General features: G+C 75.7%; 44 protein-coding genes (2 of these 44 cut by a window edge). 23 read left to right on the forward strand and 21 right to left on the reverse strand.

Going from position 1 to position 57,196, the window contains the following annotated elements; genetic code table 11:
• From ACWDRR_RS15230 to ACWDRR_RS15250, 5 genes are all read left to right on the forward strand, one after another.
• On the forward strand, positions 1–3,940 hold the 3' portion of the coding sequence (locus ACWDRR_RS15230) for a hypothetical protein (protein ID WP_449772637.1). It extends 1,232 nt beyond the left edge of the window; the window shows 3,940 of its 5,172 coding nt (coding positions 1,233–5,172); the start codon falls outside the window, past its left edge; it ends in the stop codon at positions 3,938–3,940.
• The gene (locus ACWDRR_RS15235; RefSeq protein ID WP_449772638.1) at positions 3,937–5,091 is read left to right on the forward strand and encodes an ATP-binding protein; all 1,155 of its coding nucleotides are present in this window, start codon (positions 3,937–3,939) and stop codon (positions 5,089–5,091) included. Before ACWDRR_RS15230 ends, ACWDRR_RS15235 begins: the two co-directional genes overlap by 4 nt.
• A gap of 4 nt (positions 5,092–5,095) precedes the next feature.
• On the forward strand, positions 5,096–9,073 hold the full coding sequence (locus tag ACWDRR_RS15240) for a vWA domain-containing protein (protein ID WP_449772639.1): 3,978 nt from the start codon (positions 5,096–5,098) through the stop codon (positions 9,071–9,073).
• Complete coding sequence (locus ACWDRR_RS15245; RefSeq protein ID WP_449772640.1) at positions 9,070–11,067, forward strand: hypothetical protein; 1,998 nt, start codon at positions 9,070–9,072, stop codon at positions 11,065–11,067. The genes ACWDRR_RS15240 and ACWDRR_RS15245 overlap by 4 nt, the downstream gene beginning before the upstream one ends.
• Before the next feature lie 211 nt (positions 11,068–11,278).
• Complete coding sequence (locus ACWDRR_RS15250; protein WP_449772641.1) at positions 11,279–11,773, forward strand: MarR family winged helix-turn-helix transcriptional regulator; 495 nt, start codon at positions 11,279–11,281, stop codon at positions 11,771–11,773.
• A 102-nt stretch (positions 11,774–11,875) separates the two neighbouring features.
• Here ACWDRR_RS15250 and ACWDRR_RS15255 read toward each other — a convergent pair whose 3' ends face one another.
• From ACWDRR_RS15255 to ACWDRR_RS15275, 5 genes are all read right to left on the reverse strand, one after another.
• A complete protein-coding gene (locus ACWDRR_RS15255; RefSeq protein WP_449772642.1) occupies positions 11,876–12,448 on the reverse strand; it encodes a GTP-binding protein in 573 nt (190 codons plus the stop codon).
• 87 nt (positions 12,449–12,535) lie between these two features.
• Entirely contained in the window at positions 12,536–12,916 is a 381-nt protein-coding gene (locus ACWDRR_RS15260) for a DUF742 domain-containing protein (RefSeq protein ID WP_449772643.1), read from the reverse strand.
• Positions 12,913–13,344, reverse strand: coding sequence for a roadblock/LC7 domain-containing protein (locus ACWDRR_RS15265; protein ID WP_449772644.1), 432 nt, complete (start codon positions 13,342–13,344; stop codon positions 12,913–12,915). Before ACWDRR_RS15265 ends, ACWDRR_RS15260 begins: the two co-directional genes overlap by 4 nt.
• Complete coding sequence (locus ACWDRR_RS15270) at positions 13,344–15,533, reverse strand: sensor histidine kinase (protein WP_449772645.1); 2,190 nt, start codon at positions 15,531–15,533, stop codon at positions 13,344–13,346. Before ACWDRR_RS15270 ends, ACWDRR_RS15265 begins: the two co-directional genes overlap by 1 nt.
• Before the next feature lie 419 nt (positions 15,534–15,952).
• Positions 15,953–17,227 carry an acyl-CoA dehydrogenase family protein gene (locus tag ACWDRR_RS15275; protein ID WP_449772700.1) on the reverse strand — a complete coding sequence of 425 codons (1,275 nt, stop codon included), beginning with the start codon at positions 17,225–17,227 and terminating at the stop codon, positions 15,953–15,955.
• 409 nt (positions 17,228–17,636) lie between these two features.
• Between ACWDRR_RS15275 and ACWDRR_RS15280 the strand changes: the two genes are divergently transcribed.
• From ACWDRR_RS15280 to ACWDRR_RS15290, 3 genes are all read left to right on the forward strand, one after another.
• Positions 17,637–18,710, forward strand: a complete 1,074-nt coding sequence (locus ACWDRR_RS15280; protein WP_449772646.1) for a GAF domain-containing protein — start codon at positions 17,637–17,639, stop codon at positions 18,708–18,710.
• A 345-nt stretch (positions 18,711–19,055) separates the two neighbouring features.
• Complete coding sequence (locus ACWDRR_RS15285; protein ID WP_449772647.1) at positions 19,056–20,621, forward strand: lipase maturation factor family protein; 1,566 nt, start codon at positions 19,056–19,058, stop codon at positions 20,619–20,621.
• 206 nt (positions 20,622–20,827) lie between these two features.
• Positions 20,828–23,110: a hypothetical protein gene (locus ACWDRR_RS15290; RefSeq protein ID WP_449772648.1), complete on the forward strand. Its 2,283-nt coding sequence runs from the start codon at positions 20,828–20,830 to the stop codon at positions 23,108–23,110.
• Positions 23,111–23,176: 66 nt separating this feature from the next.
• On the opposite strand, the gene ACWDRR_RS15295 is transcribed toward ACWDRR_RS15290, so the two are convergent.
• Entirely contained in the window at positions 23,177–24,238 is a 1,062-nt protein-coding gene (locus ACWDRR_RS15295; RefSeq protein ID WP_449772649.1) for a lytic transglycosylase domain-containing protein, read from the reverse strand.
• Positions 24,239–24,398: 160 nt separating this feature from the next.
• Positions 24,399–25,277 (reverse strand): helical backbone metal receptor, encoded by an 879-nt coding sequence (locus ACWDRR_RS15300; RefSeq protein ID WP_449772650.1) that lies wholly within the window; start codon positions 25,275–25,277, stop codon positions 24,399–24,401.
• Between the two features lie 166 nt (positions 25,278–25,443).
• On the opposite strand from ACWDRR_RS15300, the gene ACWDRR_RS15305 reads away from it, so the two are divergent.
• Genes ACWDRR_RS15305 through ACWDRR_RS15315 form a run of 3 tightly spaced genes read left to right on the forward strand, consistent with a single transcriptional unit; the run spans position 25,444 to position 28,433 of the window.
• Positions 25,444–26,535, forward strand: coding sequence for an ABC transporter substrate-binding protein (locus ACWDRR_RS15305; RefSeq protein ID WP_449772651.1), 1,092 nt, complete (start codon positions 25,444–25,446; stop codon positions 26,533–26,535).
• 57 nt (positions 26,536–26,592) lie between these two features.
• Positions 26,593–27,627, forward strand: a complete 1,035-nt coding sequence (locus ACWDRR_RS15310; RefSeq protein WP_449772652.1) for a FecCD family ABC transporter permease — start codon at positions 26,593–26,595, stop codon at positions 27,625–27,627.
• Positions 27,624–28,433: an ABC transporter ATP-binding protein gene (locus ACWDRR_RS15315; RefSeq protein ID WP_449772653.1), complete on the forward strand. Its 810-nt coding sequence runs from the start codon at positions 27,624–27,626 to the stop codon at positions 28,431–28,433. The genes ACWDRR_RS15310 and ACWDRR_RS15315 overlap by 4 nt, the downstream gene beginning before the upstream one ends.
• Here ACWDRR_RS15315 and ACWDRR_RS15320 read toward each other — a convergent pair.
• The 3 genes from ACWDRR_RS15320 to ACWDRR_RS15330 all read right to left on the reverse strand — a co-directional run bounded on the left by ACWDRR_RS15320 (position 28,418) and on the right by ACWDRR_RS15330 (position 32,451).
• On the reverse strand, positions 28,418–29,431 hold the full coding sequence (locus ACWDRR_RS15320) for an L-tyrosine/L-tryptophan isonitrile synthase family protein (protein WP_449772654.1): 1,014 nt from the start codon (positions 29,429–29,431) through the stop codon (positions 28,418–28,420). The genes ACWDRR_RS15315 and ACWDRR_RS15320 overlap by 16 nt on opposite strands.
• Before the next feature lie 112 nt (positions 29,432–29,543).
• On the reverse strand, positions 29,544–30,878 hold the full coding sequence (locus ACWDRR_RS15325; protein ID WP_449772655.1) for a cytochrome P450 family protein: 1,335 nt from the start codon (positions 30,876–30,878) through the stop codon (positions 29,544–29,546).
• Positions 30,879–30,927: 49 nt separating this feature from the next.
• Positions 30,928–32,451 carry an MFS transporter gene (locus tag ACWDRR_RS15330; RefSeq protein ID WP_449772656.1) on the reverse strand — a complete coding sequence of 508 codons (1,524 nt, stop codon included), beginning with the start codon at positions 32,449–32,451 and terminating at the stop codon, positions 30,928–30,930.
• A gap of 279 nt (positions 32,452–32,730) precedes the next feature.
• Here ACWDRR_RS15330 and ACWDRR_RS15335 point away from each other — a divergent pair, with 279 nt between their 5' ends.
• The gene (locus ACWDRR_RS15335; protein WP_449772657.1) at positions 32,731–33,396 is read left to right on the forward strand and encodes an NADPH-dependent F420 reductase; all 666 of its coding nucleotides are present in this window, start codon (positions 32,731–32,733) and stop codon (positions 33,394–33,396) included.
• Positions 33,397–33,676: 280 nt separating this feature from the next.
• Here ACWDRR_RS15335 and ACWDRR_RS15340 read toward each other — a convergent pair whose 3' ends face one another.
• Positions 33,677–34,267 (reverse strand): sigma-70 family RNA polymerase sigma factor, encoded by a 591-nt coding sequence (locus ACWDRR_RS15340; protein ID WP_449772658.1) that lies wholly within the window; start codon positions 34,265–34,267, stop codon positions 33,677–33,679.
• 55 nt (positions 34,268–34,322) lie between these two features.
• Between ACWDRR_RS15340 and ACWDRR_RS15345 the strand changes: the two genes are divergently transcribed.
• A complete protein-coding gene (locus ACWDRR_RS15345) occupies positions 34,323–34,751 on the forward strand; it encodes a zf-HC2 domain-containing protein (RefSeq protein WP_449772659.1) in 429 nt (142 codons plus the stop codon).
• Positions 34,752–35,009: 258 nt separating this feature from the next.
• Here ACWDRR_RS15345 and ACWDRR_RS15350 read toward each other — a convergent pair whose 3' ends face one another.
• A complete protein-coding gene (locus ACWDRR_RS15350; RefSeq protein WP_449772660.1) occupies positions 35,010–35,924 on the reverse strand; it encodes a hypothetical protein in 915 nt (304 codons plus the stop codon).
• A 355-nt stretch (positions 35,925–36,279) separates the two neighbouring features.
• Between ACWDRR_RS15350 and ACWDRR_RS15355 the strand changes: the two genes are divergently transcribed.
• Positions 36,280–37,605 carry an ATP-binding protein gene (locus ACWDRR_RS15355; protein WP_449772661.1) on the forward strand — a complete coding sequence of 442 codons (1,326 nt, stop codon included), beginning with the start codon at positions 36,280–36,282 and terminating at the stop codon, positions 37,603–37,605.
• An 89-nt stretch (positions 37,606–37,694) separates the two neighbouring features.
• Positions 37,695–39,026, forward strand: coding sequence for a cytochrome P450 (locus ACWDRR_RS15360; RefSeq protein ID WP_449772662.1), 1,332 nt, complete (start codon positions 37,695–37,697; stop codon positions 39,024–39,026).
• A 77-nt stretch (positions 39,027–39,103) separates the two neighbouring features.
• On the opposite strand, the gene ACWDRR_RS15365 is transcribed toward ACWDRR_RS15360, so the two are convergent.
• On the reverse strand, positions 39,104–39,562 hold the full coding sequence (locus tag ACWDRR_RS15365; RefSeq protein WP_449772663.1) for an Lrp/AsnC family transcriptional regulator: 459 nt from the start codon (positions 39,560–39,562) through the stop codon (positions 39,104–39,106).
• Between the two features lie 117 nt (positions 39,563–39,679).
• Here ACWDRR_RS15365 and ACWDRR_RS15370 point away from each other — a divergent pair, with 117 nt between their 5' ends.
• The 3 genes from ACWDRR_RS15370 (at position 39,680) to ACWDRR_RS15380 (ending at position 42,441) form a co-directional block, all read left to right on the forward strand.
• A complete protein-coding gene (locus ACWDRR_RS15370; RefSeq protein WP_449772664.1) occupies positions 39,680–40,306 on the forward strand; it encodes a LysE family translocator in 627 nt (208 codons plus the stop codon).
• A gap of 21 nt (positions 40,307–40,327) precedes the next feature.
• Positions 40,328–41,722, forward strand: coding sequence for a CoA transferase (locus tag ACWDRR_RS15375; RefSeq protein ID WP_449772665.1), 1,395 nt, complete (start codon positions 40,328–40,330; stop codon positions 41,720–41,722).
• A 74-nt stretch (positions 41,723–41,796) separates the two neighbouring features.
• Positions 41,797–42,441 carry a DUF6461 domain-containing protein gene (locus ACWDRR_RS15380; protein ID WP_449772666.1) on the forward strand — a complete coding sequence of 215 codons (645 nt, stop codon included), beginning with the start codon at positions 41,797–41,799 and terminating at the stop codon, positions 42,439–42,441.
• 94 nt (positions 42,442–42,535) lie between these two features.
• On the opposite strand, the gene ACWDRR_RS15385 is transcribed toward ACWDRR_RS15380, so the two are convergent.
• Positions 42,536–43,135 (reverse strand): HdeD family acid-resistance protein, encoded by a 600-nt coding sequence (locus ACWDRR_RS15385; RefSeq protein ID WP_449772667.1) that lies wholly within the window; start codon positions 43,133–43,135, stop codon positions 42,536–42,538.
• A gap of 167 nt (positions 43,136–43,302) precedes the next feature.
• Here ACWDRR_RS15385 and ACWDRR_RS15390 point away from each other — a divergent pair, with 167 nt between their 5' ends.
• Complete coding sequence (locus ACWDRR_RS15390; RefSeq protein WP_449772668.1) at positions 43,303–45,228, forward strand: NAD-binding protein; 1,926 nt, start codon at positions 43,303–43,305, stop codon at positions 45,226–45,228.
• Between the two features lie 55 nt (positions 45,229–45,283).
• On the opposite strand, the gene ACWDRR_RS15395 is transcribed toward ACWDRR_RS15390, so the two are convergent.
• From ACWDRR_RS15395 to ACWDRR_RS15425, 7 genes are all read right to left on the reverse strand, one after another.
• The gene (locus ACWDRR_RS15395; protein WP_449772669.1) at positions 45,284–46,063 is read right to left on the reverse strand and encodes an enoyl-CoA hydratase; all 780 of its coding nucleotides are present in this window, start codon (positions 46,061–46,063) and stop codon (positions 45,284–45,286) included.
• Positions 46,064–46,255: 192 nt separating this feature from the next.
• Positions 46,256–47,308 (reverse strand): enoyl-CoA hydratase/isomerase family protein, encoded by a 1,053-nt coding sequence (locus ACWDRR_RS15400; protein ID WP_449772670.1) that lies wholly within the window; start codon positions 47,306–47,308, stop codon positions 46,256–46,258.
• A gap of 139 nt (positions 47,309–47,447) precedes the next feature.
• Positions 47,448–48,668, reverse strand: a complete 1,221-nt coding sequence (gene fahA, locus ACWDRR_RS15405; protein WP_449772671.1) for a fumarylacetoacetase — start codon at positions 48,666–48,668, stop codon at positions 47,448–47,450.
• Entirely contained in the window at positions 48,665–49,516 is an 852-nt protein-coding gene (locus tag ACWDRR_RS15410; protein ID WP_449772672.1) for a hypothetical protein, read from the reverse strand. Before ACWDRR_RS15410 ends, fahA begins: the two co-directional genes overlap by 4 nt.
• Positions 49,513–50,712, reverse strand: a complete 1,200-nt coding sequence (locus tag ACWDRR_RS15415; protein WP_449772673.1) for a cupin domain-containing protein — start codon at positions 50,710–50,712, stop codon at positions 49,513–49,515. The genes ACWDRR_RS15410 and ACWDRR_RS15415 overlap by 4 nt, the downstream gene beginning before the upstream one ends.
• A 67-nt stretch (positions 50,713–50,779) precedes the next feature.
• Positions 50,780–51,994, reverse strand: coding sequence for a 4-hydroxyphenylpyruvate dioxygenase (gene hppD / locus ACWDRR_RS15420; protein ID WP_449772674.1), 1,215 nt, complete (start codon positions 51,992–51,994; stop codon positions 50,780–50,782).
• Between the two features lie 310 nt (positions 51,995–52,304).
• The gene (locus ACWDRR_RS15425) at positions 52,305–53,636 is read right to left on the reverse strand and encodes a phosphoribosyltransferase family protein (protein ID WP_449772675.1); all 1,332 of its coding nucleotides are present in this window, start codon (positions 53,634–53,636) and stop codon (positions 52,305–52,307) included.
• Positions 53,637–53,838: 202 nt separating this feature from the next.
• Between ACWDRR_RS15425 and ACWDRR_RS15430 the strand changes: the two genes are divergently transcribed.
• From ACWDRR_RS15430 to ACWDRR_RS15445, 4 genes are all read left to right on the forward strand, one after another.
• Entirely contained in the window at positions 53,839–55,098 is a 1,260-nt protein-coding gene (locus ACWDRR_RS15430; RefSeq protein ID WP_449772676.1) for a sedoheptulose 7-phosphate cyclase, read from the forward strand.
• A 203-nt stretch (positions 55,099–55,301) separates the two neighbouring features.
• The gene (locus tag ACWDRR_RS15435) at positions 55,302–56,420 is read left to right on the forward strand and encodes a 3-dehydroquinate synthase family protein (protein WP_449772677.1); all 1,119 of its coding nucleotides are present in this window, start codon (positions 55,302–55,304) and stop codon (positions 56,418–56,420) included.
• A 135-nt stretch (positions 56,421–56,555) separates the two neighbouring features.
• The gene (locus ACWDRR_RS15440) at positions 56,556–57,107 is read left to right on the forward strand and encodes a hypothetical protein (protein WP_449772678.1); all 552 of its coding nucleotides are present in this window, start codon (positions 56,556–56,558) and stop codon (positions 57,105–57,107) included.
• Positions 57,104–57,196: the beginning of a hypothetical protein gene (locus tag ACWDRR_RS15445; protein ID WP_449772679.1), read on the forward strand. Its footprint extends 318 nt past the window's final position; only the first 93 of its 411 coding nucleotides appear in the window; it begins with the start codon at positions 57,104–57,106; the stop codon falls past the right edge of the window. The genes ACWDRR_RS15440 and ACWDRR_RS15445 overlap by 4 nt, the downstream gene beginning before the upstream one ends.

Genomic DNA, 57,196 nt, shown 5'->3' on the forward strand with positions numbered 1-57,196 from the left:
CGACGCCGTCCCGGTGGACCTCTTCACCGGAGTCCGGCGCAGCCCCACCCAGATCGAACTGCTGGACCTGCTGCTCGCCGAGGGCGTCCCGGTCGCCGACCCGGCCGACGGGCACAACCTCGGCCTCGACGACTGGGTCCGGGCCTCCGGCCCCGACGGCCGCACCCTCGCCGCCGTCGCCGCCGACCCGCGCTTCCGCCCCGCGCTGCGCGCCGCCGTACCCAACAGCTGGACGGCCGCCGCGCTCAAGCAGCTGCCCGCCCTCCCGGTGCTGCGCGAGCTGTTCGTCGAGTGGTCCGACGCCCGGGCCGACGACCTCCTCGCCGCGCGCGGCCTGGCGAGCGCCGCCGCCCTGGTCAAGGAGCTGCGCGGCAGCCGCACCGCGATCCGCACCGAGAACCCGGCCGCCGCCGAGCGGATCGCCGGCCTCGACGTCACCGGCCTGCTCGCCCGCACCCTGCGCGCCGGCATCCTCGACGAGCTCGGCTGGCCCGCGCTGGAGGAGGCGCTCGGCAGGCTGGGCATCGAGCCGGGTGCCGCCCCCGGCGGTCCGGCCGGCAAGGAGCTGCCCGAGGGCCTCGCCATCGAGGACGCCTGGCCCCAGCTGATCCTGGTCCACCTGGGCCGGGCGGTGGTGGTCGGCCCGCAGGGCATCCTGCTGGAGCACACCCTGCGCATCCCCGACAAGCTGGAGCACTGGCAGCGGCCCCGGCTGCGCTTCGTCGACGGCGAGCTGCTGGTGGCCTGGTACCGGGAGGGCAAGCAGCACGCCTACTGGTCCGGCCGCCCCGCCGAGACCTTCGAGCTCGGCGGCGAGGTCATCGTCCGCTACTACGGCGGCCGGGACGATCCGGACACCCCGTCCCTCCCGCTGCCCGGCGGCGGCCGCACCACCGGCGAGCGCCCGCTGCACGCCGGAGACACCCGGATGCCCGTCGAGTACCAGGTGATCGGCGACGGCACCGGCCACTGGACGGTCCGGCACGGCCAGTCCGGCGCCGTCCTCACCGAGCTGGACCCGGCCACCGGCACCCTGGGCCGCGCCGCCGAACCGCCCCGGATCGCCGCCACCGCGGCCGCCGGACGGCTCGACCTCGACCGCACCCGGCTGCTGCCGATGCAGCCCGGCCTGGAGGCCACCCCGCTCGGCACCGACGGCGCCGTGCTCGGCAGCTGGGTCCGGGTCGACGGACTGCGGGTCACCACCGGTACCGCCGACGGCTCCACCCTCGTCCTCGCCGGCCGGGGCCGGCACGCCGAGCAGTTCCCGGTCGGCCGGCTCGGCCTGCCCGGCGACGCCCACCCGCTGGTCGTCGAGGCGCGCGGCGGCGGCCTCACCCTCGCCCTGCCCGACGCCGACGGCACCGGCGGCGACACCACCACCGACCTCGGCAGCTGCCGGCCCGGTGGGCTGCAGGCCGCCGGTACCGCGCTCGTTCCCCCGCTCGTCCACTGGCACGCCCTGCGGCCGCGGGACGAAGCGGGCTCGCACGCCCTGCGCGGCCTGACCGACCAGCAGGCCGCCCGGCTGATCGACGCCGCCTGGCTGGTGGACGTCGAACCGGTCGCCGAGGCCGAGCAGCGCTGGCTCACCGTCCAGGGGGTGCGGCGGCTGCTCGCGGGCGGCAAGGCGGCCCGGCGCACGGTGCCGGTCGAGGCGGTCGGCGCCGTCCTGCCCGGCATCGACCACCCGCTGCTGCGGGCCGGCGTCGCCGGGCTCGCCCGGGCCGCCGCCGAGCTGCTCGACCGGGCCGCCCGCTTCGTCCCGCAGCCCGAGGCCGAGGCCCGCCCCAAGGCCGGCACCGCCCGGACGGGCGCCGCCCACCGGCCCGAGCACGGGCGCGACCAGGACCTGCGCGAGGCGGTGGAGGTCCTGCTGCCCGGCGTCGGGGGCTTCGGCCGCTCGTGGGAGCGCGACGAGCAGTGGCGGGTGCTCGGCAACCTGCGCACCGTCCTCGCCGTCCTCGCCGACCCGCCGGCGCCGCCGCAGGGAGCCGACGGCTGGTCCACCCCGCTCCAGGTCGAGCTGGAGGGGGACGACAACCACCACGGCTGGCTGCACGTCCTCGGGCAGCTCGGCACCCTCGCCTACGCCGCGGCCGCCCCGCTCACCGGCGCGGCCGAGCGGTCGGCGCTCGCCCTGCTGCTCACCGAGCTCACCCGCGGGCCGCTCGCCGACCGCGGCGCCACCCTGCGCGAGGTCACCCTCACCGAGCCGCTCGGTACCTTCGTCGATCCCGACGGCACCGAGCGCAAGCACGAGCCGCGGGCCGGCCAGGTCCTGCGGCACGGGGACCGCACCGTGGTCGTCCTCGGCTGCCGCCACCACCGCGACGACCGGGTGCACTGGCTCGCCGTCGACCACGACCCGAGCGGCGCCTTCGGGCCGGTCGCCCACTTCGGCACCGCCGGGGAGCGGAACACCGAGGAGGCCGTCACCGCCGACTGGACGGCGCGGTTCACCGCCCTGCTCGCCCTGCACGGCGGGTTCACCCGGGAGCCCGAACAGGCCGCCGCGTTCGGCGAGCTGACCGGAATCGGCGCCACCCGCGCCGCCCTGCTGCTCAGCCCCACGAGCACCCTCTTCCACTGGTACGGCAACGCGCTCCCCGCCGACCGGCTCAAGGAGTACGGCCTCAAGTCCGTCGAGGCCCGGGCCGCCCGTGACTGGCTGCGCGGTCGCGACCGGACGGGCCTGGCCGCCGTCTGGACCGCCCTCCTCCCCGCCGACCCCAAGACCCTCTGGGCCGACGGGCCGGACACCGCCGCCGGAGCCGAGCGGTGGACGGAGCGGTTCGGAAAGCTCGTCACCCTGCCCGAGGAGGCCCAGGCCACCGTCAGCGGCGTCGGGATCGACCACATCGAGGACGTCCTCAACCCCGCCCGGACGCCCTGGCTCAGCCGCACCACCGGCTACCGGGTGCGCGCCGACGAGGACGGCGGGCCGGTGCGCCTGCTCGCCGACGACCCGGACGCCCTGCCCGGCAACGCCGGCCTGAGCGGGGCCGTCGACGCCCTGCGCTGGCTCTCCTACCACCTGCCCGCCGACAGCCCGCTGCGCCCGCTGCTGCCGCAGGCCGTCGCCGCGCTGCGTGCCAGGCTCGCCGATCCGGGGCTGCTGCTGGGCTACGACCTGCACCGCACCGCGAAGAACGAGAAGCTGTCACCGCTGCTGCGCACCCGCCACGGCCTGCCGGCCGAGGGCGGTGCCGACGCCGACGGCCTGGTCCGCTGCGGGGACGCCCTCGTCCTCGCCCCCGGCTACGGCGACGACGAGCACGTCTGGCTGCGCCCGGCCGGGCTCACCGGCGGGGACGACCCGCTGCTGGAGCTGCTGGACGGGCTCTGCGCCGACTACTGGTTCAGCAGCCAGCGGCCCGCCCTGGCGGCGATCCTCGGCGGCGAGCTGGAGCGCCTGGTGGCGCCGGTCGAACTCGCTCCCGACGAGGCGCCGGCCGGTGCCGCCGGTGCCGGCGGGGTGGCCCGCTGGGCGCAGAACCCGCAGCTCAGCGCGGGCCCGCTGGTCGCCGAGGTGGCCGCCGCCCACGGCCTGGGCGCGGACGCCGCCGCGCTCTACCTCCAACTGCTCGCCCTGCCCGACCCGACGGACCGCAACGTCGCCCGCTGGACGGGCTGGAAGCCCGCCCGGCTGAAGCGGGCCCGGGCCGAACTCGCCGCCACCGACCTGGTACTGGAGGCCAAGCGGGCCCGCGCCGGCCGCAGCCTCTTCCTGCCCGGCGGCTGGCAGGAGGCCAAGGCCCCCGGCCTGCCCGCGGAGACCTGGAAGGCCGGTCTGTACGAACTGCCCACCCACCACGCCGTCCTGCCGCACCTGTCCGTCCCGGAGCTGTTCGCCCGGGCCTGGCAGCGGGTCGGCGACGGGGACGCCCCCGGTTACGAAGAGCTCCGCACCAGCAAGCGCAGGAAGGCCCGCCGATGAGCACCGCCGTGAAGGACCAGCCCGCCGACTCCACGGCCCGGCAGATCGTCCCGCCCGAGGAGAAGTACGCCGCCGAACTGGAGTTCCTGGCCGCCTACGACTCCGGGCCGCGCCCGCCCGGCTGGCGGCTCACCCCGCGCGCCGTGGTCACCTTCGTGATGGGCAGCGACGGCGAGAAGCTCAAGGCCGGGCGGAAGAGCCTGGCCGTCGAGCAGAAGTTCGTCGGCGAGCGGGCGCTGGTCGAGCGCTGCGTCGTGACCCTCGCCGGGGAGCGCGGCCTGCTGCTCGTCGGCGAGCCCGGCACCGCGAAGTCGATGCTCTCCGAGCTGCTCGCCGCCGCCGTCTGCGGCACCAGCGCGCTCACCGTCCAGGGCACCGCCGGCACCACCGAGGACCAGCTCAAGTACGGGTGGAACTACGCCCTGTTGCTGGCCAAGGGGCCCAGCCGGGAGGCCCTGGTGCCCTCGCCGGTGCTCACCGCGATGACCACCGGTGCGGTCGCCCGGGTCGAGGAGGTCACCCGCTGCCTGCCCGAGGTGCAGGACGCGCTGGTCTCGCTGCTCTCCGAACGGCGCATCGCGGTACCCGAGCTGGCGGGCAGCCCGGACGGCCAGCTGCACGCGGCGGCCGGCTTCACCCTGATCGCCACCGCCAACCTCCGGGACAAGGGCGTCAGCGAGATGTCCGCCGCCCTCAAGCGGCGGTTCAACTTCGAGACGGTCGGCCCGATCGGCAGCCTGGCCGCCGAGGTCGAGCTGGTCCGCCGCCAGTCCACCGCCGCCGTCGCCCGGGCCGGCGCCGCGTACGCGGTCGACGACGCGGTGCTGGAGGCACTCGTCACGGCCTTCCGGGACTTGCGCACCGGCCGCTCCACCGAGGGCTGGGACGTCGAGCGGCCGTCCACCGTGATGAGCACCGCCGAGGCGGTCTCGGTGGCCACCGCGCTGGGCGTCTCCGCCGCCTATCTGCCCGACGGCGGCGACCTCCTCGGGCGGCTGCCCGGCCAGCTGATCGGCGTGGTCCGCAAGGACGACCCGGCCGACGCCGCCCGGTTGCTCGGCTACTGGGACGGCCCGGTCCGTCGCCGTGCCGAACAGGGCGCCGGCACCTGGCGGATGCTCTGGGACCAGCGTTCGGCCCTGGAGGCGTGAGGCGATGACGAGGAGCAGCGCGGTGACGCCCGGCGATCCGACGCCGGGCGGGGCGGAGTCCGGCGGGTCTGCCGCCGGGGGAGCGGACGGACTCGGGGGGCCCGGCTCCACCGGTACGCCCGGCGACCACGGCGACCACGGCGACCCGCGTGGGGTGGTCGAGGCGGAGGCGGCTCGGCTGGCCGCCTCCGGGGCCGACCGGCCCGGGCCGTACCTGATCGGGGTGCGGCACCATGCGCCGTCGCTCAGCGCGGTGGTGCCCGCGCTGCTCGACGCGGCCCGGCCCGAGGTGGTGCTGGTCGAGCTGCCGACCGAGTTCCAGCCCTGGCTGGGCTGGTTGGCCGACGAGTCCACCGAGGCGCCGGTCGCCCTCGCCGCAGCCCCCGGCGAGTCCGGGGGCGGTGCGGGCGACGGCGGTGCGGGCGAGGGGGCCGCCGGGCTGGCCTTCTACCCGTTCGCCGACTTCTCCCCGGAGCTGGCCGCGCTGCGCTGGGCCCGCCGCAACGGCGTGCCCGCCCTCGCCTGCGACCTGCCGCTCGCCCGGCGGGCCGAGGCCCGCCGCCCGGCCGGGCACCCGGCGTCGGGCGGCCGCCCCGGCGTCGCCGACGCCCTGCGCCACCGGCTCACCGGGCGGGACGACGACGAGGACCTCTGGGACCGCCTGGTCGAGACCGCCGCCCCCGGCTCCACCCCGGAGGCCGTCCGCCGCGCCGCCCTGCTGGTCGGCTGGGCGATGCGCCGCGACGCGGCGGGGGCCGACGGCGTCGACCCGTACGACCTGCGGCGCGAGGCCTGGATGCGCTCGCGCATCCGGGCCGCCGCGGCCGGGGGGCGCCGGGTCGCCGCCGTCGTCGGGGCGTTCCACGCGCCCGCGCTGCTGGACGACGTGGCCGAGGCCGGCCTCGGCCCTGACGCCGGGGCGAGCGACGGGGACGGGGACGCGGCGGTGGACGGCGGCCACGTCGTCTCGCTGATCCCCTACACCTACCCGCTGCTCGACGCCCGCTCCGGCTACCCGGCGGGCATCCGCGACCCGGAGTGGCAGCACACGGTGCTCGACGCGGGCGGCGACCCGGACCGGCTGGCCGACGCGCTGACCGGTACCGCGGTGCGCATCTGCCAGGCGCTGCGCACCCAGGACCACCCCTCCGGCCCGGCCGACGCCCGCGAGATCGTCCGGCTCGCCGGAGACCTCGCCCGGTTGCGCGGGCTGGCCGCCCCGGGCCGGGGCGAGCTGGTCGAGGCCGTGCAGACGGTCCTCGCCCAGGGGGAGCCGCTCGGCCGGGGCCGGGCCGTCGCCCGCGCGCTGGAGCGGGTCCTGGTCGGCACCCGGACGGGCCGGGCCGCGCCCGGCGCCCCGCGCAGCGGCCTCGCGCCCGCCGTCGAGACGGCACTCGCCGAACTCGGCCTCCCCGGGCCGGGCGACACCGCCGAGGCCACCGCGCGCGAACTCCGGCTGGATCCGCTGCGTTCGGCCCTCGACCGCCGCCGCGACCTGCTCCTGCACCGCCTCGCCGTCTGCGGCGTCCCCTACGGCGAACCGGTGGCGGGTGTCGGTGCGGGCGGCACCGAGACGCTCGGCACCCGGTGGCGGGTGCAGTGGACCCCGACCGTCGCCGCCCTGCTGACGATCGCCGGCACCCGGGGCGTCACCCCGGTCCAGGCGGCCGAGGGCGCGTTGCGGGAGCGGCTGCGCCGCGAGCAGCAGGCCGACGGCCCGACCGCCCGCCAGGTGCTCCAGGGCCTTGCCGACGCGGCCGCCTGCGGTCTGCCCGCGCTCGCCGACACCCGCCTCGCCCAGCTCACCGCCGTCCTCCCGCAGGCCGGCACGCTCCCCGAACTCCTGGACGCCCTGGCCCTGTTGGACCGCCTCGCCGCCGGCCACATCCCCGGCCTGGCGCCCGGGGCCCGTCGGCCCGAGGCGGCCGGCGGGAGCGCGGAACGGGCGGACGGTCCGTCGGATCCCGCCCTGTCCGGCGGCGGCGAGGTTCTCGCGGCCCTGTCCGCGGGCCCGTCGACGGTCACCGGGGAGCACGGGCCGGGCGGGCAGCCCGCAGGGTGGCTCGCCGCGCTCGCGGCGGCGGGCGAGTCGCTGACCGAGGCGGCGGTGCGCCAACTGGAGGGGCTGGCCGGTTCGGACGACCCCGCCGACGCCCGGGCCCTGGTCGAGCTGGCCCGCCGGGCCGACCTGTCCGGCGGCGTGCGCCTCGGCCACACACTGACCGAACTCGCCGACGGCGGGAGCCCGTTGGTCCGGGGAGCGGCCGGGGCGGTACGGGTGCTGCTCGGGCAGGACGGCTCGACGGCGTTCGGCGGCCGTGCGGCCTCCTGGGTCGACGGGGCCACCGACGCCGGCACCCGGCATGCCCTCGGCCGTTCGCTGGTCGGCCTGCTGACGGCGGCCGAGGGGCTCTTCGCCACCGCCCCCGAGGTGCTCGAACCGGTGCTGGAGCGGGTCACCGCCCTGCCCGACACCGCCTTCCTGGACCGGCTGCCCGCGCTGCGCGGCGGCTTCGACACCCTGGCGCCGGCCGCCCGCGACCGGCTGCTGACCCTGGTCGAGGAACGCCTCGGCAGTCGCCTGCACGCCCTGCCGGACACCGTCGCGCCCGCGCTGCTCGCCGACTGGGCCCGCGCGGACCTCGCCGCCCGCGCCGCCCTGGACCGGCGCGGCCTGCTCCCGGAGCCGCTCGCCGGGCCATTCGCCGGGCCAATCGCCGGGCCGGTCGCCGGGCCGGTCGCCGGGCCGCCCGGACCGACGGCCGTACCGGAGCAGGTCGCCGCTCCCGCCGACCCCGTTCCCGCAGACCCCGACCCCGCTCCCGCCGAGCCCGACCCCGTGACGCACGCGCTCGCACCCGCCGAACGCTGGCGGCTGCTGCTCGGCCGGCCGGGCAACGGCGGCTTCGCCGGGCGGGGCGCCCGGTTCGCCACCGCGCTCGACGAGCTGTACGGCACCGGGCACGGCGAGGGCTCCGGCCCCGGCCTGGACGGCCGGGGCGGAGCGGGCGGCAACCGGGGCGGCCGCGAGGCGCCCTACCCGGGCGTGCGCGAGTGGTCCGAGGAGCTGACCGCGCTGTTCGGCCCGGGCGTCCGCGAGGAGGTGCTCGCCGCCGCCGTGGCCCAGGGCCGGACGGACGCGCTGGACGCGATCGACCCGGGCGCCGTCCGCCCGTCCGTCGACCTGCTCCGCACCGTGCTGGAGCACGCCGGCGGCCTGCCCGAGGCGCGGATCGCCGGGCTGCGCCCGCTGGTGCGCCGTCTGGTGGACGAGCTCACCCGGGAGCTGGCGACCAGGCTCCGCCCGGCGCTCACCGGAATCAGCGTGCCGCGCCCGAGCCGGCGGCCCGGCGGCGGGCTGGACCTCGACCGGACGATCCGGGCCAATCTCGCCACCGCCCGCCCGGCCGCCCCGGGGGAGCCGGGCACCGGGACGGTGATCGTCCCCGAGCGTCCGGTCTTCCGGACCAGGGCCCGTCAGGCGGCCGACTGGCGGCTGATCCTGGTGGTGGACGTCTCCGGGTCGATGGAGTCGTCCACGGTCTGGGCGGCGCTGACCGCCTCGATCCTGGCCGGGGTGCCGTCGCTGAGCACCCACTTCGTCGCCTTCTCCACCGAGGTCGTCGATCTGACCGAGCGGGTGGAGGATCCGCTGGGCCTGCTCCTGGAGGTCCGGATCGGCGGTGGCACCCACATCGCCACCGGGCTGAAGTACGCCCGGGAGCTGGTGACGGTGCCTTCCCGGACGCTGGTCGCGGTGATCAGCGACTTCGAGGAGGGCGGCCCGATCGGCGGGCTGCTGACGCAGACCCGCGCGCTGGTCGACTCCGGCTGCCACCTGCTCGGCTGCGCCGCGCTGGACGACACCGGGACGGCGCGTTACTCGAAGGCGGTCGCGGGCCAACTGGTCGCGGCCGGGATGCCCGTGGCGGCGCTGAGCCCGCTCGAACTGGCCCGCTGGGTGGGGGAGAAGGTCCGATGACAGAGCAGCAGAGCGCACCGGCCGGCGTGGCCTGGCCGGCCGTCCGGCCGGAGGTGGTCGCCGAGGTGGTGGCGGGCCTGTCGGCCCGCCTGCAGAAGCGGCTGGACGGCGCGGCCGCCAAGCTGGCGGAGCGCCCGGTGCAGCGGTCCGGCGACGACTGGCGGATCGAGGTGGACGAGGAGACGGCGCTCGTTCTGCACGCGCCGGGCGGGGTGGTCCGGAGCCAGGCCGACGTCCGCTGCGGCTGCCTGCTGGCGCCGGCCTGCGTGCACCGGGCGGCGGCGGTCACGGTCTGCCGGCTCGCCGATGCGGACACCGAACCGGAGCCGGCGGCGGACCCGGTCCCGGTACCGGGTGACGGCACACCCGAGACGGGTACCGCCGCGGGCCCGGACGCCGACCCCGGCACCGCCCCGGACACCGCCCCCGAGGCCGGCTCCGGCGGCCCGCTCACTCCGGGCGAGCTGGCCGCCGCCCGCCACCTGCACCGCGCCGCGGCGGCCGCCCTGGCGGCGGGGGTGGGCGGCGCCGGCGCCGTGCTCCAGGCGGAGCTGCTGCGCGCCGCCCACCGGGCCCGGCTCGCCGGGCTCCACCGGCCGGCCGCGGCGGCGGTCGCGGTGGTGACCCAGGTCCGTGCGGCCCGCTCGGGCGAGCCGGACCACCGGCTCGCCGCCCTGGTCGCCGGCCTGCGCGAGCTGCTCGACCTGACCACGGGGCTGACCGCCGGGCGCGGTGACCTCGCCGCGCTGCGGGGCACCGCCCGACAGGCCTACCGCGAGGCGGGCGGGCTGCGGCTGTACGGGCTGTTCGCCGAACCGGTCCTGACCGCCACCCATGCCGGTGTGCTCACCTGGGCGGTGGACGCCACCGGCCGGCTGAGCACCGTCGCGGAGGTCATGCCGCACGCCGACCCGACGACCGCCGCCCCGCAGGCGGTCGGGGCCGGGAACCGGGCGGTCCGGCTGGGTGACGCGCTGCTCAGCCATCGCGAGTTCACCCGGGCCGGGCTGGCCGTCCAGGGAGCGACGCGGTCCGCCACCGGCCGGCTCGGCGCGGGTGGCTCGGTCCGGGCGGTCCGGGCCTCCGGCGCGGCGTGGACGGCGGAGCCGGTCGCCGGGCTCTGGGCGGAGCCCCCGGCCGCCCAGGTGGCGCGGGCCCTGGCTGCGGCGGCGCTGTCGTACGAGACCCGGCCGGCCGGGAGCGACCTGCTGTTCCTGGACGTCACACTGCTCGGTGCCGCCCCGTACGGGCCGGTCGGAGCGCCGCAGCTGCTCGCCGACTGCGCGGGGCTGGTGGTCGCCCTGCGCACGGCACACGAGCACCCCGGGCTGGCCTACCGGGGGAACCTGGCGCTGCTCGCCACCGCGCCGGGCCTGCGGCTGCGGGTGATCGGCCGGCTGGAGCGGGCCGAGCGCCCGGAGCTGCGGCTGCTCGCGGTGGGCGCACCGCCCACCGGACCGGAGCCGGGGGAGCCGGCGCTCGCCCTGCCCGCCGACCGGGCGGCGCGGGTCAACCTGGGCCTGGAGCGGTTGCAGACCGCCGATCTCACCCTCGCCACCGCCACCGGTCCGGCCGTCCCGGACGCCGAGGCCCACCCGGGCACCCCGGCAGGCCTGGCCCTCCCGGACACCCCGGAGGCCGCGGGTGCCCAGGCCGGCCAGGACGGGCCCGCTGCTCCGGTCCACCTGCTGGCCCGCCGGGTCGAGCAGGCGGTGACCGGAGGGCGGCAGGGGCTCGCACTCGGCGCGGGCCGGGTGGACACCGGCCGGGCGGAGCTGCGTGCGGCCGGCCTGACCACCGGGGCCGCCCTGCTGGAGGCGCTCGGGACGGCGGCGGCGAACCACCCCCGGGACGTGTTCGGCCGGGTCGTGGCGGACGACCACGCCGCGTTCACCACCGCGTGGCTGGCGGCGGCCTGCTACGGAGAGGAGCTGGCCTCGGCGCTCTGCGCGGGTGGCTGGCAACGGCGGGATCAGGTCAAGGCTGGGTCATAAGAAAGTATTTGCACAGGCAGGTAAAACGCGTCGAATGGCATACTGGAGGGACGGGAAAACGTTCGACCGGTCGTAACACCGCCGACCAGGGCCGGACAAGCGACCGACCGGTCTGCCGACCGGTCACGGGGTCCGGTCCGGGGCCGAGCCCGAGTTCGCACACGAGCTCGGGCCGGGGTCCGGGCCGGGACAGAGAAGAGAAGGGCGAGCCATGGGTATCCACGACGATGCCGCCGAGATCCGTGCCTCCGGCTGGCGTACGCTCGCCGCTCTGCACGGTCTGATCGACGCCGCGCTGGAGAAGGCGCTCCAGAGCGAGCACCAGCTCTCGGTGGTCGAGTACACCGTGCTGGACGCACTCTCGCGGCAGGACGGCTGGCACATGCGGATGCAGCAGCTGGCCCGGGCGGCGGCCCTCAGCAGCAGCGCGACCACCCGCCTGGTGACGCGCCTGGAGGACCGCGGCCTGCTCAGCCGTTTCCTCTGCGTGGACGACCGGCGCGGCATCTACACGGAGCTGACCCCGCAGGGCCGCCAACTGCTCCAGGCCGCCCGACCGGTGCACGACGCCACCCTGGAGGCGACGCTGGCGAAGGCCACCGGGACGCCGGAGCTGGCGCCGCTGGTCCGGGCCCTGGAGGAGCTCAAGCTCACTCCGGCGGCCCCGGCCACCCCGGTCGCCGCCACGGTTCCGGCCGCCGTCTGACCCCGGCCGCTTCCCCGGCCCCGGCCACCGTGCGGGCCCAGGCCACCGTCCGGGCCCAGGCCACCCGGCAGGCCCGGGCCCGCCCGGCCACCGTCCCGGCCCTCACCGTCGACCGGCGAGGGCCTCCCGGTGGACGCGGTCGAGCAGCACGAGCAGCAGCTCCTTGCTGGAGCTCCGCTCCCGGACGTCGCAGAGGACGACCGGGACGGCGGGATCGAGGTCAAGGGCCCGGCGGACGTCCTCGGGGGTGCAGTCGCGCCGCCCGTGGAAGCAGTTGACGCCGACGGCGAACGGGATCCCGCGCTGCTCGAAGAAGTCCACGGCGGCGAAGCTGGCTTCGAGCCGCCGGGTGTCGGCCAGCACGATCGCGCCGAGTGCGCCCAGCGCCAGGTCGTCCCACATGAACCAGAACCGGAACTGGCCGGGCGTGCCGAAGAGATAGAGCACCAGGTCCTCGCGGACGGTGATCCGGCCGAAGTCCATCGCGACGGTGGTGGCGGCCTTGTCCCGGACGCCGTCGAGGCTGTCGACCCCGATGCTGGCGCGGGTCATCCGTTCCTCGGTCTGCAGCGGCTCGATCTCGCTCACCGAGCCGACCATGGTCGTCTTACCGACGCCGAAGCCGCCGGCGACGAGGATCTTGACCGCGCCCGGCACCAGAGTCTTGATCGTCAATTCGGGTCTCCTGGAGGGGAACTGGAAGCGCTCGTGCGAGGCGGTGGGTCCGGGTGGGGCCCGGTGGTGCGCGGGCGGGCCGACCGGTCAGAGCCGGCGGACGCCCTCGATCACGGCCTGGATCAGTGCGACGTCCGGTGCTTCGGCGAGCTGGACGGGCGACCGGGTGAGGATCAGCCGGGCCTGCGACAGATCGTCCAGCAGCACCTTGACGACGCTCACCGGCAGGTCCAGGCCGGCCGCGATCTCGGCGACGGCCAGCGGGCGTTCCCGGCAGAGGTCGATGATCGCGGCCGGCTCGGGCGGGAGCCGGGTGGTGTCCGTGCGCGGGTCGGCCGTGACCACCAGGGTGATCAGTGCGAAACCGTCACGGACCGGGCCGGTGCGACCGTTGGTGATGGCGTAGGGGCGGACCAGATGGCCGGCCTCCTTGTCGAAGAACCAGACCTCCTCGGCGCCGGCGGTCACGCACCGCCGCCCGCGTCGACCTGGCCGGCATCGCCGCGCGGCGCCGCGGAAAGGTACTGGCCGACCTGCTTGACCAGCATGTTGATCTCGTAGGCCATCAGCCCCGCGTCGACCAGCTCGCTGGTCAGCACGGCGAGCCGGGCGCCCTGGCCGGCGTTGGCCACGAAGAGGAACAGCTGGTCCATCTCGATCACCGTCTGCCGGACCCGCCCGCCGTTGAAGCGGTGCCCGGCGCCTCGGGCGAGGCTCTGCAGTCCGGAGGCGACGGCGGAGAGGTGCTCGGCGTCGGCCCGCTCCAGGCCCCGGGAGAGGCCGAGCAGCAGGCCGTCCTCGGAGAGGACGACGGCGTGCCGGGTCTCCGGGACCCGCGCCACCAGCTGGTCCAGCAGCCAGTTGAGGTCGCGCTGAGCGTCGGGGTGCTGCGTCATCACTGCTGTTCCTTGGTTGCGGGGGTTGCGGGAGGGGTGGCCGGGGCGTCCGGGTCGGGGTCGGCCGCGCGGGCGGTCCGGGTGGCGCGCTGGATGGCGGCCATCGTGGTGCGGGAGCGCTCCGCCGCCTGGTCCTCGGCGGTCGAGGGGCCTCCGGCCGCAGCGGCCGCCGAGCCGGACACCTGCGGCATCATGGCGGCGGGCGCGTGTGCGGCCCGCAACTGTTCGGCGAGACTGGCGTTGCGCACCCGCTGCGGGAGGACGCGCGGGGTGCGCGGCCCACCGTCCGGGCCGTGGCCCGACCGGACGTCCTCGACGCGCTCGTGGGCGGGCGTTCCGGGGTCGGCCGGGTGGCTCTCCATCCCGCTGCCCCACACCTCGCCCCGCGGGCCCCCGGACGGGGCCCCGTCGGACCGTCGGCCTCCGGGTGTGCCCCCGAGGAGGGCACCGCCCCCGAGGACGGCACCGTCGCCCGGAACACCGCCGCCCGGAACACCATCGCCCGGAACACCATCGCCCGCGAACCCGGTCGCGGGCTCGTCCGCCGGGCTGTCGTACCGCCGGGGCAGGGCGGACCGGGGGACCACCACCGCGTCGGGCAGTCCGGGGATCGGCGAGCCGACCGGCGGGCCGCAGGCGGCCGGGCCGTCGTCACCCCGGTCCCCGCCCGCCCAGTACGGGGGCGGCCGTTCCCCGAGGTCCGCCCAGCCGTCGTTCTCCCCGACGCCGCGTCCCGTACCGGCCGCACCGGCTGCACCTCCCGTACCGGCCGGCGCCGACCGGGCATCGACCACCCCGGGCACCGCGGCGGCCGCCGTCGACGAAGCCGCAGACGCCGCCGACGGAGCCGGGTCCGACACGGCGTCGGTCGGCCCGCCGAGGACCCCGGTGAGCGCACCCGAGGACTCCCCGCCGTCCCCGCCGTCCCCGTCCGGTCCGCCGTCCCCGCCGTCCAGGGGTCGGTCGAGCCGGTCCGTCTCCGCCGCCACCGCCGCCACCTCCGCCACCGGCGTCCGGGTCACCCGGGCGCCGGACGGCAGGCCGGCCACGGACGGCGCCTGCTCCGCCTGCTCCAGCAGCGCCGACGGCACCAGCACCACGGCCCGCGTCCCGCCGTAGGGGGAGGACCGCAGCGTGACCTGGATGCGGTGCCGGGTGGCCAGCCTGGCCACCACGAAGAGTCCGAGCCGCAGGTCGTCGCCGAGCGCGGAGACGTCCAGCTCGGGCGGGTTCGCCAGGTACGCGTTGAGCCGCTCGTACTCCTCCGTGCCCATCCCGAGGCCGCGGTCCTCGACCTCGACGGCCAGACCCCTGGGGACCTCCTGCGCGGAGACCTGCACCTTGGTGTAGGGCGGCGAGAACGTGGTGCCGTTCTCGATCAGTTCGGCGATCAGGTGGATGACGTCGGCGACGGCCTGCCCGCCGAGCGAGGTGCGCGGGACCCCCTGGACGACCACCCGGGAGTAGTTCTCCGTCTCCGAGACGGCGCTGCGCAGCACGTTGACGATCGGTACCGCATTGCGCCAGCGCCGGGCGGGCAGTGCGCCGCCGAGGATGACCAGGTTCTCGGCGTTGCGCCGCATCCGGGTCGCGAGGTGGTCGACGGCGAACAGCTCGCGCAGCAGCTCGGGATCCTCGTGCTCGCGCTCCAGCGCGTCCAGCATGCTGATCTGCCGGTGGAGCAGGATCTGGGTGCGGCGGGCGATGTTGAGGAAGACCTTCTTCGTTCCCTCGCGGCCCTGGGCCTGGTGCACGATGGCGGTGAGCGAGGCGGTGCGGACGGCGGCGAGGCCCTCGGCGGTCTGCTGGAGTTCGTCACCGAGGCGTCGGGAGGGGGTCCAGGCGGGCGGCGGCGGGACGGACTCGCCGGCCCTGAGCCGGCCGACCACCTGGGGGATCTCGTGCTGGGCGAGCGAGAGGGTGTCGACCCGCAGGCCGAGGAGCCGGGCGGACACCGTCCGGGCCAGCCGGACTCCGCGGGCCAGGCTCCAGAGCAGGACGACGGCGACCGCCGCGCTGACGGCGACCAGGGCGATCCGGTGCCCGGAGCCGCGCAGCAGGTAGGCGGCGTAGCCCCAGGTGGCGGCGAGGCCGAGGCAGGGGACCAGCACGAGAGCGAGGAGAGAGCGGCGGAGCGAGCCGGACCGGCCGGCGCGGTGGCCCGTGCGCGGGGCCGGTATGCCTGGCATCTGATTCCTTGGTGCAGGGCCAACGGCGGGTCCACCCGTGTGCGGTCCGACCGGGGACTCGGAGCGCCACGGCCGGCGGTGCCCGGAGGGGGCACGGACGAGGTGACGTGGTGTCACCGTCCGAGCGGGTGCAGCACGGCCGCCGACTGCAGGCACGCTATCAGCCCCAGGAGGCCCTATCGCAATATCAACTGACGATATGTAAGCGGATGGTGACACGGTTTCTGGCCGGTCGGCCGACCGTCGGGCGGTGGATCACCGCTGGTCAGGTGGGTGGCCCCGGCCGTCGGCGGCTTCCCGGGAGCCTGAGGGGAGGCCTCCGGAAAGCCGTCAGGAACAGGTCAAGTACGGGAAGTCCGAGGAGCGCCGGCGCCGGGCGTGGGCCGGTACCGGGCGGCTCGGTCCTTCCGAGCGGTGGTTCAGCCCGCCAGGGGCATGTGCAGCAGGGCGGCACCGGCCGCGCGCGCGGCGTCGGCCTCCAGTCGGGCCTCCCGCTGGGCGAGTTCGGTCCAGGCCCAGCTGGTGAGGTCGGACAGCTCGGCCGACCACTGCTTGCCGTAGGTGCCCGAGGCCACCTGGCCGAGCCGCAGCCGCTGGACGTCCGAGGTGCCGGCCGGCGGGTAGATGTGGGTGGCGTCCCGCAGGTAGCGCTCGATGTGGAACTCGGCCTGCAGGCCCCGGGCGGCGTGGATCTCCATCGCGTTCCGTGCGGAGTCCAGTGCGTACTCGGTGTTGATCAGCTTGGCGTTCATCAGCTCGGCGTCGCAGGGCCGACCGTGGTCCAGCTGGTGCGAGGCGTGGTACGCGGCCAGCTTGGCGGTCATCAGCCGGGACTGCATCTCGCCCAACTTGAGAGCGATGTTGGGCAGTTGGGAGAGCGGCTTGCCGTACAGCGTCCGCCCCTCGGCGAACCGCACGGTGTCCTCCACGATCGCCGTGTGGATGCCGAGTGCGACGGCGGCCAGGTTCAGCCGGCCGTAGAGGGTCGAGGAGGAGTAGGCGACGTCCAGGCCCTGGCTCTCCTCGCCCACCCGGTTGGCGGCCGGGACGCGGCAGCCCTCGAAGATGATCTCGCCGAAGCTGAAGCCGTGCAGCCCGCTCTGCGAGCCGAGGCTGCCGGTGCGAAAGCCCGGGCGGTCGCCCTCGACCAGGAAGGCGGACAGGCCCCTGCTGCCCTCGCCGGTGCGCAGCACCACCCCGTGCACGTCGGCGATGTGGGAGTTGCCGACGAACCACTTGCGGCCGTCGAGCACGTACTCGTCGCCCTCGCGTCGTGCGGTGCCGGTCATGCCGAGCACATGGCCGCCCGAGTCCGGCTCGGTGACGGCGATCGTCGGCAGCACCTCGCCGGAGGCGAACCGGGGTAGCCAGTACCGGCGTTGGGTGTCGGATCCGAAGTGGATGACCTTGGCGACACCGAGCTGGGAGGCCTGCGCCATCGCGCCCATCGCGCCGCTGACCCGGGCCAGTTCCTCGATGATGACCGTCTTCGCGAGGTGCCCGAGCCCGAGCCCGCCGAACGCCCGCGGGATGGTGGCGCCGATCCAGCCGCGGTGGGCGATCTCGCGGGACAGCTCGACCTCGACCGTGCGGTCGGCCTCCATTCTGGCCACCTGCGGGCGCACTTCCTTCTCCGCGAACTCACGCACCTCCGCGCGGAGGCTCTCGTGTCGTTCGTCGGTGAAGTAGTCCATCGCCATGCTGGGTCCTCTCGATTCCGGGGTGGTCGTGCCTCCGTCCGTGCAGCCGATCCGCTCCGGCCGCCCAAGGGTGGGGGAATGATGAGGTGGCGGCCGGTTGCCCCGATGCAGCCGGTGCGCGCGGAAGTGCGAGGCGGGATCCTGACGGACACCGTCCGCATTTTCGGCAGGGCTCATTGTCGTATGGCGATCCGGACCTCTCCAGAGTCGATCTTGGATTGGCGCGAACGGATCGCCCGGGAACGGGGCAGGATTGAAAGGCTCCGGAACGGGGGATTGATCATTCCCCCGTTTGCCACCCGGCCGAACGGTCGTCCACGTGCAGGTTTGACTGTCCATCAGCAACAGAACCCGAGTGGGCCGGGAGCGCGGATCGCGCCGGACGTCTGATTACATGTGCGCCATGACTGATGTGATGAGCACTCAAGGCCAGTTCCCGGGTGCCGCCGGTGAGTCCGAGCGGACCCGCAGGCTGCGCAGCCTGGGTCTCAACGAACCCACCGTGGACGAGGCCTTCGACCGCTTCGCTCACCTGGCCGCCAGCATCACCCGCGCCCCCATCGCGATGGTCAACTTCATCAACGACGAGCGGCAGATGTTCCGGGGGCTCTTCATTCCGCCAAACTCCGTCGAGGCCCCGGGCGAGATCGGGCCCTCCTGGGCCGACCGGGGCATCGCCTTCGATCTCCCCACCCGGGAGATGCCGCTGAGCCACGGCTTCTGCCCGCACGTGGTCGCCCAGCGCTCCCCGCTGGCGCTCGACGACATCCTCGCCTACCCCCGGTTCTCCGGGAACCCGGTCGTCGACGAGCTGGGGGTGCGCGCCTACCTCGGCGCCCCGCTGGTCGACGACACCAACACCGTCATCGGCACCGTCTGCGTCCTCGACCGTGAACCCCGCCAGTGGGGCCGCGAGCGGCTGCGCGACATCCAGCACCTCGCCGAGGCACTGCTCTCCGAGATCCGGTTGCGCGACCACCTGGTCGCCCAGCAGCAGGAGATGTTCGCGGCCTTCGACGGCTCGCCGTTCCCGATCATGCTCACCCATGGTCCCGACCAGGAGATCCGCTACGTCAACCCCCGGCACGCCGAGGTCTTCGGCGCGGCGGTGGCGTACGGCCCGATCGGCCAGGGCTACCCGCAGCTCGCCGCGGCCGGGCTGCAGCAGGTGGTCGCCGAGGCCTACCACACCGGTCGGGCCACCGTCCTGAACGACGTCCGTTTCCAGTCCACCCGGCCGGACGCCCAGCGGATCCACCAGATCTTCAGCTTCACCTGCACCCCGCAGCGGGCCGCGCGCACCGGCCAGGTGAGCGGTGTCCTCGTCGTCGGCATGGACGTCACCGCGCAGTCCCGCACCGAGGAGGAGCTGGGCACGCTGGCCGCGCTGCTGGTCGACCGGCTCCAGCAGAGCGGTGCCACCACCGGCCGCCATGGCCTCGGCGCCGGGGAGACCGGACTGGTCCTCCCCGGCTGATCCCCGTACCCACCCTCCCGTCCCCCACCGCCACGAACACGGCCATCGCCACGACCACGACCTCTTCGGCTGCTGTACGCACCGCCTCCGCCGCCGGCCCGGCCCGGCCGGGACCGACGCCACGTCCACCGACCCCGCCACCGTGGTGGGGCGCCTCTCACCCCCGAGGAGAGGCTCCCCGCCACGGTGCCCTCCGGGAGCCGCCCGCAGCCGTCGCCCCGGCTCTCGCCCCGGCTCTCGCCGCAACGCGCTGCCACCCGCTGCCCCCCGCCCGGCCGCCGCGCGGGTGAACCGGCCGCCCCCGCACCCGGGACGGGCGCCGCGCGACGGCCGCCGGTGGTAGGCATGGGCCGCATGGAGTGGTTCGCCGGCTGGTTCGCCGCACCGGAGTACGGGCTGAGCCGGGTCCTCGTGCAACGGCTGCTGGCCGCCGTCTACCTGACCGGATTCGTGGCCGCCGCCGCCCAGTTCCGGGCCCTGATCGGCGCCGAGGGCATGCTGCCGGTCCCCAGCCTCACCGCACGGGTGCCGTTCCGCCGGGCGCCGAGCCTCTTCCACCTCCACTACAGCGACCGCTTCTTCGCCGCCGTGGCCGGGACCGGCGCCGTGCTCTCCGCCGCCCTGGCCGCCGGCCTCGGCGACGCCGTCCCGCTCTGGGCGTCGATGCTGCTGTGGGCGGTGCTCTGGGTGTTCTACCTGTCGATCGTCAACGTCGGCCAGACCTGGTACTCCTTCGGCTGGGAGTCCCTGCTGCTGGAGGCCGGCTTCCTCGCCGCCTTCCTGGGCAACGAGGACGTCGCCCCGCCGCTCCCGGTGCTCTGGCTGATGCGCTGGCTGGTCTTCCGGGTCGAGTTCGGCGCCGGGCTGATCAAACTGCGCGGCGACCGCTGCTGGCGCGACCTGACCTGTCTGCGCTACCACCACGAGACCCAGCCGATGCCCGGACCGCTCAGCTGGTTCTTCCACCACCTGCCCGCGCCGCTGCACCGGGTCGAGGCCGCCGCCAACCACGTCACCCAGCTCGTGGTGCCGGTCGGCCTCTTCCTCCCGCAGCCGGTCGCCACCTACGCCGCCGCCGTGGTCGTGCTGACCCAGCTCTGGCTGGTCGCCTCCGGCAACTTCGCCTGGCTGAACTGGCTCACCATCACCCTCGCCCTCGCCGCCGTCGACCCGGCCCGGCTCGGCCTGCCCGTCCACCCGCGGGCCTACGACGGCACGCCCGGCTGGTTCGAAGGCGTGGTGACGGCGCTGACCGTCGCCGTCGCCGGGCTCAGTTACTGGCCGGTCCGGAACATGGTCTCCCGTGAACAGGTGATGAACCGATCCTTCAACCGGCTCCACCTGGTCAACACCTACGGCGCCTTCGGCAGCGTCAACCGGATCCGCCACGAGGTGGTGATCGAGGGCACCGACGAGCCCACCGTCACCCGGCAGACCGTCTGGCACGAGTACGGGTTCAAGGGCAAACCCGGCGACGTGCGCCGCCTTCCGCGCCAGTACGCCCCCTACCATCTGCGGCTGGACTGGATGATGTGGTTCGCCGCCATCTCGCCCGCGTACGCCCGGCCCTGGTTCCTGCCGTTCGTCGCCCGGTTGCTGGCGAACGACCCGGTCACGCTGCGGCTGCTGCGCCACAACCCCTTCCCGGACGCCCCGCCGACCCACGTCCGGGCGACGCTCCACCGCTACCGCTTCACCGACTGGCGCGAACTGCGGGCCACCGGCGCGTGGTGGCACCGGACCGCGCTGCACGAGTACCTCGCGCCGGTCAGCCTTGACACCCTCACTCGTTCCGGTTACCGGCCGCCGCTCGGCCGGCGGAGCCGTTCGGTACCCCTGGACGGGCTGCGGCGCCGACCCGGTCACCCGCCCGGCCCCGCGCCGCACCACCCGCCCGGCCCTCCCGAGTAGCGGCCGGGCGGGCGGTGTGGCACGCCACACCGGGCCGTCGGGCGGTGGGTGCGTGCAAGGCTCGAACGGGCACCCGTATTCTTGGCCTCCACAACCGGCAGCCCGACCGCGCGCCCCCAGCCCCTCCCGCCGGGGCCTCCGTGCGCACCCGGTCCGCCTCCCCCTCGCCGCCCGCCCCGCCGCAGTCGCCCAGAACCGGACCAAACATGACAGTGCTTCACTCGCGCAACGCCGACGCCGCAGACGCCAAGGCCGCCGCAGACGCCAAGGACGCCACGGACCCGGAGCAGAACCGCGGCCAGGCGGCCACGGCGGAGACCGGCCTCCGGGACGAGCTCGGCCGCTACGCCGAACTCGGTGCCTTCACCCTCACCGCCGGAACCCACGCGTGGTACGCCGCCGTCGACACGGTCGCCACCCCCGAGGACGCCCGCGCCGCCTCCACCGCCCTCGCCGAACTCCGCGGCAGCGACCTCCAGCAGACCTGGGAGGCCGTCACCACCCTCGCCGCCGACGCCAAGATCGAGGTGCCCGGCAGCGTCGCCGTCGCGGCACTGTTCGCCGAGACCCTCCAGCGCGTCCACCAGACCTCCGCCACCCTGATCGGCGCCGCGTACGACGCCGACCTGGACGCGCTCGCCGCCGCCACGGCCGACCGGGCCTGGCGCCGGGAGAACGGCGTCAAGCTGTCGTTCCTGCGCGCTCGCGGGCTGCGCAAGCAGGCCGCCGCACTGGTCGCCGGGGGCCGCAAGGCCCGTCCCGAGGAGCTCCACGAGGCGCTCGCCTCGGCCAAGATCGAACGCCGGGCCTGGGCCGTCCTCGCCCCCTCGGGCGCCCTGCCCGTCCCGCCCGCCGACGGCCCGCTGGCGGAGCGGACCGCGGCCGCCTTCGAGGCGATCGGCACCGGCCTGCGCGACCTCGCCCGGCTGCTGCCCGAGCACGACCTGGAGGCGCTGCCGTTCCCCGAGCTCATCGACCTGGTCGAGCGCCTGGCGGCGGACGAGGGCACGCTCTACCGCCTCCCCACCATCCGCTCCCTGCGGACCTCCCTCGAGGAGGCCGGCCTCGCCGACCTGCTCGCCGAGCTCGCCACCGCCCGCGCCGACCGCCGCGCCGCCGAGGCCGCCTACGGCGCCCGCCAGGCCCTGGCCGGGGGCCAGCGCGACGGGCTGGCGACGACGGAAGAGGCGCCCGCCGAGGAGACGGCCGCCGAGGAGGCGCCCGCTGCTGAGGCTGTGGCCGAGGAGACGGCCGTCGAAGAGGCGGCCGTCGAGACCGGGACCGAGACCGGGACCGAGATCGAGGCCGAGATCGCGACTGAGTCTGCGGTCGAGACCGAGACCGAGACCGAGACCGAGGTCGAGCCGGTCGCCGAGAGCAAGACCGAGGGCGTTGACGCGGCGGCCGCCGATGCGGTGACGGAGCCGGAGGCCGAGGCGGAGGCCGCGACCGAGGTCAAGGCCGACGAGCTCCCGGCCGAGGAGCCTGCTGCCGAGGCCCGGCCGCTCGTCGTCTCGCTCCCGGCGCCGTCTCCCGCTGCCGACGACCTGGTGGATGTCGTTCCGGTCGTTCCGGCGCAGGTCGAGGTCGAGGAGCCGGCCGCCGAGGTCGAGGTCGAGGCCGAGCCGGAGGCCGTCGAGGCCGAGGTCGTCGCCGAGGCCGAGTCGGCCGAAGCCGTGGTGGATGCCCCGGTCGAGGTCGTCGAGGTCGAGGTCACTGAGCCCGAGCCGGTTGCCGAGGTTGCTCCGGTGGCCGAGACCGAAGCGGTCGAGTCCGAGGTCGCCGAGCCGGTCGCCGAGTCCGTGCCGGATGTCGCCGAGGCGCCGGTGGTCGAGGAGGTCGCGCCCGAGGTCGTCGAGCCGGAGGCGGCCGCTGAGGCGGAGTCCGCGCCGGTGGTCGAGGTCACCGTGGTCGAGGAGCCGGCCGTCGAGGCCGAGGTCGTCGCCGAGGTCGAGTCGCCCGAGGCCGTGGTGGATGCCCCGGTCGAGGTCGTCGAGGTGACTGAGCCGGAGGCGGTCGTCGAGTCCGAGCCCGAGCCGGTCGCCGAGGTCGCGCCCGAGGCCGTCGAGCCGGAGGCGGCCGCTGAGGCGGAGTCCGCGCCGGTGGTCGAGGAGCCCGTGGCCGAGGAGCCGGTCGCCGAGGCCGTCGAGGTCGAAGCGGCCGCATCGGAGCCGGTCGTCGAGGCCGCCGAGGTCACTGAGCCCCAGCCTGTCGTCGAGCCCGAGCCCGAGGCTGCCGAGCCCGTCGCCGAGGTCGCCGAGCCCGTCCCCGCCGGTCGGCCCGGGAAGCCCGACTTCACGCCGGGCCGCCCGGTGACCGCCTACTCGGCCGACGAACTGCTCGCCGTCGTCCGTTGGCTGGACGGTGACGGGGTCGAGCGCAGCGACGAGGAGCTGCTGCGGGCGGCGATGAAGGAGCTGGGCTTCGGCCGGCTCGGTCCGCGCATCAAGGAGGCGCTGGGCGCCGCCGTGACGGCCGCGCGCGGCTGACCCACCGCACCACCGAAGGGCCCGGTGGAGGCGGTTCGACCGCCTCCACCGGGCCCTTCGCCGTGTTCAGCCGGCCTTGTTCCAGGGGGCGCCGGCCATCAGTGCCTTGACGTTGGCGACGTAGCCCGGGTTCGGGATGGCCAGGCTCCCGCCGGTCTCGCCCGTGACGGGGTCGGTGACGGTGTTGTAGTGCACGTTGCCCGCGCCGGCGTTGTAGGCGGCGATCACCAGGTCGAGCAGCGGCGTCCGGCCGGTGGCCGGGTCGGGGGAGAGGTCGTACTTCCCGCCGAACGAGGAGTCGCCGTAGTAGGCGACCAGCCAGTCGAGCAGCTGGGTGCCGAGCTGGACGTTGCCGGCCAGCGTCCTGGGGTCGGAGGTCGTGCCGAACTTGCTGTTCATCCAGCTGACCGTGGCGGGCATGATCTGCATGGTGCCGATGCCGCCGTCGCAGGCGAGGATGCCGGACTGCCAGCCGCTCTCCTGCCAGGCGATCGCCTTGACCAGGTTGACCGGCAGCGCCGGAAGCCTGTCCGTGCCGCCGCTGCTGAGGAACAGCGTGCGGGACTGGCCGGCGGCCGAGGTGAGCGCCGCCGCGACGGCCTCCTTCGGCTCGTCGGGCTGGGGCTTGGTCGGGGTGCAGCCGCTCTGCAGCGGCGGGACGTGCGGGGTGGCGGGCGCGGGCGGTGGCGGAGGTGCGACCGGTCCGGGCTTCGCGGTCGGCGCGGGGGCCGCGACGACGGCTGCCGGGGCCGGGGCCGCCGGGGGCGTCGTGGCGGCCTTGGGGGCCGGGTCCGCGGGCTTGGCGGTGGTCGGCTTGGCGGTGCTCTGCGACGCGGTCGGGCTCGGCCTGCCCGACTTGCCCGCCGTCGCGCTCGGCGAGGCGCTGGAAGTCGGCGAGGCGCCGGGGCTCGGCGGGGCGCTCGTGCCGGTCGAGGTGCTCGGCGTCGGCGAGGCGGAGGTGTCGACCGTCGGCGTCCCCGAGGGGGAGGCCTCCGCGGCGGCGGCGACCACCGGGACCGGAGTGCCGCCCGCGCGGTCGTCCGCCTTCTTGCTGCCGCAGCCGGTCAGCAGCGCCGTGGACACGGCGGCCGCGGACACCAGCACCAGCGCCTGCCGTGAAGCACGCACCTTCATGGGATGTCGCCCCCCTGATGCGCCGGCCGACCCGGCGCGAAGCGGTCATCCTACGATGGTGCGATCACCGTACTGACGCCTGGCCCCGAGGACGGGGCCGGTACGAAGCGGCGGTGTCCGGCATCCGTTCGGGGCCGCCGCCGGCGGTCCGCGCTCAGCCCGACGCCGCTCCCGGCCGGGCCCGGGCCAGCTGCGCCGCCAGCACCCGGGGCGCCTGCACCAACGACGGTCCGTACCAGGTCAGATGGCGCCCGCTCACCAGGGCCGCCGGGACGCCCGGGAACGCCTCGGGGCCGTCGTCCGCGGCGAACCGGTACGGCTCGTCCGGGAGGACGACCAACTCGGGCTCGCAGGCGCGGAGTTCCGGCAGCGGGATGGCGGGGTAGCGGTCGGGGTGGTCGGCCTGGAGCACCCGGACGCCGAGGCGGCGGAGCAGATCGCCGGCGAAGGTGTCGCGGCCGAGCACCATCCAGGGCCGGCGCCAGATCGGGACGACGGCGCGCAAGGGCGCCGGCCGGGGAGGGAGGCCCGCCCAGGCGGCCTCGGCGGCGTCCAGCCAGGCCGGGCGGGGGAGCCCGCAGGCGGTGGTGAGCAGCCGGTGGAGGGAGTCGAACGCCTGGTCCAGGGTGCGGATGTCGGTGACCCAGACGGGCAGGCCGGCGGCGCGCAGCGCGTCGAGGTCGGGGCGGCGGTTCTCCTCGTCGTTGGCGATGACGAGGTCCGGAGCGAGGGCAGTGATCCGCTGGACGTCGGGGTTCTTGGTGCCGCCGATCCTGGTCACGGCCAGCTCGGCGGGGTGGCTGCACCAGTCGGTGGCGCCCACCAGCAGACCGGGAGCGGTGGCGGCGACGGCCTCGGTCAGCGAGGGCACCAGCGAGACGACCCGCCGGACCGGGCCGGGCCCGGGCGGCACCCGCAGCCCGAGGTCGTCCACCCGGTCGGCCGCGCCGACGGACGGCCGGCCCGACCGCGCCGCCCTCCCGGCGGGCGCTCCTGACGGCTGGTCGGACGGGCGGGCGGCGTGGGAGGTCATCCGGCAACCCTAGGTCCTGTCCGGCCGGTCCTGCCGGTCCGGATCCCAGCCGGGCGCACCGGCCCGGCGGCGGAAAGTCGCGGGAACCGGGTGGGCGCGGCGGCCGACTACCTGGTCCGGGCTCCCAGGACGGAGCCCGAGCACGACCATTGACCAGGAGAGTTCCATGCGCCCTCGCGTGTTCTGCGGCATCGCGGCCGCCATCGCCCTGTTCGCCACGGCCTGCGGGAGCGGCGGTGGGGGGAGCAGCGCCGGAGCCGACCGGACCGGTGGCGCCGGGCAGGCCACCGCCGCCGGGTTCCCCGTGCAGGTGGCGGACTGCCAGGGCCGGGAGACCACCGTCAAGCAGGCCCCGAAGCGCATCGTCACCAGCAACGCCGCGAGCCTGGAGATGCTGCTCCAGCTCGGCGCGGGCGACCGGGTCGTCGGCACCGGGTTCCCGCCGGGCAAGGGCAGCCTGCCGGCGGCGCTGGCCGAGCAGGGTGCGAAGGTGCCGGTGCTGGGCGACAAGGTGATCGCCAAGGAGAAGCTGCTCGGCTCGGGCGCCGACCTCTACGTGGACACCTTCGGCGCGATGCCGATGATGGGCGCAGCGGGTGCCGGGCCGAGCGAGGAGGAGTTCGCGGCCGCGGGCATCCAGCACGTCATGCTGCTCTCCACCGCCTGCGCCGGTACGCCGAAGGCCGCCAAGGCGCCGCGCACCGACCTCGCCGAGGTGGAGAACGACATCCGCCGGCTCGGCGCGGTGACCGGCACGGCGGCCAGGGCCGAGGAACTGGTCGCCGGGATGGAGCGGCAGATCGGCGAGGTCCGCACGGCGGTCGCCGCCGTTCCCGCCGAGCAGCGGCCGAGCTACTTCTTCTTCGACTTCGACGCCGGCACCAAGCAGCCCATGTCGGTCTGCGGCCGGCAGGTCGCCAACGCGGTGATCACCCTGGCGGGCGCGCGCAACGTGTTCGCCGACTGCGACGCCGACTTCAAGCCGGTCTCCTGGGAGGACGTGGTCGCCAAGAACCCGGACTGGATCCAGCTCGCCGTGCGCAACCGCGGCAGCGAGGAGGAGAACCGCAAGGCCTTCGCCGACGCCGAGGCCTTCCTGCGAGGCTTCCCCGCGACGCAGGGCCTGAAGGCCGTCCAGGACGGGCGCTTCCTGCGGATCGGCTCCGAGGTCACCACCATCGCCGGGGTGCGCAACGCCGACACCGTCCGGCAGATCGCCGCCACCGTCCACCCGACGCTCGTCAAGAACGGCCAGTAGGCCGTGGCATCGGCCGCCACCGCCGCCACCACCGGAAGGCGGAGCCGGACGGGGACCTTGCGCGCCGGGCCGCTGGCCGTCGTGCTGGTCCTCGCGCTGGTCGCCGCGCTGACCGCCGCCGTCTCGCTCGGGTCGGTGGACATCCCGCCCGGCGAGGTCTGGTCGGTGGTCGCCCACCGGCTGACCGGCCGGGTGCCCGAGCCCGGCACCCGGGACCTCATCGTCTGGCAACTGCGCGTCCCGCGCGCCCTGCTGGCGGCGATGGTCGGAGCCGGGCTCGGCCTGGTCGGCACCGCCGTCCAGGCGCTGGTCCGCAACCCGCTCGCCGATCCCTATCTGCTCGGGATCTCCTCCGGGGCCTCGCTCGGCGCGGTCGCGGTGATCGTCCTCGGCGGCGGGCTCGGTCTGGAGCTCGCCTTCGGCAGCGCGATCGGGCTGACCATCTCGCTGGCCGCCTTCCTCGGCGCCCTGGCCGCGTTCTCCCTGGTCTGGCTGCTGGCCCGGCGCGGCGGCGGGTTCTCGCCGCTGCGCCTCGTCCTGGCCGGCATCGGCATCGGGCAGTTCCTCACCGGCTTCACCAGCTACCTCGTCCTGCAGACCAGTGACGAACAGCAGACCAGGGGTGTGCTGTTCTGGCTGATGGGCAGCCTCAGCGGCGCCGTCTGGGGCCAACTCGCCGTCCCCGCCGCTGCTGTGGCCCTCGGGCTGGCCCTGCTCCAGGCCCGCGCCCGGGGGCTGAACGCGCTGCTGATGGGCGACGAGACGGCGGCCGGGCTCGGGGTGGACGTCACCCGGCTGCGCCGCGAGGTCTTCGTCGTCACCAGCGTGCTGACCGGTGTGCTGGTCGCCGTCTCGGGGGCGATCGGCTTCGTGGGGCTGATGGTGCCGCACGTCTGCCGGCTGCTGGTCGGCGGCGACCACCGCCGGCTGCTGCCGCTGTCCGCCCTCACCGGGGCGGTGCTGCTGGTGGTGGTCGACACCGTCGCCCGGACCGCCCTGGACACCCAGGAGCTGCCGATCGGGGTCGTCACCGCGGTGATCGGCGCACCCACCCTGCTCTACCTGCTGGACCGACGACTGGAGCGGAATTGAGGATCGCGGTAGAGGACCTGAGCGTCACCCTGTCCGGGCGGACGGTGGTGGCCGGTGTCCACCTGGTCGCCAAGGAGGGCGAGATCGCCGGGCTGGTCGGCCCGAACGGCAGCGGCAAGTCCAGTCTGCTGCGCACCGTGTACCGGCATCTGCGGCCGAGTGCCGGGCGGGTGCTGCTGGCCGGTCGGGAGCTGGCCGGGATGACCGCCGCGCAGTCCGCCCGGCACATCGCCGCGCTGCCCCAGGAGCGCGGCGGGGACTTCGAGCTGACCGTCCGCGAGGTGGTGGCGATGGGCCGCACCCCGTACAAGCGGGCCTTCGCGGGGGACGACGCCGAGGACCACCGCCTGGTCGCGGACGCCCTGGAGCGGGTCGAGATGGCGGACTCGGCGGACCGCCGGTTCGCCCAGCTCTCCGGCGGCGAGCGCCAACGGGTGCTGCTGGCACGGGCCCTGGCCCAGCAGCCGGACGTGCTGGTGCTGGACGAGCCGACCAACCACCTGGACGTCCGGCACCAGGTCGAGCTGCTCGCGCTGCTGCGCGAGCAGCGCCGCACCACGCTGATCGCGCTGCACGACCTCAACGCGGCGGCCTCGGTCTGCGACCGGCTGCACGTCCTGCACCGCGGCGCCCTGGTGGCGTCCGGGGCGCCGCGCGACGTGCTGACCGCCGAGCTGCTCGCCGAGGTGTTCGGCGTGCGGGCGGCGGTGGTCGAACACCCGCTCACGGGAGACCCGTTGATCGCGTTCGACCACCGCACGCCCGCCTCGGCGACCGGGCTGCCGAAGCGTCAGGAGGTCTCGTAGTGGCTGGGGCGGCCGTCGCGCTCCACCAGGCGGCCGATCCTCCCGGCCTCCTCGCTGCGTAGCAACTCCCACTGCCCGTCCGGTCGGTGCAGCACCGCGGAGTGCCACGGCGTCATCCAGGCGTCGGCGGCCTCCAGCAGCCGGATGCCGAACTTCGCCGCGCCGACCCGCTGCGGGTGGATGGAGAACCGGAAGGACCGCGGGTGCTGCTCGGCGATCAGGGCGCCCCAGGCGCGGCTGCGCTGGATGACGCCGTACGCGCGCCGGCGGCAGTCGCGCTGCAGGGCGGACCTGGTGCCGGCGAAGTCGGCGGTGTCCTCGGTGAGGAACCGGGTGATGCCGCGGTAGAGGCGCAGGGTCTCCTCGTCGGTCAGCACCTGCTCGCGCAACTCTTCCTTGCCGGGCGCGTACTTGGCGTGCACCCGGGCCCGCTTCTCGTCGAACGGCAGGTCGCCGAGGACGGCCCGCAGGTCGAAGGTGGCGAGGTGGCTCAGCCCCTCGCGCGCGATCATCGCGGTCAGCGCGTCGGAGTACTGGTCGATGTGCTCGTCGGGGACGTGGATCAGATCGCCGAAGATGTGCCCGTCGGAGCAGATGAGGATCTGCGCGCCGGGCTCGTAGATCCTGCCGATCTCCTCGCAGAGCCGGTCGAGGAAGGTGAGCGAGAGCCGCTCGCCCTCGTCGGGCAGGTGGCTGAGCACCTTGGCGGGGTTGGGCGACTTGCAGGGGAAGCCGGGCAGGGTGAACACGATCGGGTCGCCGGCGGCGACGAAGTCGGCCAACTGCTCCAGTTGGAGCGGGAAGTCGGCGGTCGTGGCGTTCACCTCGGGGTCGGAGGCGCGGCGGTGCGGCAGCAGCAGGTCCAGGATCGCGGCGCAGATCCGCGGCACGGACTGCCGGTCGGGGGCGTCCGGCCGCCGGACGACGTCCGGGCGGGCGGTGCCGGCCAGGGCAGTGGTGGCGGTCGGGGAATCGGTGGCGACGCCGGCGGGCGGCATGGTGGTCCTCCACGGAAACGTTCGGTGTGCGGGCTTCGGGGCAGGCGGGAGCCACGCCCCGGCGGCGGGCGCCGGGGCGGTGAGCAGGGAGTGCCGGGGAGCCGTGGGGCGGTCAGACCCGCTTGTCGTAGGCGACCGGGAGGCGGTTCACGCCCCGGGCCAGGACGGCGGGCACCCAGGTGAGCGCGTCGATCCCCTCGCCGTCCTCGGCGGACGGGCGCAGCCCGGGCAGCCGGGTGAGCAGGGTGGCGACGGCGATCTGGAGTTCGAGCCGGGCCAGGGCGGCGCCGGGGCAGTAGTGGATGCCGTGACCGAAGGCCAGGTGGGCGTTGGGGGTGCGGTCGAAATCGAGGACGTCGGCGTCCGGGAACTGCTCGCCGTCGCGGTTGGCGGCGCAGAGCGAGACGATCACGGAGTCGCCGGCCGGGACGGTGGTCCCGTACAGGTCGCTGTCCTCGGCGAAGAAGCGCCAGGTGGTGAGCTCGAACGCGGCGTCGTGGCGCAGCAGTTCCTCCACCGCCCGGGCGAGCAGGTCCGGGTCGGCGGTGATGCCGTCGCGCAGCCGGGCGAGCTGGTCGGGGTGGCGCAGCAGGGTGATCAGCATGGTGGTGATCTGGTTGGTGACGGGCTCCTGGCCGGCCACCAGCAGCTGGAACACGATCGAGTCGCGCTCCTCGGGGGTCAACTCGCCCGCGTCGCAGGCGGCGACGAGCCGGCCGAGCAGGTCCACGTCGGGCCCGGCGGGGTCGTGGTGGGCGCGCTTGTGGGCCACCACGTCGGCGATGTACCCCTGGAGGCCGCGCAGCCGGCCCTCGTAGGCCGGTCGGCCCGGGTCCTGCGGGCCGACCGGCTGGACGACCTTGCCCCAGTCGCGGTCGAACCGGGCGGCCAACTCCTGTGGCAGTCCGATGACTTCGGCGAGCACCCGGAAGGGGTAGTGGGCCGCGAAGCCGGCCACCAGGTCGGCGCCGCCGGTGTCGGGCAGCTCGTCGACCAGGGCGTCGGCGAGCTCCTGGACGCGCGGGCGCAGGGACTCCACCCGGCGCGGCGCGAAGGCGTCCAGGACGAGCCGGCGCATCTGCGTGTGCTTCGGCGGGTCCTGGTGCAGCAGGTGGACCTGGAGCTGGGAGTGCTGCGGCTCGGGCATGATCGAGGCGAGCCGGCGCCAGCCCTCGTTGCCCAGGGCGTGGTTCTTGCCGAGCCGGGGGTCGTTGAGGGTCTCGTGGGCGGCCCGGTAGCCGGTCACCAGCCAGGCGGCGATCCCGCTCGGGAACCGCACCCGGTGGACCGGTCCGGCCTCGCGCATCCGCCGGTAGAGCGGGTAGGGGTCGCTCTTGTACTCGGGCCCGTACAGCGGTACCGGGTCCGGGAGTTCGTCGTGTCCGAACGGGCAGCGCGGGGTCTCCGCCGGGCTGCCCGCGGTCGGATCGTGGACGGTGTCGGTCATGCGGTGGTCCTCCGGTCGGGGTCTGTGGTGCGCGCACGACGGCGCTTCGTCAAGCCCTGGAGCCCGTGGCGCTGTCGGCGCCGTCGGTGCTCGTGATGCTGTCGGTGCTCCTGGCACGAGCGGTGCTCTCGGCACTGGCAGCGCTCTCGGCACGATCGGTGCTCCGAGTGCTGTCGGAGCTCGCAGGACTGGTGGAGCTCTTGGTGCGGTTGGTGCGGTGGTGCAGGGCGAGGAGGGCCACGGCGGTGGTGGCCGCGAGCGTGGCGATGACCAGCCCGGCCCGGACGGCGGTGGTGCCGGTGCCGCCGAACAGGGCGGCGGCGGTGGCGAGGGCCGGTCCGAGGGCGAAGCCGAGGCTGCGGGCGAGCTGGACGGCGGAGCCGGCGGTGGCCAGCTGCTTCGGCGCGGCGGCGCTCATCACCATGGCCTGCACCGGGCCGCCGTTGAAGCCCATGCCGGCCCCGGCGAGCGCGAGCCGCCAGGAGATGTCGCCCGGCGTCCAGTCGGTGTCCAGCGGGACGAGCAGCAGCAGGCCGGCCGCGGTGACGGTGGCGCCGGTGAGCGCGGTGGGCCTGGCGCCCCAGCGGTCGGCCAGCCGCCCGCCGAAGCGACCGGCCAGCACCATGCCGAGCGGGAACGCCAGCATGGTCAGCGCGGTGGTGGTGGCGCTGATCCCGTCGTCCCGGCGCAGGTGCTGGGCGAGCAGGTAGTGGGTGGCGGCGAAGCCCGCGGCCAGCGCCAGCACCGAGCCGTTCACGGCGGCGGTGCCGGAGGCGCGCAGCACGGCCGCGACCGGCCGCCCGCCGGGTCGGCGCAGCCAGCGGACGACCAGCGGGGCGGCGGGCAGGGCGAGCAGCAGCCAGGCGGGTGCGTCGGGAGCGAGGGTGAGCCCGAGCAGGACGGCGGCCACCGCGGAGCCGATCAGCGCGGCGTCGGCGAGCGAGCCCCGGTCGGGCAGTCGCAGCCGCCCGCCGCGCGGGGCGTGCCGGTGGGCGATCAGCAGCGCGGCCAGGCAGACCGGCAGTTTGACCAGGAAGATGGCCCGCCAGCCGACGTGGTCGAGCAGCAGGCCGCCGATCACCGGCCCGGTGACGGCGCCGAGCGGGCCGAGGGTGGCGGGCACGCTCATCGCCCGGCCGCGCAGCTGCGGCCGGACGGCGGTGGCGGCCAGCACCGGCATCAGCACGAACAGCACGGCGCCGAAGGCGCCCTGGGCGAGTCGCGCCGCGACCAGCCAGCCCGCCCACGGCGCGACGGCGGCCAGCACGCTGCAGAGCGCGAAGCAGCTCACCGCGAGCAGCAGGGCGGACCGGGTGCCGACCTGGTCGAGCCAGCGCCCGGCCGGCAGCAGCAGGGCCACCAGCGGGAGTTGGTACCCGAGGACGGCCCACTGGGCGGTGGTCGACGAGACGTGCAGTCCCTCGGCGATGTCGGTGAGGGCCAGGTTGACGACGTTCATGTCGAGCATCGCCACGAACGAGAGCAGCCCGGCCGCCACGACCAGGATCCATCTGTCCTGCGGCTGTGCCGGACCGTCACCCGGCCCGGTGGCCGGCGCCTGTCGCGCTGCCATGGTCCTCCTCCGCTTCCCGGTGCTGTACCGGACACCGCCCCGGCGGCGGGGTCCGGTACAGCAGTCGGAGGCGAGGGAGCTCCGGTTCCGAACACTTGGGGGAATTTCCCGGTTGGCCGGAATGTGGCGGCGGTGACCGGTCGTGGCCGATCGCAACCGGTCCCGGTCGCAGTCGTAACGATCAAGATCGGCCATGGCGGGTCGGTGGAAATAGCGGCGCCCGTTCCGGGGTTGGAGCCAGGCACGACGCACGGTCGCGGCAGGACCGAAAGGATCATCATGAAGATCGGCATCATCGGCGCGGGCAACATCGGCGGCAACCTCACCCGCCGGCTGACCTCCCTCGGACACGAGGTGTCCGTGGCCAATTCGCGCGGCCCGCAGACCCTGGCCGCGCTCGCCGAGGAGACCGGCGCCACGCCGGTCACCGCGACGGAGGCGGCGCGCGGCGCCGAGGTCGTGGTGGTGACGGTGCCGCTGAAGAACGTGCCGGACCTGCCGTCCGGCCTGTTCGACGGCGCCGCCGAGGGCTTCGTCGTGATCGACACCGGCAACTACTACCCGCAGCAGCGGGACGGGCGGATCGCGGCCATCGAGGAGGGGCAGACCGAGAGCCGGTGGACGGAGCAGCACCTCGGGCACCCGGTGGTGAAGGCGTTCAACGGCACCTACGCCGAGGACCTCCTGGAGCGGCCGCGCCCGCAGGGGCACCCGGAGCGTCTGGCGCTCCCGGTGGCCGGTGACGACGCGGCCGCCAAGCGCGTCGTCCGCGCCCTGATCGACGAGTTGGGCTTCGACAGCGTGGACGCGGGCGGCCTGGACGAGTCCTGGCGCCAGCAGCCCGACAGCCCCGTCTACGGACTGCGGGAGGGTGTCGACGCGGTCGTCAAGGCGCTGGCCGAGGCCTCGCCCGAGCGGCCCGCGGCGTTCCGGGCCAAGGCCTGACGGCAGCGGTCCACGGCGGCCGGGTGCGATCCGGCGGGGAGACGGCGGGAGACGGCGCGGAGACGACGGCGGCGGGCGGCGGGCAGCTGCCCGGGCTCCGCACCTCGGGCCTTCGGCCGTCCGCGTGATGCCTGCCGGGCCGGGCACGGCGGCTGCTCCCCGGGTCGGACGCGCCCGGGCCGGTCCACGGGCGGCCGCGCCGGCGTCGCCACCGGCCGGCCCGGGCGTGCGGTGCTCCCGCAGGCCCGGGCCGACCGGTGGCGCGGTGTCAGCCGGGGCGTCAGCAGGCGGCGGCCAGTGCGGCGGCCGGCCCGGGTGCGGCCGGGTGGCCGCCCTCGGCCGCCCGCAGGCGCGCTATCAGCTCCTCCCGGGCCCGGGCCACCCGGGAGCGGACGGTGCCGACCGGGCAGCCGGCCACCTCGGCGGCCTCGGCGTAGCTCAGACCGACCACCTGGGTGAGCACGAAGGCCTCGCGGCGCTGCGCGGGCACCCGGTCGAGCAGGTCGTCGAGCGCGACCCCGTCCTCGAACCCGGCGGCGGGCGGGGTGGTCTGCCGCTCGGCGGCCTCCTGCCAGTCCGGCAGTGCGGCGCAGCGCGGCCGTGCGGCGGCCGTGCGGTAGCGGTCGATGACGGTCCGCCGGGCGATCGACAGCAGCCAGGTGCGGGCGGAGGAGCGGCCGGCGAAGCCGGGCAGGCTCCGCAGGGCGCGCAGGAAGGTCTCCTGGGCGAGGTCGTCGGCGGACTGCACGTCGGTCAGATGGGCGACGAACCGCCAGACGTCCCGCTGGGTGGCCCGGACGAAGGCCTCGACATCGGCCGGCCGGCCCGCGCGGGCGGCGAGGGCCAGGGCGGTCAGCTGCTCGTCATCCATTCCGGCCCCCCACCCGGACGGTCCGGTACGGCGCCGGGTGCGCGACGATGGACGTATGAGATGCGCCCACTTCCGTACCGCTCTGTCCGCCCGTCTCGACGGCGAGCCGACCGGTCTGCCGGACCGGCGGCTGGACAAGCACCTCGCGCGCTGCGAAGCCTGTCGCGAGTGGCTGGAGCGGGCGGAGCGGCTGCGCGGCCGGGTGGCGGCGGCCGGTGCGGACGGGCCCTCGGCGGACTGGTCGGCGCAGCTGCTCGCGAGCCTCGGACAGCGGGGGCGGGGTACTGACGAGCCCGGCGCCGATGCGTCCGGCCCGGCCCGGGCCGACACAGCCGGAGCGGGAGCGGACGGCGCGGAGACGGACGGCGCGGAGACGGCCGGAGCAGGGGCGGCCGGAGCCGGTGCGAGCGGGACAGATGTGGACGGGCTCGGCGTGACGGGCGGCCCCGGGCAGGGGGACGGCCGGTCGGCGCCGGAGCGGTAGGACGGTGGCGCCGGGCGAGGCCGGTGCGCCGTCGTAGTCAGGCATGAAGAGGTCCTGAGGGGATAGCTCGGGAGCGCTGGCCGCTGCGGGCGGCGCGCTCGGCGTCGGTGGGACGCGCACGGGCCGCCGTGCCCCGGCAGGGGGCGGCGAGGGGTGCGGGCCCGGGCCCCGGCGGCGCGGCCGTTCGGCCACGGCACGGCACGGGGCGACCTGCCCACCGCGAGGCGGACGCCGCAGCGGCGTCGGGCGATGGGCGCGTCAGCAGACGGGAGCGAGGACCGGCGGGCCGCGCCGGACGAGGGCGTGCGAGAGCAGGACCGGCCGGGGCGGCCGGGCCCGGCGGGCGGCGGGCCGGGGCGGAACGGGCGGTTCGAACCCGCGCGGCCGGGCGAACAGGGCCAGCAGCGCGAGCGGCAGGACCCCCGTCAGTACGGTGCCCAGCGCGCCCAGCAGCTCGAACAGCCGGGCCAGCGCCGTCTCGCCGCGCCAGAGCAGCAGCGCGCAGGCGAGCGCGGCGAGCAGGTGGGCGGCGATCATCCCGGCCGACATCGAGTGCGCCATGTCGTGGCCGGACATCCCCGGCATCCCCGACATCCCCGGCAGGTCGGGTGCGCTCGACAGGCCGGACGCCGGCGCGTCGCCGGACAGACCCGGTCCGCCGCCCATGCCCGCCATCGAGTGGCCCGGGGACGCCGCGGCCGGCGCCCGGCCCGCGGCGGCCGCCGTACCGAGGTGGTGCGCCCCGGTCAGGGCACGGACGCCGGCCGTGGGCGGCACGTCGGGGTCGATCCCGGCCATCCGGGCCAGGTCGGCCGGTGAGATCCCGACGGGTGCCCGGTCCGGATTGCAGAGCAGCAGGCCGGCCCAGTCCGTGGTGGCGAGCCGGCCGATCCCGCCGCGGTCGGCGGACAGCGCCCCGGCCTGTTCGAACATCAGGTGCAGCGCGCTCTGCGCGGCGACCATCCAGACACTGATCGGACCGAGCCCGCGCCGCTTGCCGGCGAGCAGCCAGCCGAAGCCGAGGGTGAGACCGAAGGCGCCCGCCAGTACCGGTGCGGAGACCCCGGCGCCGGCCATGGCGACGTGCGCCGCGGCGGCCAGCGCCACGCAGAGCGCGGCGAAGACCACGGCGCGCAGTGCGCGGATCCGGTCGGTCATCACGATGGCACTCATCGTCGCATTCGCCCTCGCCGGGCTGTACCGCCCCCTCGGGTATTGGCCGGTTCCACCCCCGTGAGAGCATGCCCGGCCGCCCGGTCCGGGCCGTTCGGCCGGGCCCCCGGGCCGGTGCGCCGCCCCGGCGGCGCGGACCCGCGATGCCCTCGGGACCGGACCGGGGCACGGTCGGCACCGGCCGGTGCGGGCCCGTGCGGTAGAGGCGGTTCGTACGGTTGCCCCGGCCCGGCTTGTCCGTTCCGGCACGGGACCGCCGCCCGCGCCCGCCCGTACCGTTCGGGCACCGCGCGGCGCTGCGCCGGCGGTCGGACGACGGCACGGGGCCGGTGAGCAGGGAGAGGCGGGCGGGCCGATGTACTGGCTGGTTCACGACTATCGCGAGGACGATCTCGCGGCGGTGGTCCACTTGATCGACACCACGGCGGAGCTCGGCCAGGAGTCGGTGTTCTCCCTGGCGGAGTGCATCAGCGCGCTGACCTCCCGCCAGCCGGCCGTGGTCGCCGTGCACCAGGGCGCGCCGATCGGTGCCGCGCTCGCCTGCGTGGCGGGCGAGCGCGCCTGGGTGATGCGGATCGCGATCGCCCCGGCCTGGCGCGGCCGGGGCCTGGCCAGCTCGCTGCTGCGCGAGCTGGAGCGCCGCCTGGTGGCCTGTCGGGTCCGGCGCATCGCCTATGTGCTGCCCGAGGAGGAGCTGCTCGGCGAGGGCCTGCACAACGCCGGCTACACCCGTCGCCCGGCCGCCGCCTACTTCGAGAAGGACGAGCCGCAGGCGGGCGCGGCGAGCGGTCTGCTGGAGGAGCTGGGCGGCCGGCTGCTGCCCGGCGACCTCTGGGCCAAGGTGGCCGGGATGGAGACGGAGAAGACCCTGATCGAGCGCCGGGTGGTGGCGCCGCTCGCCGAGCCCGAGCGGGCGGCACGGCACGGCGTGCGCCCGCCGCGCGCGATCGCCCTGTTCGGGCCGCCCGGTACCGGCAAGACCACCTTCGCCCGGGCGATCGCCTCCCGGCTCGGCTGGCCGTTCGTCGAACTGCTGCCGTCCCGGCTGGCCGACGAGGGCAATCTGGCGGCCGCGCTGCGCGACGCCTTCGCCCGGATCGGCCAGTTGGAGCGGGCCCTGGTCTTCATCGACGAGGTGGAGGAGATCGCGCCGCTGCGCACCGAGGGCGTCCAGGGCGGGATGCACGGCGTCACCAACGAGCTGCTCAAGCTCATCCCGGGTTTCCGGGAGGGCGAGGAGCGGCTGCTGGTCTGCGCCACCAACTCGATCCGCTCGCTGGACCCGGCCTTCCTGCGCCCGGGCCGCTTCGACTACCTGATCCCGATCGGCACTCCCGACGCGGCCGCCCGCTCCGCGATCTGGTCCCGGTACGCGGCCGGCCGGGCGGACGTGGACCTCGACGCGCTGGTGGGCGCGAGCGAGCTGTTCACCCCGGCGGACATCGAGCACGCCGCCCGGGTGGCCGCCCAGGCCGCCTTCGAGCGGGACCTCGCGGGGGTCGGCTCCGCCGCTACGGGCTCCGCCGGGGCCGTCGTCGGGGGCGGCGTGCCCGGGCGGGACCCCGCCGAGGGCGCGAGCACGGCGGACTACCTGGCGGCCATCGCGCAGGCCCGGCCGACCGTCACCCCGGCGATGATCGAGGAGTTCGGCGCGGACATCACCTCGCATGCGCGAGTCTGAATATCAGCCAATCGCATGGTAGTTGTGGTTTGACAGCCTGCCTGTCGGTGCTGACTAAATGTGGGCACCGACAGGACAGGAGGCCCGGTATGGGCACAGTGGCCGCATCCGACGCCCCCGCCGTCGACCTCGCCGACCCCGGGTTCTGGCAGCTGCCCGCGCCGGCCCGCGCCGCCGCCTTCGCCGAACTGCGCCGACTGCCCGCCCCGGTCTTCGTCGGCGAGCGGTCGGTCGGGCGGTCGGGCGGGCGGACCGGCGATCGGTCGGGCGAGCAGTCGGGTGAGCGACCCGGCAGGCGGTCGGCCGACGGCCCCGCCAAGGGCTTCCACGCCCTGGTCCGGCACGCCGACGTGGTCGAGGCCAGCCGCACCCCCGCGGTGTTCCTCAGCGGTCCCGGCGTCACCACCCCCGAACCCGCCCGCTGGGTACGGCTGCTGTTCGGCGACTCGATGGTCAACCTGGACGACCCCCGGCACGCCCAGCTGCGCCGGATCGTCTCCCGGGCGTTCACCCCGCGCCTGATCACCCGGGTCGAGGACGACATCCGCCGGGTGGCCGCCCGGCTGGTCGACCAGGTGGAGCGGCACCGGCCCGAGGACTTCGTCACCTCGGTGGCCGCCGAGCTCCCCTTCCAGGTGATCTGCAACATGATGGGCATCCCGGAGGAGCCCCGCCGCGCGATCCTCGACCAGGTCAACCACGCCTCCGAGAACACCGGTGTCGCGCGCCCGCTGCGCAGCCGGATCCGGGTGCCGGGGAAGGGTCTGCGGGCGCTCGCCCGGATGCAGGGCATGGTCGCCGAACTCGGCCGCGAGCGCCGCCGCCGGCCCACCGACGACCTGATCTCCGCCCTGGTCACCGCCGACGTCGACGGCCGCCGGCTGACCGGGCGGGAGCTCGGCGCGTTCTTCTCGCTGCTGCTGGTCGCCGGTGTCGAGACCACCCGCAACGCGCTGGCCCACGGCCTGCACCTGCTCACCGCCCACCCCGAGCAGCGCGCCCTGCTGCTCGGCGACCTCGACCGCCACCTCGGCGGCGCGGTGGACGAGATCGTCCGCCACTCGACGCCGATCATCCAGTTCCGCCGCACCCTGGCCGTCGACCACCGGCTGGGCGGCCCCGACGGCCCCCTGCTGCGGGCGGGGGAGAAGGTGGTGCTCTACTTCGGCTCCGCCAACCGCGACGAGACCGTCTTCACCGACCCGGACGCCTTCGACATCACCCGCACCCCCAACCCGCACCTCGGCTTCGGGGGCGGCGGGCCGCACTACTGCCTGGGCGCGCACCTCGCCCGGCAGGAGATGAAGGTGCTCTACCGGGAGCTGTTCACCCGGCTGCCCGCGGCGCGCTCGGTGGGCGAGCCGGAGCTGATCCCGTCCAGCTTCGACCACCGGGTGCGGGCGCTGCGCTTCACCTTCTGAGGCCCGGTCCGGCCGGCCACCGGGCCCGGGAGCCCCGCCGGGCCGGGCCCGCGGCCGGGCGGGGCGACCGGCCGCTCCTACCCGCCGGTCGGGATGCCGCGGTCGGCCTTCACCTGCTTCATCGTCAGGTGCGAGTTCACCTGCGCGATGCCCGGCAGCCCGGAGAGCACATCGGTGATGAACCGCTCGTAGGCCGCGATGTCCGCCACCGCGATCCGCAGCAGGTAGTCCGGTTCGCCGAAGAGCCGGTGCGCCTCCGTCACCTCCGGCAGCTCCGCCACCCGGCGTTCGAACTCGGCCACCGTCGCCCGGTCCTCGTGCCGCATGGTGATCGTCACGAAGGGCTGGAAGCCGCGACCGACCGCCGCGCCGTCCAGCAGCGCCCGGTAGCCGCGGATCACGCCGTCCTGCTCCAGCTGGCGGACGCGGCGCAGGCACGGCGAGGGGGTGAGGTCCACCCGGGCGGCGAGTTCGGCGTTGGTGAGGCGGCCCTCCTGCTGGAGCTCCTGGAGGATTCTGCGGTCGATACGGTCCATGGCGCAATATTCTGCCAAATTGCGGCATAGAGGGGCACGAACTGGCCATCGTGTGCCGGCCCGATCCGGCTACCTTCAGTGACCGAGCCGCCGGAACGAACACGACAGGTCACCGCCATGGACACGCACGCCCTCCTCCTCTTCCTGGGGGTCGATCTGCTCCTGGTCTGTACCCCCGGCCCCGACTGGCTCTACATCGCCGCCCGGGGCCTCGGCCAGGGCCGCCGCGCCGCCCTCGTCGCGGTCGCCGGTGTCTGCGCCGGCTACGCCGTGCACACCCTGCTCTCCAGTGCCGGCCTCGCCGCCGCGCTGCGCGCGGTGCCCGCCGCCCTGCCGGTGCTGCGGCTGACCGGCGCCGCCTACCTGCTGGTGCTGGCCGCCGGCATGCTCCTCGCGCTGCGCCGGGGCGGGGCCACCGCCTTCACCGGGGCCCCGCCGCAGCCCACCGCCACCGTGCTGCGCCAGAGCATGCTCACCGCCCTGCTCAATCCCAAGGGCCTGCTGCTCTACCTCTCCCTGGTGCCGCAGTTCGTCGAGCCGGCCGCCGCGCTGCCGGTCGGGGGCCAGGTGCTCGCCCTCGGCTCGCTCAACGTGCTGGCCTGCGCGGTCGTCTACGGCCTGGTGGCGCACGCCAGCGGCCGTCTCGGCGGCCGGTTCGGCGCCACCCCGCAGGCCGCCCGGCGGATGACGGTGGTCTCCGCGGTGCTGCTGATGCTGGTGGCGGGCGTCACGGCGAGCGCCTGAGATCGGGAGCAGAATGCGGGCATGACAGAGAGTCCGACGCCCGTCGCCCCGTTCGACGCCCCGGCCCCGCACGACGCTCCCACCGCGCACGCCTGGGCCGCGCTGGGCGGGCCCGCCGACCTGCTGGAGCGGGTCTCCTTCCACGGGCCCGACGGCGTCCTGCCCGCCCGGCTCCCGGTCCGGCAGCTGGCCCGCGCCACCGTCGCCGCCTGTTCGCTGGCCGCCGCGGAGCTGTCGGCGCTGCGGTCCGGCGGCCGGGTGCCGGCGGTCCGGATCGACCAGGGCGCGGTGGCCACCGCCTTCGTCAGCGAGCGCCACCTGCGGATCGACGGCCGCACCCCCGTCAGCTTCGCGCCGCTCTCGGGCTTCTGGCAGACCGCCGACGGCTGGGTCCGCACCCACGCCAACTACCCGCACCACCGGGACCGGCTGCTCACCGCGCTCGGACTGCCCGCCGGCGCCGGGCCCGAGGCGCTGGCCGGGACGCTGCGCGAGCACCCGGCCGAGTGGATCCAGGAGCGCGCCCACGAGGCGGGCGCCCTCGCGGTGGCGGTCGCGCCGGTGAGCGGCACCACGCACCCGCTGGTCGAGACCCGGGTGGTCGGCACCGCCGCCGCCCGCCCGCTCGGCCCCGGTGGCCTGCCCGCCGAGGGCGTCCGCGTCCTCGACCTCACCCGGGTGATCGCCGGCCCCGTCGCCACCCGCTCGCTCGCCCTGCTCGGCGCCGACGTCCTGCGGGTCGACCCGCTCCGGCTGCCCGAGGCCGAGGACGCGCACGCCGACACCGGCTTCGGCAAGCGCTCCACCCGGCTGGACCTCGCCGCCCCCGGTGACCGCGCGGTCCTCGAAGGCCTGCTGGCCACGGCCGACGTCGTGGTGACCGGCTACCGCCCCGGCGCCCTGGACGCCTTCGGCCTGGCGCCCGCCGAGCTGCTCGACCGGCACCCCGGCCTGGTCGTGGCCCAGCTCTGCGCCTGGGGCTGGACCGGCCCCTGGGCCGGACGCCGGGGCTTCGACAGCCTGGTCCAGGCCGGCGTCGGCATCGCCGCCACCGAGGGCGTCGCCGACGGCCGCCCCGGCGTGCTGCCGGCCCAGGCGCTCGACCACGGGACGGGCTACCTGATCGCCGCCGGCGTCCTGCGCGCCCTCACGGACCAGCGCATCGGCCGCCCCGGCGGCCGCCACCTGCGCTACTCGCTGGCCGGCACCGCCTCCTGGCTGCAGCACGGCATCGGGCCCGCCGGCCCGGGCCCGGTGGCCGGGGAGCCGTACGACCCGCAGCACTGGATCGCCGAGACCGACTCCCCGTACGGCCGGCTGCGTCACGCGCTCCCGCCGCTCGGTTACGAGGGCGGCCCCGCGGACTGGTCGCGCCCGCCGGGCCGCTGGGGCACGGACGCGGCGGCCTGGCGCTGACCGGCCGTCGGCGGGCGCAGGGCCGCCGGACGGCACCCGGGGCGTTGTCGGGGGCGGGTGGCAGGATCTCCGGCATGACCGCACACGCGACCGACTACGCCTGGTTCGAGACCGGGGAATTCGCACCGATCAGGGAGGCGTACTGCCTGACCATGGTCGAGGGGGTGTCCGGCGGGGAGCTGCTCCGCCGGTTCGGCGCCGCCCCCGGCCGGCGGGTCACCGGCGTCCAGGAGGTGCTGGAGGCCTGGGAGCAGTACGAGGACGGCGAGGGCGAGGCGGACGAGGCGCTGCACGGGCGCGAGGACGAGGACCTGCTGGTCGTCGCGGTCGCCGAACTCGACGGCTGGACGGTGGCCCTGGAGGTCAACGGCTACCTCGGGACGACCTGGGAGCTGCTGCCCGGCCTCGCCGAGGGCACCAGGCTGGTCTCGCACTTCCGGAACGTCAACGCCGTGGACCACTTCCACTGGCAGGAGGGCGGGCGGAACCGGCTGCACTTCGAGCCGCTCTTCCCGGCGGAGCGCGACGGCAGCGACGCGGACGCGGTGGCGGAGCTGCTGGCGGAGGTCGGCTTCGACGTCAGCGCGGCCGAGGGGCGGAGCATCGAGCGGACCACCGCCGCGGCCTTCGCCCTCGGGGAGGAGCTCACCGGCCTGCGGCTGACGCCGGAGCGGCTGCGGACGGCGGAGTTCGTGATCGGCTACGTCCCCGAGCCGTAGGCCGCGGCCCGGCCGGGCCGAGCCGCGGTGAGCCGTGCCGAGGGCCCGCCCGGCCGAGCCGTGGTGCGGCCGCGGCCCGGCCGGGGCCGTGGCGTCAGACGCCGGACGGGATCTGCTTGGCCCGGCTGCGGACCTGGAAGGCCGTCACGATCTCGATCAGGCCGAGGATCAGCAGCCAGCACCCGGCGAGGACGGTCAGGGCGGTGATCGAGCCGACCGGCCAGACCATCAGCAGCACCCCGGCCACCGTGTTGGCCGCACCGGCGAAGGCCTGCCAACCGCGCGCGGGCATGTCGGCGTCCGAGATCGCGGCGACGAGCTGGGTGATGCCCCGGAACAGCCAGCCGATGCCGATCCAGATCGCCAGCAGCAGCAGCGACTGCACCGCGCTGCGGAAGCAGAGCAGGCCGAGCAGGACGCAGATCGCGCCGCTGATGAAGGCCAGCACCCGCATCGCGGTGGTGGCGTGGGTGCCGAAGGCGGCGACCAGCTGCACGATGCCGATGACCAGCAGGTAGAGGCCGAACAGGACACCCACCACCATCAGGGTCTGCTTCGGCCAGGCGAACACGATGATCCCGAGGGCGAGCGAGACGAGCCCGGCGAGCAGCAGCACCTGCCAGGCGGCCTTGGCGAGCAGCCCGAGCGGGCCTTGGACCGGGGAACCGTTGGGGGTGATGATCGGGGAGACCACGGCGGCGTACTCCTGGCGGCTTGTGACGGGCAGAGGACACTCCTGACGATCGTCGCGGGGGCCGCCCGCCGCCTGTCGGGTTCGCCCGTTCGGGGGACGGAACTGATCGTCCCTCGGACACCGGAACGACACCTCCCGATCACTCGCCGTCGATATGATCCGGCGATATGACTTCTGAAGGGTGGGGGACCCCTCCGGTCGAGCCGATCAGCCAGCACTACATCGTGTGCGGCGGCAACGCACTCGCCCACCGGCTGGCCGTCGAACTCGTCGAACACTACGAAGTGCCGGTGGTGGTGCTGGTCCCGGACCGCACCCGTGACCACGCGCCGCAGATCGAGCAGCTGCCCGGGGTGGCCGCCGTGGTCGAGTACAGCAGTGTCACCGAGGAGGCGCTGCGGGCCGTCCGGGTCGAGACCGCGCGCGGGATCGCCCTGGTCGACGGCAGCGACCAGGAGAACATCCACACCGCGCTCAGCGCCCAGGACCACAATCCCGGCATCCGCATCGTGCTGCGGATGTTCAACCAGCGGCTCGGCGACAACATCGAACGGCTGCTGAGGAACGGCACCGCGCTCTCCGGTTCGGCCACCGCCGCGCCCGCCTTCGCCGCCGCCGCGCTGTCCCGGCCCAACTCCGTCCAGGTCGGCGACCGCTTCCTGCACATCGCCTACGACGAGGACATCGACTCCAGCCGGATCTGCGTCGTCGCCGACCGGATCGACCGGCAGGACCTCAGCCGGATCCGGCTGCTGCCCGAGCAGGAGGGGGACTCGGCGCCCTTCGTCCGGCTGGCCAGCGCGTTCGGCGACGACGGGCCGGTGCGCCGCGTCCGGGGTGCGGGCCCCGGCGGTGCGGGCCCGGAGCCGGAGCCGTCGGCCGACCCGGCCCGGGAGCCCGCGGCGCAGCCGGACCGGGCCGCCCAGGACCGGGCCGCCCAGGACCGGGTCCCGGAGCAGCGACCGGGTCAGGAGCCCGGTCAGGAGCCCGGTGGGGTGGCCGCCCTGCAGGCGCTGCCCAGCGAGCCGCCGATCCGGATCGGCTGGTCGCGCCGGCTGCGCTGGCGCCTGCTCGACACCCTGCGCTACTTCACCAGCGCCCGGCTCCGGCTGGTGCTGATCACCGCGCTGGCGGCGGTGCTGATGGCCTTCGGCCTGCTCTGGTACCTCAACCGGGACTTCGGCTGGTCGCTCTACGTCTCGCTGCTCGACCTGGCCGGTGCGGCCCAGCCCGACCAGCACGCCGACGCGGCCGCCGGGACGGGCACCGGCGGCACCTGGCAGCGGGTCGCCCAGGTGGTGATCACCTTCTGCGGGATCACCTTCGCCCCGGTCGCCACCGCGATCATGGTGGAGGTGCTCGGCTCCGGCCGCCGGGGCCAGCCCCGCAACCCCGGCGCGGGCACCCGGGACCACGTCATCGTGGCCGGGCTGGGCAACCTCGGCACCCGGGTGGTGGCCCAACTGCACGGCCTGGGCGTGCCGGTGGTCGGTCTGGAGCGCGACCCGCAGGCCCGCGGCATCTCCGCCGTCCGGGCCCTGGGCGTGCCGGTGGTGGTCGACGACGGTCCGCTGGAGGAGCAGCTGCGCCGGGCCCGGCTGAAGCACAGTCGCGCCGTGGTCGCGGTCAGCGGGGACGACGCCACCAACCTGGAGGCGGCCCTGGAGGCGCGGGCCGGGAAGCCGGACGTCCGCGTGGTGGTCCGGCTGTTCGACGACAACTTCGCCCGGCACGTGTACGCGACGCTGGACAACGCGGCGTCCCGCTCGGTCTCCTACCTGTCGGCGCCGGCCTTCGCCGCCGCCCTGATGGGGCGTGAAGTGCTGGGCACCCTCTCGGTGTTCCGGCACGTACTGCTGATCGCGGAGCTGCGGGCCGAGGAGGGCGGCGCACTGGTCGGCATGAACCGGCACGACCTGGAGGACCCGGGCGGGGTCCGGGTGATCGCCGTCCGGCTCGCCGACCGGCCGCACCTCTACACCTGGAACTACGCCGACCGCACCCGCCGGCTCGAACCGGGTGACCGGATCGTGGTCGCCGCCAGCCGCAGCGGGTTCGCCAGGCTCAACACCGCTGTGGTGGACGAGACCTGACGATTCCTCAGGTGGCCGGGCGGGGGCGGAACCGGTCGCCCCCGCCCGTACCGCGTCAGCGGTGGGTGAACTTCGCCGGGCGCTTCTCGGCGAAGGCGGTCATGCCCTCCTTCTGGTCCGCGGTGGCGAAGGTGGCGTGGAAGAGCCGGCGTTCGAAGCGGACGCCCTCGGCCAGGGTGGTCTCGAAGGCGCGGTTGACGCTCTCCTTCATCATGATCGCGGCCGGGGCGGACATCCCGGCGACCTTCTCGGCGGTGGCGAGCGCCTCGGTGAGCAGGTCGTCGGCGGGGACGATCCGGGAGACCAGGCCGGCGCGCTCGGCCTCCTCGGCGCCCATCATCCGGCCGGTCAGGCAGAGTTCCATCGCCTTGGCCTTGCCGACGGCGCGGGTCAGCCGCTGCGAGCCGCCGATGCCGGGGATGACGCCGAGCTTGATCTCCGGCTGGCCGAACTTCGCCGTGTCGGCGGCCAGCAGGATGTCGCACAGCATCGCCAACTCGCAGCCCCCGCCGAGGGCGAAGCCGGCCACGGCCGCCACCACGGGCTTGCGCAGCTCGCCGAGCCGGTCCCAGGGGCCCAGCCAGTCGTCCAGGTAGACGTCGGGGAACCGGTTGCCCTGCATCTCCTTGATGTCGGCGCCGGCCGCGAAGGCCTTCTCCGAGCCGGTGATCACCAGACAGCCGATCTCCGGATCGCGGTCGAAGGCGGTCGCGGCCGCGACGACCTCGTTCATCAGCTGCGTGTTGAGCGCGTTCAGCGCCTTCGGCCGGTTGAGCGTGATCAGCCCGACCCGGCCCTTGCGCTCGACCAGGATCGTCTCGTAGGTCTCGGTCATCGCCGTTGACTCCCATTCCGCTGCTCGGCACCACACCGGGTGCGTCCTGACCACCCAACGATCTCCGACCTGCCCGGCTCCGCGCCAGTCTTGCCATGCGAGACGGTCGTCACGAGTGCGCCGGTGCACCCGGTCGCCCGGCGGACCGGGCGGGGTCGGGCCGGCCCGCCGGGTCGGGGCGGCCGACCCCGGTCAGGCCAGGCCGAGTTCGTCGCCCTCGCGCGGGGCGAAGAACCGGTCGACGTCCGCCGCGGTGACGGCGGCCGGCTCCGCCGGGGACCAGCGCGGGTCGCGGTCCTTGTCGACCACCTGGGCGCGGATGCCCTCGACCAGGTCCGGCGTGGTCAGGGCGTGGCAGGAGACGCGGTACTCCTGGTCGAGCACCGCCTCCAGCGAGGGCAGGGCGCGGGCCCGGCGCAGCGCGGCCAGGGTGACCTTGACGGCGGTCGGCGCGTTGCCGAGCAGCTGCTCGGCGGCCTCCTTGGCCTCGGGGACGCCGCAGCCCAACAGCCGCTCGACGATCTCCTCGACGGTGTCGGCGGCGTAGCAGGAGTCGATCCACTCCCGCCGGTCGGCCAGCGCGGCGGGCGGAGCGGGCGCGGCGTGGGCGGCCACGGCGGCGGTGAGGCCGGCGCCGGTGAGGTCGGCGGTGCCCGTCAGGGCGTCGAGCAGCGCCGGGATCCGCGCCGAGGGCACGAAGTGGTCGGCGAAGCCGCAGAACAGCGCGTCGCCGGGGCCCATCGAACCCGAGGTGAGGCCGAGGTGGGTGCCCGACTCGCCCGGGGCGCGGGCCAGCAGCAGGCTGCCGCCGACGTCCGGGACGAGGCCGATCCTGGTCTCCGGCATCGCCACGACGGACCGCTCGGTGACGATCCGCACGGCGCCGTGCGCGGAGAGGCCGACGCCGCCGCCCATGGTGATGCCGTCCATCACCGCGAGGTACGGCTTGGGGTAGCGGGCGATCAGCGCGTTCAGCCGGTACTCGTCGCGGAAGAACGCCCGGGCGCCGGCGCCGCCCGCCTTGGCGTCGTCGTGCAGGGCCCGGATGTCCGCCCCCGCGCAGAGGCCGCGCTCGCCCGTACCGGTCAGCACCACGGCGCGGACGGCGTCGTCCGCCGCCCAGCCGTCCAGCGCGGCCCGGACGGCCGTGATCATGTCGTGGGTCAGCGAGTTGATCGCCCTCGGCCGGTCGAGCACGATCCGCCCGACCCCGCCGTCCCGGTAGGCCTGCACCTCTGCGCTCATCGGGCCCGCTCCCCTTCGTCGTCGCTGTCCGTCGTGAAGATCCCACCGTCACCGTACTAGGCCGCCTCCGGCCCGGGACGTGCCGGAGGCGGCGCCGGGGGCCGGCGCCGCCTCCGCGACGGGTGGTTCGGTGCCGGTGCTACGGCACGACCCGGCCGGTCACCTCGCCGAAGCCGACCACGGCGCCGTCGCGGCCCGGGGCGGTGGCGGTGATGACGACCTCGTCGCCGTCCTCCAGGAAGGTGCGGGTGGTGCCGTCCGGGAGCTTGAGCGGCTGCTCGCCGTTCCAGGTCAGCTCGATCAGGGCGCCCCGGGTCTGCGGCTCGGGGCCGCTGACGGTGCCCGAGGCGAAGAGGTCGCCGGTGCGCAGGGAGGCGCCGTTGGCGGTCAGGTGGGCGAGCTGCTGCGCGGCCGTCCAGTACATCGAGGCGAACGGCGGGCGGGAGACCGGGTGTCCGTTCAGCCGGACCTCCAGCGCGAGGTCCAGGCCCCAGGGCTCGCCGCCCCGGTCGTCCAGGTAGGGCAGCGGCTCGACGTCCCGGGCCGGCGGGGTGACCCGGGCGTGCTCCAGGGCGTCCAGCGGCACGATCCACGGCGAGACGGAGGTGCTGAAGGACTTGCCCAGGAACGGGCCGAGCGGCACGTACTCCCAGGCCTGGATGTCCCGCGCGGACCAGTCGTTGACCAGGCAGACGCCGAACACGTGCTCGCGGAAGCCGTCCAGCGTGACGGGCGTGCCCTGCGCGGACGGCGTGCCGACCACGAAGCCGACCTCCGCCTCGATGTCCAGCCGGCGGGTCGGGCCGAAGGAGGGCGCCGGGTCGGCCGGGGCCTTGCGCTGCCCGTGCGGGCGGACCACCTCGGTGCCCGAGACCACCACCGTGCCGGCCCGGCCGTGGTAACCGATCGGCAGGTGCTTCCAGTTGGGGGTGAGCGGCTCCGAGCCGGGCCGGAAGATCCGGCCCAGGTTGGTGGCGTGGTGCTCGGAGGCGTAGAAGTCGACGTAGTCGGCGACCTCGAACGGCAGGTGCAGCGCCACCTCGGCCAGCGGCAGCAGCAGCGGCGAGAGCGCCTCCCGGTACGACTCGTCGGTGAGCCAGCGCGTCAGAGAGGCGCGCACCTCGGTCCAGACCGGACGGCCCGCGCCCAGCAGCGGGTTGAGGCTCTCGGCGTCCAGTAGGACGGACGGCGCCCCGGCGGCGCGCGCGGCGGCCCCGGCGTCGAGGACGAACTCCCCGACGCGTACGCCGATCCGCCGCCGGCCCGGCCGGTCGGCGGCGGTGAAGACGCCGTACGGCAGGTTGTGCACGCCGAACGGCGAGTCCTGGGCGCTGGCGAGCCAGCTGCGGGGGGTGCTCAACGGTCCTCCTGGGGCGTGGGACTGGTCGACAGCAGGCCGAGCCCGGCCAGGTCGTCCAGGGGCTCGGCGATGCTGCAGGTGCCGAACGCGGTGAACGAGTTCCTGATCACCGTAACCTGATGGCCGGTCAGCTCACCGATCGCCTTGGCCAGCACGGCGCCGGAGCGCTCGGCCAGCACCTCGGCGGCGGCCGACCGGTCGGTCTCCAGCGCGGCCAGCAGCACGTTCAGGAAGCCGTGGTGCTCGAAACCGGTGACCGGATCGGTGTGCCGCACGGCGTGGTGCAGCCCGGCGGTGCACTTGTACGGCAGGCCGCGCTGCGCGCAGCCGGTGAGGAAGCCGGCCAGCTCCTCCTCGCCGGGGAAGGCGTCGGCCACCAGCCCGCCGGTGCGGAACTTCGCCCGGTACGGGCTGTCGACCAGCACGTCCAGGGCCTCGCCCAGGGCGTCGCCGCGCAGCAGCTCGCGCGGCAGCTCGACGGCGGCCGGGACGTCCGGCGGCAGCAGCAGGTCGAGGGCGGCGACCGCCTCGGCCGCGTCCCGGGCGGCCAGCTCGACGCCGGCCACCTCGAACGGCGCCGCGGCCGCGAGGGCCGGGCCGAGCTCCGCACTGCCCCCCGGCAGTACGAGCCCGACCCGCAGCGGCCCGGGGTGGCGGGCCCGGTCCTGCGCGGCCGCCAACTCGCCCAGCCGGCCCGCCCCGCACAGCAGCGGTCCGACCGCGGCGGCGTACCACGCCAGCCGGTGCGCCCGGTGGGCCGGCACCGCCTCGGCGAGCGGCAGGTTCCCGGGCGGGAACACGGCCGCGTCGTCGAACAGGCCCTGGAACAGCTCGGGGATCGCGCTCACCGCGCCGGCCCCCGGCCCGCCCAGGTCCACGCGTAGTTGCCGTCCTCGCTCGCCCGGCCGCCCTCGCCCAGCTCCAGCGGGCGGAAGGTGTCCACCATCACCGCGAGCTCGTCGAAGAACTCCGCGCCGATGCTGCGCTCGTACGCCCCGGGCTGCGGGCCGTGGGTGTGGCCGCCCGGGTGCAGCGAGATCGAACCCTGGGCGATGCCCGAGCCCTTGCGGGCCGCGTAGTCGCCGCCGCAGTAGAACATGACCTCGTCGCTGTCCACGTTGGAGTGGTAGTAGGGGACGGGGATCGAGAGCGGGTGGTAGTCCACCTTGCGGGGCACGAAGTTGCAGATCACGAAGCCGTTGCCCTCGAACACCTGGTGCGCGGGCGGCGGCTGGTGGATCCGGCCGGTGATCGGCTCGTAGTCCCGGATGTTGAGGACGTAGGGGTACAGGCAGCCGTCCCAGCCGACCACGTCGAACGGGTGGTGCGGCACGGTGTACCGGGTGCCCGCGACGCCGTTCGGGCCGCGGTGCTTGACCAGCACGTCGACGTCCCCGCCGTCGACGAGCAGCGGGCCGGCCGGGCCGCGCAGGTCCCGCTCGCAGTACGGCGCGTGCTCCAGCAGCTGGCCGTACTTGGAGAGGTAGCGCTTCACCGGGGAGATGTGGCTGTTCGCCTCGATGCAGTAGGCGCGCAGCGGTGCGTCACCGGTGGGCACCCAGCGGTGCGTGGTCGCCCGGGGGATGACCACGTAGTCGCCCTCGCCGACCTCCAGCGTGCCGAAGACCGTCTCCACCGTGCCGGTGCCGGACTCCACGTACACGCACTCGTCACCGAGCCCGTTGCGGTACAGCTCGCTGGGGGCCCCGGCGGCGACGTACGAGATCCGCACGTCGCCGTTGCCGAGGACGAGCCGGCGGCTGCCCACCACGTCGGCGGACTTCCACTCCTGGCCCGCGAACAGCTCGTGCAGCTTGAGGTGCCGGGGGAGCAGGGGGTGGTTGGGCACCGTCGACTGGTCCGGCAGCTCCCACGGCACGGCGTCCACGACGGCCGAGGGGATGCCCCGGTGGTAGAGCAGCGAGGAGTCCGAGGAGAACCCCTCCTCGCCCATCAACTCCTCGTAGTACAGCCCGCCTTCGGGGGTGCGGTGCTGGGTGTGCCGCTTGGGCGGGATGCTGCCCAGCTGCCGGTAGTACGCCATCGTCCTGCTCCTCCTGGCCCGTTCGCCGACTGGCCGGTTCGCCGCTCGTGCTCCGATCGGGTGCTGATCAGAGGTTGCCGCGGCGGTCCTGCTCGCGCTCCAGGGATTCGAAGAGCGCCTTGAAGTTGCCCTTCCCGAAGCCGAGCGAGCCATGCCGCTCGATGAACTCGAAGAACACCGTCGGCCGGTCGCCCTGCGGCTTGGTGAAGATCTGCAGCAGGTAGCCGTCCTCGTCGCGGTCGACCAGGATGCCGCGCTTCTTCAGCTCCTCGACCTCGACCCGGACCTTGCCGATCCGGGCGCGCAGCTCCGGGTCGTCGTAGTACGAGTCGGGGGTGGAGAGGAACTCCACGCCGTTGGCGCGCAGGATGTCGACGGTGGAGAGGATGTCGTTGGTGGCGAGCGCCAGGTGCTGGCAGCCCGGGCCGCCGTAGAACTCCAGGTACTCGTCGATCTGCGACTTCTTCTTGGCGATGGCCGGCTCGTTGAGCGGGAACTTCACCCGGTGGTTGCCGCTGGCCACGACCTTGGACATCAGCGCCGAGTACTCGGTGGCGATGTCGTCGCCGACGAACTCGGCCATGTTCACGAAGCCCATGACGCGGTTGTAGAACCCGACCCACTCGTCCATCCGGCCGAGCTCGACGTTGCCGACCGCGTGGTCCAGCGCCTGGAACAGCCGCTTCGGGTGCCCGGCGGTGCGGGCCACCCGGGTCTCGGCCGCCACGAAGCCCGGCAGGTAGGGGCCGTGGTAGCGGGAGCGGTCGATCAGGGTGTGCCGGGTCTCGCCGTAGGTGGCGATGGCGGCGCGGCGCACGGTGCCGTTCTCGTCGGAGACGTCGTTCGGCTCCTCCAGCACGGTGGCGCCCTGGGCGCGGGCGTGCGCGATGCACTTGTCGACGTCCGGCACCTCCAGGGCCAGGTCGACGACGCCGTCGCCGTGCCGGCGGTGGTGGTCCAGCAGCGGGCTGTCCGGGGCGACGCCGCCCTTGATCACGAAGCGGCAGGAGCCGGAGCGCAGCACGAAGGCCTTGCGGTCGCGGCGGCCGGTCTCCGGGCCGGAGTAGGCGACCAGCTCCATGCCGAAGACGGCCTGGTAGAAGTGGGCCGTCTGGGTGGCGTTGCCGACCACGAACACGATGGCGTCCTGCGCGGTGACAGGGAACGGGTCCGTGGCGGGGTCGTGCTCGACGAGGCCGACGAGGCGGCGGAGCTGCTCGGCGTCGAGACCGGCCTCGCGTTCCTCGGGGGTCAGCTCAAGGGCCTGGGACTGCGGGGTCATCGGTCGTTCCTCCACATTGAGGCCTCGGCATTGAGGCATCCGCTTGAGGCGGCCACGCCGCTGGGTGGGCGGTGCGGCTGAGCGGAGAGCTTGCTCCTGTCGGAGTGGTTGGGCAACAGGTCGGGATTTCACTGTTCAATGTGTACAAGCTGATCAGGAAATGGCGGGTTCCGCTGCACAAAATGCATGGCTTTCCGGGGTGGTTCGCGAGAGGTCTGTACGGCGGGGCCGGGTCGGTTCCCGTCGGGTCCGGTACCGCCGGGCCGGTTTTCCGTCGGGCCGGTGGCCGCCGGGGCGCGGACGCGGCAGGTCAGGGGGCGGGGGGCGAGCCGGGCGGCAGGTACCGCAGGAACCAGTCCCGGGCCAGCTCGGCGACCCGGTCCAGGGTGCCCGGCTCCTCGAAGAGGTGGCCCGCGTGCGGCACCACCGCCAGTTCACTCTCGCAGCGCAGCCGGGCCCGCGCCTGCCGGTTCAGATCGATCACCCGGCCGTCCAGGCCGCCGACGATCAGCAGGGTCGGCGCGCGGACCTCGGCGAGCCGCTCGGGGTCGGTCAGATCGGGCCGCCCGCCCCGGGAGACCACGGCGCGCACGCCCTCGCCCAGTCGGGCGGCCGTCCAGAGCGCGGCGGCCGCGCCGGTGCTGGCGCCGAACAGCCCGAGCGGGAGGTCCCGCCCCCGGGCCTGCGGCAGCCCGGGCAGGAGCCGGGCCACGGCGGTCAGCCGGGCCCCGAGCAGGTCGACGTCGAAGACGTTCCGCCGGTCCGGTTCCTCGCCCTCCGTGAGCAGGTCGAACAGCAGGGTGGCCAGGCCCGCCCGGTTGAGGGACGCGGCCACCCGGCGGTTGCGCGGGCTGCGCCGCCCGCTCCCGCTGCCGTGGGCGAACACCACCACGCCCGCCGCGTCGGCGGGAACGGTCAGCCGGCCCGCCAGCCGGACGCCGCCGACCGGCAGGCTCAGCTCGTGGTCCACGCCGGAGGGGTCCGGCGCGGCGGCGGTGTGGGTGCGGGAGAGGTGGCGCAGCACCTCCTCGTCACCCGTCTGGCTGAAGTCGCCGTAGAACTCGCCGATCGCGAAGAACGGCGACGGCGTGCCGACGCAGACCAGCTCGTCGGCGACCCCGGCCAGGCGGTCGGTCCAGTCGTCGGGCGCCACCGGAACGGCCAGCACGACCCTGGCCGCCCCCCGGGCCCGGACGATCCGGCAGGCCGCCCGGGCCGTGGAGCCGGTGGCGATGCCGTCGTCCACCACGACCACGGTGCGTCCGCGCAGATCGGCGGGCGGGCGTCCGCCCCGGTAGCGCCGGGCGCGGCGCTCCAGCTCCGCGCGCTCGCGCAGCTCGACCTCGGCCAGCTGCCCGGGCGTGACGCCGGCCAGCCGGATCACCTCGTCGTTGAGCACCCGGACGCCGTCCTCGCCGATCGCGCCCATGCCCAGCTCGGGCTGCCGGGGCACGCCGAGCTTGCGGATCACGCAGATGTCCAGCGGGGCGCCGAGCGCGGCCGCGACCTCGGCGGCCACCGGGACCCCGCCGCGCGGGAGGGCGACGACGACGGTGCCGGGGCCGCGCAGGTGGCCGAGCAGCGCGGCCAGCCGGCGGCCCGCGTCGGTGCGGTCGGTGAAGTGGGTTCCGGTGACGTGCATGGCGCGGCCTCCGCGTTCCACGGTACGTCGGCGGGCGGGGCGCGGGGCCGGCCCGCGGTGGTGCCGGACGGCCCCGCGCAGGGGCGGGACGGGGCCGGGACGGGGACGGGGCCGGTCACCCGTGCGTCCGGGACACCGGGTACCGGAGCGTGGGAACGGACCGGCCCGTGAACCGGCCGCCCGCCCGCGAAGGAGTCGCCCCGTGTCCTCCCTCCACCCGCACCGCCCGCGCGCCGCGTCCGCCGCCGCTCCTGCCGTCGACGGGTGTGCCCGTACCCGGGGCGACGACCACGCCCTCCTGGACCCGCGCGCCGGCGGCGGGGCAGCCGGCCGCACGGTGGCCGCCGCGCCACCGCCACCCGCCCGGCACCCCGTCCGCCTGGAGCCCGGGGTGCTGGACCCGGCCAACCCCGCCCTGGCCCTCGCCGGCGGCCCGCCCGGGCACCGGCTGGTGGTGGTCGAGGCGCGGGTGCACGAGCTGTACGGCCCCCGGCTGCGCCACTACCTGGCCGCCCGGGGCGTCGGGCACGAGACGCTGGTCCTGCCCGCGCGCGAGCAGGTGAAGACCATGGACGCGGTGTTCCGGGTCGCGGACCGGATGGAAGCCTCCGGCATCCCGCGACAGGGCGGGCCCGTCATCGCGATCGGCGGCGGCGTGCTCACCGACGTGGTCGGCCTCGCCTGCAGCCTCTACCGACGTTCCACCCCGTTCGTCCGGGTGCCCACCACACTGATCGGCATGGTCGGCGCGGGCGTCGGCGACTGTGCCGGCATCGCCCACGGCCGGCACCGGACCCAACTCGGCGGCTACCACCCGGCCGTCGACACCCTGCTCGACCCGGCCTTCCTCGCCACCCTGGACCGGCGGCACCTGGGCAACGGGCTCGCCGAGGTCCTCAAGGTCGCGCTGGTCGAGGACGCGCGGCTGTTCGAGCTGCTGGAGCGGCACGGCCGGGACCTGCTGGACGAGCGCTTCCAGAGCCGGGTCACCGGTGCCGCCGTCCTCGGGCGGGCCGTGCGGGGCATCCACCGGGAGCCGCCGCCCGACCTCCGGGACGGCCCGGAGCGGCCGGCGGACTTCGGCCACTCGTTCAGCCCGATCGTCGAGCGGCGGGCGCTGCCCGAACTGCTGCACGGCGAGGCGGTCTGCGTCGACATGGCGCTCAGCACGGTGGTCGCCCGGCGGCGCGAACTGCTCGGACCGCGGTCGTGCGAGCGGGTCCTCCGGCTGCTGCGCCGGCTCGAACTGCCCCTCTGGCACCCGCTGGTGGAGCCGTTCACGCTCGGGGAGGCGCTCGCCGACAGCGCCCGGCGCCGCGACGGTCGGCCGCGGCTGCCGCTGCCGGCCGGGATCGGCGCCGCGGTGTTCGTCGATGATCTGACGGTCCGTGAACTGGCCGACGCCGCTGCCTGGTTGCGCGCCAGGTCGGCCACCGGGCGGGTGTACGAGGTCCGTCCGTAGCGCGATCCGCGGCCGTTCCGGTCCCGCTCCCGTCCCGCTCCTTGTCCCAACCTGTCCCGTTCTGCGCCCCGCCCTGTCCCGTCCTGTCCCGCCCTGTCCCGTCCTGCGCCCCGCCCGGGCCGGGACGGGCAGGGCGGCTCAGGTGCCCGGGGCGTCGGGCGGCCCATCGTCGAGGTCGGAGAAGGAGCGGGAGGTGGACGGCGATGGGCGGCAACACCGAATTCGACCGCCGGATCCAGGCCGGACCGGCGAACTTCCCCCTGGCGGTGCGCCGGGGCGAGGACTCCTGGGCGGAACTCGCCGAGCGGACGGCCGCGTTCGGCGCCGATCGCTTCCTGCTGGTGGCCGACGGTGCGGCACCCGCCGACCAGCTCGCCCGCGTGCGCGCGATGGCCGCCGCGTACGCGCCGTGCACCGTGCTCGACCTGCGCTCCGCCCCGCCGCCCGCCGGTCCGCGGGCCGACCGCCCGCCGTCCGAGCGACCGGCCGCCGAGGGCCGGCGCACCGGCCGCCGGACCGTCGTGATCGCCCTCGGCGGGGAGCAGGCCTGCGCCGTCGCGGCCGACCTGCGGGTACCGACCACCCTGGCGGCCGCCGTCGGGCCCGCACTCACCCTGCGGCGACCGCCCCCGGACGCCCGCGCGCTGCCCGCCCGGACGGCACCGGCGCTGGTCTGGGTCCGCAGCGACCTGCTGGCCGACCGGCCCGTCCCGGAGACCCGGGCCGGCATGATCGACGTGATCCGCCACGTCCTCGCCGTCTGCCCGGCGCAGTACCAGGCGCTCGCCGGCTCCGTCGACCCCGAGGCCCGCTACTCCGCGGGCGCCGTCGCCGCCTTCCTCGCCGTCTGCGCGGACGCCCGGGCCGCGCTGGTCTGCTTCGACCCGTTCGAGACCGGCCCGGCGCTCGCCCTGGGGTACGGGCGGAGCCTCGCCGCGCTGGTGCGGAGCCTGGCCGGCCGCCCGCTCGCCCCCGGCGACGCCGAGGCCCTGGGGCTGCTGCTCGCCGCCCGCATCGCCGTCCGGCTCGGCCTGCTGGACGCGGCCGGAGCCTGGGCGCACCGCGAACTGCTGGCCCGCAACGGCTCGGTGACCGCACTGCCCGGCGCCCCGGACGGGGCGGCCTTCGCCGACGCCGTCGCCGCGGCCCGCGCCCCCGGGCCGGGCGTGCTGCTGCTCGCCGGCCTCGGCCGCCCGTACTGCGTGCGCGGCCGGCTGCTCACCCCGGTCGGCGCCCCGCTGCTGCGGGACGCCGCCGAGAGCCTGGGCCCGGTCGCCGTCCCGCACGGCCGCGTCCCGGAGCCCCAGCCCGCGACCGGGTGAGCCCCGGACCGGGCTCGGGCGCGGTGCGGGAGCAGGACGGGACACGGTCACCGTGCGACCGGGACGGCGGGCGCCGGACCGTGTAGGGGCAGGCGGACCGGACCGGACCGCCGCCGACCAGAAGGAGTCACCGTCATGACGGGCACCGTCATCACCGACCTCCGCCGACGCGGCGCCGTCGACCCCAGCCGCGTGCTGACCGGGCCGCTGCGCGCGGTCGGCCTGCGGTGGCTCGAACCGGGCCGCTGCACCGAGGTCGCCGCCGAGGGCGTCGAGCACGCCCTCTACGTCACCGCCGGTTCGGGCACGGCCACCGGCCCGGAGGCCGAGGGGCAGGAGGTGCCCGACGCCGGGATCCCGCTGGTCGAGGGCACCGCGCTGACGCTGCCGCTCGGCGCCCGGACGGTCCTCACCGCCGGCACGGCCGGGCTGGAGTTCTTCCAGGCCGTCCTCGCCGTGGCAGCGCGCCCCGCCGGTTCCGCACCGGCCGGCCCGCCCGCCGACCGGCAGCGCACCGAGGGCCCCGCCGGGCCCCGGCCCGACACCCGCCAGGACACGGCGGGCCCCGGGCAGCCCGAGGAGCCCCGGCGCACCGAGGACCCCGAGGACCCCGCGAACACCAGGAACTCCGAGACCTCCGAGAACTCCGAGAACCCCGAACGTCCGAAAGGAGGCGAGTCACGGTGATCGTCACCACCGCCGCAGGCTCCGCCGCCGTCATCCTCGGCCCGAACGGCGAACGGATCCGCCTGCGCTGCCTGGCCCGGCGGTCCATG

The sequence above is a fragment of the Kitasatospora sp. NPDC003701 genome, assembly GCF_053587085.1.

Excerpts from the sequence above, each read along its gene's own strand:
- ACWDRR_RS15235 (WP_449772638.1), top strand. The coding sequence starts at position 3,937 with ATGAGCACCGCCGTGAAGGACCAGCCCGCCGACTCCACGGCCCGGCAG.
- ACWDRR_RS15240 (WP_449772639.1), top strand. The coding sequence starts at position 5,096 with ATGACGAGGAGCAGCGCGGTGACGCCCGGCGATCCGACGCCGGGCGGG.
- ACWDRR_RS15245 (WP_449772640.1), top strand. The coding sequence starts at position 9,070 with ATGACAGAGCAGCAGAGCGCACCGGCCGGCGTGGCCTGGCCGGCCGTC.
- ACWDRR_RS15250 (WP_449772641.1), top strand. The coding sequence starts at position 11,279 with ATGGGTATCCACGACGATGCCGCCGAGATCCGTGCCTCCGGCTGGCGT.
- ACWDRR_RS15265 (WP_449772644.1), bottom strand. The coding sequence starts at position 13,344 with ATGACGCAGCACCCCGACGCTCAGCGCGACCTCAACTGGCTGCTGGAC.
- ACWDRR_RS15270 (WP_449772645.1), bottom strand. The coding sequence starts at position 15,533 with ATGCCAGGCATACCGGCCCCGCGCACGGGCCACCGCGCCGGCCGGTCC.
- ACWDRR_RS15275 (WP_449772700.1), bottom strand. The coding sequence starts at position 17,227 with ATGGACTACTTCACCGACGAACGACACGAGAGCCTCCGCGCGGAGGTG.
- ACWDRR_RS15280 (WP_449772646.1), top strand. The coding sequence starts at position 17,637 with ATGACTGATGTGATGAGCACTCAAGGCCAGTTCCCGGGTGCCGCCGGT.
- ACWDRR_RS15285 (WP_449772647.1), top strand. The coding sequence starts at position 19,056 with ATGGGCCGCATGGAGTGGTTCGCCGGCTGGTTCGCCGCACCGGAGTAC.
- ACWDRR_RS15290 (WP_449772648.1), top strand. The coding sequence starts at position 20,828 with ATGACAGTGCTTCACTCGCGCAACGCCGACGCCGCAGACGCCAAGGCC.
- ACWDRR_RS15300 (WP_449772650.1), bottom strand. The coding sequence starts at position 25,277 with ATGACCTCCCACGCCGCCCGCCCGTCCGACCAGCCGTCAGGAGCGCCC.
- ACWDRR_RS15305 (WP_449772651.1), top strand. The coding sequence starts at position 25,444 with ATGCGCCCTCGCGTGTTCTGCGGCATCGCGGCCGCCATCGCCCTGTTC.
- ACWDRR_RS15320 (WP_449772654.1), bottom strand. The coding sequence starts at position 29,431 with ATGCCGCCCGCCGGCGTCGCCACCGATTCCCCGACCGCCACCACTGCC.
- ACWDRR_RS15325 (WP_449772655.1), bottom strand. The coding sequence starts at position 30,878 with ATGACCGACACCGTCCACGATCCGACCGCGGGCAGCCCGGCGGAGACC.
- ACWDRR_RS15330 (WP_449772656.1), bottom strand. The coding sequence starts at position 32,451 with ATGGCAGCGCGACAGGCGCCGGCCACCGGGCCGGGTGACGGTCCGGCA.
- ACWDRR_RS15335 (WP_449772657.1), top strand. The coding sequence starts at position 32,731 with ATGAAGATCGGCATCATCGGCGCGGGCAACATCGGCGGCAACCTCACC.
- ACWDRR_RS15340 (WP_449772658.1), bottom strand. The coding sequence starts at position 34,267 with ATGGATGACGAGCAGCTGACCGCCCTGGCCCTCGCCGCCCGCGCGGGC.
- ACWDRR_RS15345 (WP_449772659.1), top strand. The coding sequence starts at position 34,323 with ATGAGATGCGCCCACTTCCGTACCGCTCTGTCCGCCCGTCTCGACGGC.
- ACWDRR_RS15350 (WP_449772660.1), bottom strand. The coding sequence starts at position 35,924 with ATGAGTGCCATCGTGATGACCGACCGGATCCGCGCACTGCGCGCCGTG.
- ACWDRR_RS15355 (WP_449772661.1), top strand. The coding sequence starts at position 36,280 with ATGTACTGGCTGGTTCACGACTATCGCGAGGACGATCTCGCGGCGGTG.
- ACWDRR_RS15360 (WP_449772662.1), top strand. The coding sequence starts at position 37,695 with ATGGGCACAGTGGCCGCATCCGACGCCCCCGCCGTCGACCTCGCCGAC.
- ACWDRR_RS15365 (WP_449772663.1), bottom strand. The coding sequence starts at position 39,562 with ATGGACCGTATCGACCGCAGAATCCTCCAGGAGCTCCAGCAGGAGGGC.
- ACWDRR_RS15370 (WP_449772664.1), top strand. The coding sequence starts at position 39,680 with ATGGACACGCACGCCCTCCTCCTCTTCCTGGGGGTCGATCTGCTCCTG.
- ACWDRR_RS15375 (WP_449772665.1), top strand. The coding sequence starts at position 40,328 with ATGACAGAGAGTCCGACGCCCGTCGCCCCGTTCGACGCCCCGGCCCCG.
- ACWDRR_RS15380 (WP_449772666.1), top strand. The coding sequence starts at position 41,797 with ATGACCGCACACGCGACCGACTACGCCTGGTTCGAGACCGGGGAATTC.
- ACWDRR_RS15390 (WP_449772668.1), top strand. The coding sequence starts at position 43,303 with ATGACTTCTGAAGGGTGGGGGACCCCTCCGGTCGAGCCGATCAGCCAG.
- ACWDRR_RS15395 (WP_449772669.1), bottom strand. The coding sequence starts at position 46,063 with ATGACCGAGACCTACGAGACGATCCTGGTCGAGCGCAAGGGCCGGGTC.
- ACWDRR_RS15400 (WP_449772670.1), bottom strand. The coding sequence starts at position 47,308 with ATGAGCGCAGAGGTGCAGGCCTACCGGGACGGCGGGGTCGGGCGGATC.
- ACWDRR_RS15415 (WP_449772673.1), bottom strand. The coding sequence starts at position 50,712 with ATGGCGTACTACCGGCAGCTGGGCAGCATCCCGCCCAAGCGGCACACC.
- hppD (WP_449772674.1), bottom strand. The coding sequence starts at position 51,994 with ATGACCCCGCAGTCCCAGGCCCTTGAGCTGACCCCCGAGGAACGCGAG.
- ACWDRR_RS15425 (WP_449772675.1), bottom strand. The coding sequence starts at position 53,636 with ATGCACGTCACCGGAACCCACTTCACCGACCGCACCGACGCGGGCCGC.
- ACWDRR_RS15435 (WP_449772677.1), top strand. The coding sequence starts at position 55,302 with ATGGGCGGCAACACCGAATTCGACCGCCGGATCCAGGCCGGACCGGCG.
- ACWDRR_RS15440 (WP_449772678.1), top strand. The coding sequence starts at position 56,556 with ATGACGGGCACCGTCATCACCGACCTCCGCCGACGCGGCGCCGTCGAC.